This window comes from Pseudomonas sp. PS01299 (genome assembly GCF_029960145.1).
Taxonomy (GTDB): domain Bacteria; phylum Pseudomonadota; class Gammaproteobacteria; order Pseudomonadales; family Pseudomonadaceae; genus Aquipseudomonas; species Aquipseudomonas putida_A.
Genome location: NZ_JASCPO010000021.1, coordinates 1 through 48220 on the forward strand (window position 1 = coordinate 1; position 48220 = coordinate 48220).

A 48220-nucleotide genomic window follows, 5' to 3' on the forward strand; every position below is an offset into this window, starting at 1 on the left:
GCGGAGTGTCAGGCACTTGATGTGTTGACTGATACTCCGCATTCGCGAGCAAGCCCGCTCCCACAGTTTGTTTCCGGGTGAATCAGCGACCGAGGATGTACTTCTCGATCGCCTGCGCCACGCCGTCGTCGGTGTTTGGTGCGGTGACCACGTCAGCCTGGCGCTTCACCGCCTCTTCCGCCTGCCCCATGGCAATCGACAATCCCGCGCAATGGAACATCGCCGGGTCGTTGCCGCCATCGCCAATCGCGGCGGTCTGCGCCAGCGGGATATCGAGGTGCGCGGCAATGGTTGCCAGTGCGGTGCCCTTGTTGGCCTCCAGCGCCGTCACGTCCAGGTACACCGGTTGCGAACGCGAAACCTGAGCCATGCCGCTGACTTTGGCTAACAGGCGCGCCTCAAGCTCGATCAGCAGATCGGTGTTGTTACTGGTGGCGACGATCTTGTCGATGCGCTCCAGGTACGGTTCGAAACTCTCGACCACCACCGGCGGATAACCGAGGCCGTGCTGTTCGCGCGGCACCATCGGCCCGTGCGGATCCTTGAGCAACCAGTCACCACCGCTGAACACCCAGATCTCCACATCCGGCTGGTCAGCGAACAACGCCAGAGCAATCAGCGCGGTCGGCACCGGCAGGTAATGCGCCACCAACAGACTGCCATCCGGATTGACGATGGTGCCGCCATTAAAGGCGGCGGTCGGCAGATCGACACCCAAGGCTTCGATCTGCTGCAACATGGCCTTGGGCGGGCGTCCGGTCGCCAGACTGAACAACACGCCGGCCTCGCGCAGCGAACGAACGGCGTCAATGGTGCGCTGGCTCAGACTGTGATCGGGCAGCAGCAGCGTGCCGTCCATGTCACTCAATAAAAAGCGGATCGACTCACTCATCCCAGACCATGCCAGACGCGACCGTCGCGAGTCAGCAGATCATTGGCGGCTTGCGGGCCGTCTTCCCCGGCAGCGTAAGTCTGCACACTCGCATCCTGTTGCCAGGCATCGAGGAAGGGCTGCACCGCGCGCCAGCCGTTCTCGATGTTGTCGGCGCGCTGGAACAGCGTCTGGTCGCCGGTCAGGCAGTCGTAGATCAGCGTTTCGTAGCCGGTGGACGGCTGCATCTCGAAGAAATCCTTGTAGGCAAAACCCAGCTCGATGTTGGCCATGTTCAACGCCGGCCCCGGCCGTTTGGCCAGCAGGTCGAACCACATGCCTTCGTTAGGCTGGATCTGAATGCGCAGATAGGTCGGCTGCAACTCGTCGACCTCGGTGTCACGGAACTGTGCGTACGGCGCTGGTTTGAAGCAGATGACGATCTCGGTGTCGCGCACGCTCATGCGCTTGCCGGTACGCAGGTAGAACGGCACGCCGACCCAGCGCCAGTTGTCGATCATGACTTTCAGCGCGACGTAGGTTTCGGTGTTGCTGTCAGGCGCTACGTTGGCTTCCTGCCGATAGCCATTCAACGCTTTGCCATCGACTTCACCGGCGCGGTACTGACCGCGTACCGAATTGGCTCGCGCTTCTTCAACGCTCCACGGGCGGATCGCGCCGACCACTTTGGCCTTCTCGCCGCGCACGGCGTCAGCGCCGAACGCGGCCGGCGGTTCCATGGCGACCATTGCCAGCAGCTGGAACAGGTGATTGGGCACCATGTCACGCAGCGCACCGGTGTGCTCGTAAAAACTGCCACGGGTTTCAACGCCGACGGTTTCAGCGGCGGTGATTTGCACGTGGTCGATGTAATGATTGTTCCAGAACGCCTCGAACAGGCTGTTGGAGAACCGGCTGACCAGAATGTTCTGCACGGTTTCCTTGCCCAGGTAATGGTCGATCCGATAGATCTGTTTCTCGGACATGACCTTGAGCAGGCAGGCGTTCAACGCTTCGGCGGTTTGCAGATCGGAGCCGAACGGCTTCTCGATGACCACCCTTCTGAATGCTTCCGGGGTTTCCTCCAACAACTTGGCGGCGCCGAGACGGCGTACCACTTCGCTGAAGAAACGTGGCGCGGTGGCCAGGTAGAACACCGCATTGCCAGTGCCGCTGTCGGCAATTTTTGCCGCCAGCGCGGAATAAGTGCTGTCGTCCAGGAAGTCGCCCTGGACGTAGCTGATGCCTTTGGCGAGCTTGGCCCACAAGGCCGGATCAAGCATCTGATCGCCCTTGCCGACTTTCGCCGCCACTTCGGTACGGATGAAGTCTTCGAGTTTTTGCGCGAAGGCCTGATCGGTAATGGCGTTGTGATCAACGCCGACGATCCGCAGATTCTCGTCAAGCAAGCCGTCGCGACTGAGGTTGTACAACGCCGGCATCAGCAAGCGCTTGACCAGGTCGCCGTGGGCACCGAACAGAAACAGCGTGGTCGGTGGTGCGGGTTCTGCCTTGGATTTTCTGCGGATCGTATGGGTCATTTCTTCGGTGTCTCCACGTGGCCGCCGAAGCCGAAGCGCTGGGCCGAGAGAATCTTGTCGCCAAAAGTGCCCTGACCGCGCGAGCGGTAGCGCGAGAACAGCGAGTTGGACAGCACCGGAACCGGCACCGCCTGCTCCATGGCCGCTTCGATGGTCCATTGACCTTCGCCGCTGTCCGCCACCGAACCGGAGAAGCCGTCGAGTTTCGGATCGCTGGCCAGTGCGTCGGCGGTCAGGTCGAGCAGCCAGGACGAGACCACGCTGCCACGACGCCAGACTTCGGCGATGTCGGCCACGTTCAGGTCGAAACGCTGATCTTCCGGCAGACGCTCGCTGGACTTGGTCTTGAGGATGTCGAAGCCTTCGGCGAACGCGGCCATCATGCCGTACTCGATGCCGTTGTGAATCATCTTCACGAAGTGCCCGGCACCGGCAGGACCGGCGTGAATGTAGCCGTGCTCGGCGCGGTGATCCTCGGACTTGCGATCCCTGGTGCGCGGAATGTTGCCCATGCCCGGCGCCAGCGCTGCGAACAGTGGGTCCAGACGGTTCACGGTCTCGGCGTCGCCGCCGATCATCATGCAGTAGCCGCGCTCCAGGCCCCAGACGCCGCCGGAGGTACCGACGTCGATGTAGTGCAGGCCCTTCTCGGCCAGGGTTTTCGCCCGGCGAATGTCATCCTTATAGTTGGTGTTGCCGCCGTCGATGATGGTGTCACCGGCTTCCAGCAAGTCGCTCAGAGTGTTGATGGTGCCTTCGGTCGGCGCGCCGGCCGGCAGCATGACCCATACGGCACGTGGCTTGGCCAGGCCTGCCACCAGAGCGGGCAGGTCGGCAACGCCGGTGGAGCCCTCGGCGACCAGGTTTTCGATGAAAGCGGTATTGCGGTCGTAAACAACGGTGGTGTGACCGTTGAGCATCAGACGTCGCGCAATATTGCCGCCCATGCGGCCCAGTCCAATAATCCCGAGTTGCATGTGCTGATGCTCCTTACTACAAATAAATGTGTGTCATTGGTTATAGCCCAACGCGACTGATGGAGGTTAGTCCAGAGCGTTGCGATGAAGTTTCCGGGCATTGTGCCCGATCCAGACTGATAACGCCCCGAATCCTGCCGAAGACACACCGACCATGAAAAATAAAAAAGTTCCATTCACGGGCAAAAGAAATCAAAATTGGCGCCGATAGCAAGTCAGTAGCCCCGACGCGGGGACGATTTGCAGTTGAGACACGCCATTTGCGAGGTGAGCAATGGGCACAGTACACACAGCAATGCCGCCACAAACCCTGTACGTCACGATCCGTCGCGATGAATTGCGCCAGTTGAAAGACGAGCGCGACCAGTTGAAGCAGGAGCTGGCGCAGCTGCGCTCGCTGACCCAGGGCGCTCAGCCCAAACCTCTGCCGGTGGTCCAGCGCCATCCGCACGCCTGACCTGCCCCGCCAGCTTCGGGAACGGCGCCTGTCGTTCCCGACATGATGCTCCCCTGCCCCTGATCAGCAACTAACGAAGTTTTCACACTGCCTTGGTGATACTCCGGCCCATTCTGGCCGTGCGTTTGCGCGCGGCCTCCGTTCGTCGGTTTGATGTAGCGGTCCGACGGTGGTTAGTGACGATGAGCTGGAGTGCTGAATGGCATTGTTCAAACGCAGCAAAACGACTGCGACAGGTTTCGACTGGGCCGGGGTTCTCTGGCTGTTCGCTTTCTTCTGGTATTTCTCGGGCATCACCCAACTGTTGATTCAGCTGACCGGTACCTCCGGTTTCAGCGGTTTCCGTCAGGCCTTCGTGATGAGCGCGCTGTGGCTCGCCCCGATGCTGGCGTTTCCCAAACGCACCAAACTGCTGGCCGCGCTGATCGGCGTAGTCCTGTGGGCCTGCTCGATGGCCAGCCTGGGTTATTTCTTCATCTATCAGCAGGAATTCTCGCAAAGCGTCATCTTCATCATGTTCGAGTCGAACATCTCTGAAGCCGGCGAATACATGACCCAGTACTTCGCCTGGTGGATGATCCCGGCATTCCTCGCCCATACCGCTTTCGCCTATTTCCTGTGGACCCGCCTGCGCCCGGTGTACATGCCCCGAGGCCGCGCGTTCGTGGCTGCGATCGCGATCGTTTTCGCCGTAGTCGGCTACCCGCTGATCAAACAGACCCAGCGTACCGGCAGTTTCGCCGGCGGTTTCGAGAAGTTCGAAGACCGCATTGAGCCAGCCGTGCCTTGGCAGATGGCGGTGGCTTACCACCGCTACCTCGACACCCTGGCCGGCATGCAGGACATGCTGCACAGCACCAGCAAGGTTCCGCCGCTGCATAACCTCAAGGTGACCGATGCCGATAAACCATCGACCCTGGTGCTGGTGATCGGCGAGTCGACCAACCGTCAGCGCATGAGCCTGTACGGCTATGGACGCAAGACCACGCCGGAACTGGACAAGCTCAAGGATCAGCTCGCGGTGTTCGACAACGTCATCACCCCGCGCCCTTACACCATTGAAGCGCTGCAGCAGGTACTGACCTTCGCCGATGAAGAAAACCCTGATCTGTACCTGTCCACGCCGTCGCTGGTCAGCATGATGAAACAGGCCGGTTACAAGACCTTCTGGATCACCAACCAGCAGACCATGACCAAGCGCAACACCATGCTCACGACCTTCTCCGAGCAGGCCGACGAGCAGGTGTACCTGAACAACAACCGCAACCAGAACGCCGCGCAGTACGACGGTGACGTGATCGAGCCGTTCAACAAGGCGCTGACCGACCCGGCGCAGCGCAAGCTGATCGTCGTGCACTTGCTCGGCACTCACATGAGCTACCAGTACCGTTATCCGCCGACCTTCGACAAGTTCCAGGACCGTACCGGCGTGCCGGCCGGTGTGCGTGACGATCAGGTGCCGACCTACAACAGCTACGACAACGCCGTGCTGTACAACGATTTCGTGGTGTCGAGCCTGATCAAGGACTACGCCAAGTCCGATCCGAACGGTTTCCTGCTGTACCTCTCCGACCACGGTGAAGACGTGTTCGACTCCGCCGGCCACAACACCCTCGGCCGTAACGAGAACAAACCGACCGCGCCGATGTACACCATTCCGTTCATGGCCTGGGCGTCGCCGAAATGGCGCGAGAACCACGACTGGAACTTCGCCGCCGACCTCGGCCGGCCGTACAGCAGCTCGCACCTGATCCACACCTGGGCGGATATGGCCGGTTTGAGTTTCGATGAACTGGACCGCAGCAAGAGTCTGGTCAGCGACAGCTTCAAACCGCGTCCGCTGATGATCGGCAACCCGTACGAACGCGAGCAGCGCGCCTTGATCGACTTCAGCCTGATGAAGCCGAAAAAGGTCGACCCTGCCGCAGCGAATGTCGTGCAGCAGTAACCGCTCGGAAGGCATCGGTTTCGAGAGATCGCAACCGGTGTAACGCATAAAGAAAAAGCTCCGTATCGCAAGATACGGAGCTTTTTTCGTTTTGGGCGGTCAGGTAGCCCGCTTTATGGGGCTCTACTGTACCGCCTGAGGGAAATCGGAGCAGCCAGCATGCTCGCACGTACCCTCCTCCCTGAAAGAGCAGCCAGCGCGCTCACAGGGCGCCAGTAAATTGCACCACCAGGATCAAGGATTGTTCCAGCACAAAAACAAACGCCCCGAACAAGTCGGGGCGTTTGTGGGTGCGTTCACTTGGGTGCTTTCACACCCTTCGCGATGCAGGTCCGGCGCTATCAGTAAGCCTTGCCGGTCTTGTAGAAGTTCTCGAAGCAGAAGTTGGTGGCTTCGATGTAGCCTTCGGCGCCACCGCAGTCAAAACGCTTGCCCTTGAACTTGTAGGCCATGACGCAGCCGTTCTGGGCCTGCTTCATCAGGGCGTCGGTGATCTGGATTTCACCACCCTTGCCTGGTTCGGTCTGTTCGATCAGGTCGAAGATGTCCGGGGTCAGGATGTAACGACCGATGATCGCCAGGTTCGACGGCGCGTCTTCCGGCTTTGGCTTCTCGACCATGCTGTGTACGCGGTAGATGTCGTCGCGGATCATCTCGCCGGCGATCACGCCGTACTTGCTGGTTTCCTGCGGATCGACTTCCTGGATGGCGATGATCGAGCAGCGGAACTGCTTGTACAGCTTGACCATCTGGGTCAGTACGCCGTCGCCTTCGAGGTTGACGCACAGGTCGTCCGCCAGTACCACGGCGAACGGTTCGTCACCGATCAGCGGGCGACCGGTGAGGATCGCGTGGCCCAGACCTTTCATTTCGGTCTGACGGGTGTAGGAGAACGAGCACTCGTCGAGCAGCTTGCGGATGCCAACCAGGTATTTCTCCTTGTCGGTGCCTTTGATCTGGTTTTCCAGCTCATAGCTGATGTCGAAGTGGTCTTCCAGAGCGCGCTTGCCACGACCGGTCACGATCGAGATTTCAGTCAGGCCAGCGTCCAGAGCTTCTTCAACGCCGTACTGGATCAGTGGCTTGTTTACCACCGGCAGCATTTCTTTGGGCATGGCTTTAGTCGCTGGCAGGAAGCGAGTACCGTAACCGGCTGCTGGGAACAAGCATTTCTTGATCATATAAGTCCTTGAAAGGGCTGTGTGTACGAGTTTCGGCGCAGTCTAATCAGGCGGCGTGCACCTTACAATGCCCCGCACTGGCTAACCGATGCCAACATAGAGAAATATTCTCGCCGATAGTTCCGTTGGCGACTTCGACCCGCGAAAACAGAGTAGCTCAAACACGCAAATGCGCTGCATCACCATACGCTCATCATCCCCCAATGTGAGTATTTGTCGGTATCATGGCGCCTTTGAACCAGCGAACGAGACAGATAGATGGCCGCGGTAAAAATCATCAACGGGTATGTGATCGACAAGAAAGACGGCAAGTGGAACCTGACCACGACCAATGGCGAACACATCGCCGGTCCTTTCGACAGCGAGCAGCTGGCGACTGATGTAGCGTCGGTATTCACCGACACCCCTGCGTCGTCCAAACGCCGTGGCAAAGATCAGGACTGATCTGTTGCGACACGCGCCGAGCCCTGCCCTTGTGCAGGGCTTTTTTGTGGCCGCTCGCAGCATGATGAAAACAAGTGGCCAATCGCTATAACCTTTTCATGCTGGCGCTGTCAGAGCGTTTAGCCCCTCCCTCGCTGAAGACGACACACTTATGAACATGAACAGAATGCTGCCGCTGATCGCGGTATTGGCCCTCGGTGGCTGTGCCACCTCGGAAACCACCTACCTGAACAACGGCGAACAGGGCTTGAGCATCGACTGCTCCGGGGAAGCCAACTCCTGGGCCACCTGCTACGAAAAGGCTGACGCCTCCTGCGCCGGCACCGGCTATCGCATCGTCGGTACCGACGGCACACCGGCACCCAAGGAAAGCGACAAGACCCTGGGAGTCGATGTCGGCAACTACAAGAACCGCAGTGTGGTGGTGGTCTGCAAATAGACCCTACATGTGGATCTCGGCGAACTTGATCCCGAGCCCGCGCACGATCTCGATCAGGTCGTCGAGCCGGGCAAAGGATTCGACTTCGTCGTTATCGTCCACCAGAAAATAGCTGCGACCGGCGCTCTTCTTGAAAAACACGATCCACTCGCCCGGGTTCGCCGGATTTTGAATCACATGCGTGGCAGAGATAAGGCCCTCTGCATGCCGTTCCCGTACTTGCTCTCGCTTCATGCGCGACTCCAGAAATGAAAATGCCGTCACAGCAAGACTGTGACGGCATCGGTGCTGATGGCCGCTATTCTATCAGCCGGAAATACAGGCATTGGCGGCGTTTTGCACGTCACGGGGACGAACCGGCACATTGGACATCCGCTCATGCAGCTTGATGCTGCTGCCGCCGGAACGGTCTTCGATATCAAACACCGCAGCCGCGCCGGTGGAAAATTTCCCGGGAACAATCACTCGCACGCCATCCTTGTGCGGCTGCATCTGCAGCGCGCCGCGGCTGTTGGCAAGCTTGTCGGCCAGGCACTGAGCATACTCATGGGGTTTCTTGCCGGAAATCACGCTCATGGTGGGCAAGGTTTCGTTGATTTCGGAAACACTCGCGCAACCACCCACGACCAACATCAACGGCAGACACACCACACCCCACTTCATACAAATACCTCCCATAAAGACCCTCGGACAGCAGTAATGCCATTTTTCTCCGACGCTTACTCCATTAAACCCGCATGGAATCGCGAATAACTGTTTTTAATTGTCAAAGCAGCGCTCGACGGCGGGATAATAACCCGTTCGGGCTGATAAACTGCGCCAATCGCACATGCTATCGTTTTGATTTAGTAGAAAAAGCCCTTCTGGAGGCGCCCATGAAATTCATTCACCAGCGCGAGCACCTCAACGAAGACGACATCGTCGTCATCCAATGCTCGCAAACCTGCAACATCCGCTTGATGAACGACGCCAACTTCCGCGCGTTCAAGAACGGCGGCCGCCACACCTACCACGGCGGCGCTTTCGACACGTTTCCTGCGCGCATCACCGCGCCGAGCACCGGTTTCTGGAACATCACCATCGACACCGTCAATCGTCGCGCCATCAGCGTCACGCGCAAGCCGACCCTGACCCACTCGATCAAGATCATCCGCCGCTCCAGCTCCAAACTGAGCTGAGTCGCCCCTGACACAAAGGTAAGCACGACCGTGGCCCAAACGACCAAATACGTCATCAAATACAAGCTCAACGGTGAACGCCGTTTCGAGTTCGCGCAACTGGAAAACGGCACCGTCGAAGAGGCCAAGGCCGCACTGGATGCCATCCATGGCACCACCGAAGACGTGATCAGCGACATCGCCGTGAGCAAAGCCCTGTAACGCAACACTCGGGGATTCGACCGCAAGCGGCGGAGTGTTCTGCCGCCGGTATTTGCCCAGACTGACAGCCTCGACCAAAGGGTTCAGGAGTCAGCATGTCAATGTCCCCGTCTCGGCTGGATGCGCTCGATTGGGCAAGCCTCGAACAGCATCTGGATCAATATGGCTATGCCATCGTCCGCTCGTTGCTGTCGGCGCAAACCTGTGAACGCTTGAGCGCCCTGTATTCGCAGACCGAACCGTTTCGTTCGCAGGTCATCATGGCCCGCCACGGTTTCGGTCGCGGGGAATACAAGTACTTCAGCTATCCCCTGCCGACAGCCATCGAACGTCTGCGCACTGCGTTTTACCCGCGCCTGGTGCCACTGGCCAACCGCTGGTACGAACGCATGAATGTGCCTGTACGCTTTCCCGCAACCCATTCCGAGTTTGTGCAGCGCTGTCAGGCTGCCGGCCAGCTACGGCCGACACCCTTGCTGTTGCAATACGGCCCGCAGGACTACAACTGCCTGCATCAGGATCTGTACGGAGAACTGGTTTTCCCATTGCAAGTGGCGATTCTTCTGTCGCAGCCCGGAGAGGATTTTACCGGTGGTGAGTTCGTTCTGACCGAGCAGCGTCCACGGATGCAATCGCGCCCGCACGTCGTGGATCTGCACAAGGGTGACGCGGTTATATTTGCAGTCAACCAGCGTCCGGTCAGCGGCACTCGCGGCGATTATCGAGTGACCATGCGTCACGGCGTCAGTCGCCTGCACAGCGGAAATCGGCATACTCTGGGCATCATCTTCCACGACGCATCATGAACACCATGCACCCGACCACCTTCGACCTGTTCGCCGACCACGAACCCGAGCAACAACCCCGCGCCGAGCAGATCGGCGAACAATCGTGGGTGTTGCGCGGCTTCGCCCTGCCGGTGATCGATCAACTATTGCCAGCGCTGGAAGCCATTCTCGCCGTAGCACCGTTGCGCCACATGATGACCCCGGGCGGTTTCAGCATGTCGGTGGGCACCAGCAGTTGCGGAACCCTGGGCTGGATCACCGACCGTAGCGGTTATCGCTACAGCACCGTCGACCCGCTGAGTGGCCAGCCCTGGCCGGCGATGCCAGAAGTGTTGTCGGAACTGGCGCGCAAAGCAGCACAGCGCGCTGGATTTGCCGACTTTCATCCAGACTCCTGCCTGATCAACCAATATGTCCCCGGCGCGAAAATGTCTTTGCATCAGGACAAAGACGAAAATGCCTACGCGGCGCCGATCGTTTCGCTGTCATTGGGGTTGCCGGCGATGTTCCTGTTCGGTGGTTTTTTGCGCAGCGACAAGAGCCAGCGCATTCCTCTGCTGCACGGCGATATGGTGGTCTGGGGCGGGGTCGATCGCTTGCGTTTTCACGGTGTGCTGCCGATCAAGTCCGGCCAGCATCCGCGTCTGGGCGAGCGGCGGATCAACCTGACCTTGCGTGTCGCCGGGTGAACTGAAAAGTTTGACCGCAAGGCCCGGAGTGTTACCAACATCGCCGCTGGTTAACCTGAATCAAACAGGTCAACGGACTACTCGCCATGAAAAAGCTTTCACCCCTCATCAACGTTGAAACCGATCCACGCTGGGCCGCCGTCGTTGCACGGGACCCACAGGCCGACGGGCAGTTTGTCTATGCGGTGAAAACCACCGGCATCTATTGCCGCCCCAGCAGCCTTTCACGTTTGCCCAAGCCGCAGAACGTCGAGTTCTTCGAAAGTGCTCAAGCTGCCGAGGCGGCGGGTTACCGCCCAAGCAAACGCACCCGCAAGGATCAGACTGACGTCGCCAGCCAGCACGCCGCGACCGTGGCGATGGCCTGTCGGCAGATCGAGTCGAGTGAAACAGTGCCCGCGCTCAATGAACTCGCCGAAACCGCCGGCCTCAGCCCTTTCCATTTTCATCGGGTGTTCAAGGCCGCAACCGGCCTGACACCAAAGGGTTACGCGGCGGCGCATCGTTCGCGCCGGGTGCGTGAACGGCTCGCGGATGGCGGCACGGTGACCGATGCGCTGTACAACGCGGGTTTCAATTCCAACAGCCGCTTTTATGAGGCAGCCGACAAGGTGCTGGGGATGAAACCCGGTGACTACCGCGCTGCAGGACGCAACAACGACATTCATTTTGCGGTTGGCCAATGTTCCCTCGGGGCAATTCTGGTGGCGCAGAGTGAGCGCGGCGTGTGCGCGATTCTGTTGGGCGACGATCCGCATCAACTGGTGTGCGATCTGCAGGATCAGTTCCGCAACGCAAACCTGATTGGCGCCGACGCCGGATTCGAGCAATTGATCGCCAAAGTGGTGGGTTTCATCGAAGCGCCAGCGCTAGGCCTCGACTTGCCACTGGATGTGCGTGGCACAGCGTTCCAGGAGCGGGTGTGGCAGGCGTTGCGGGAAATCCCGGTGGGTCGCACCGCCAGTTACGCCGAAATCGCCCAGCGCATTGGCGCGCCGACGTCCATGCGCGCCGTGGCGCAAGCCTGCGGCGCCAACCGTCTGGCCGTGGCAATCCCCTGCCATCGCGTGGTGCGTAGCGATGGCAATCTGTCGGGGTATCGCTGGGGCGTAGAGCGTAAGCGCCAGTTGCTGGAACGCGAAACCCAGTCTTAGCGCACGCCGATGTAGACCGACACGGACTCGGGGCCGGTGTAGGCCTCGAAGTCGGTAGCGTAACGGCGCTGAATCTGCGGATTGGCTGCAAAGAAGTCCCAGATCTTTCCCCAGGTCGAGATGACCGCATCAGGCAACGGCCCCTGCGCTTCGAACACCAGATACTCGCCCGCTTCGATCCGCACGGACTCAAAGTCTTTGACTGAAGCATTCACGGCAACGCCAGCGGTAACGTCAAACGCACCCGAAGCATCCGACTCGTAAGCCGAATACACGCCATAAATCGGCGAATGGGCTGACTTGCCGGGAATGGATTCGGCCAACTCCTCGCCGAAAAACCGGCCCCACATCGGGCCGATTTTCGCGGTTTCGGGTTGGTGCTCTGCGGCGTTGGTGGTGCGAACCTGCAGGCCAGCAACGGTGAAGGCGTCGATTTGCTGTCGTTTCAAATCCATCGAAATTGCGGCTCCCTGTATAGAAGTGCGGCCACACAGGGCCGCAATGACACCTACTTTGTCAGCGATTGACGTCGACCACAACCCTGCCGCGAAGCTGTCCGGCGAGCAGTTTTGGCGCCGCGTCGATGGCTTCGCTGAGGGCGATTTCATGACTGATCAATGGCAACAGGGCGAAGTCCAGATCCTTGGCCAGACGCGCCCAGGCCTCGATCCGCCGCGCTTTGGGCTGAGTTACGCTGTTGATCCCTGCCAGCGTCACGCCGCGCAAAATGAACGGCGCCACCGACGCCGGAAAATCCATGCCCTGAGCCAGACCGCAGGCAGCGACGGTGCCCTCGGCGCGGGTACTGGCGCAAGCGTTGGCCAAGGTGTGACTGCCGACCGAATCGATCACTGCGGCCCAGCGTTCCTTAGCCAAGGGCTTGCCCGGCTCAGACAAAGTTGCGCGGTCGATGATCTCGCTGGCACCCAGTTGCTTCAGGTACTCATGCTCGGACACCCGGCCGGTGGACGCCACCACGCGATAACCGAGTTTGCTGAGCAAGGCGATGGCGAAACTGCCCACCCCGCCATTGGCGCCAGTCACCAGCACTTCGCCCTGATCCGGGGACACGCCGTTACGCTCCAGCGCCAGAATGCACAGCATCGCCGTGTAGCCGGCGGTACCGATGGCCATGGCTTGCGCGGCGGTAAAGGCTTTGGGCAACGGAATCAGCCAGTCGCCATTGAGCCGCGCCTTTTGCGCCAGCCCGCCCCAGTGACTCTCGCCCACGCCCCAGCCGTTGAGCAGCACCTGATCACCGACCCGGTAATCGGGATGCGAACTGACCTCGACCGTACCCGCCAAGTCGATCCCCGGCACCATCGGAAACTTGCGCACCACCGGGCTGCTGCCAGTAATCGCCAGTCCGTCCTTGAAGTTCAGCGTGCTGTACGCGACCTTCACCGTCACGTCGCCTTCAGGCAACTGCGCTTCGCTGATCTGCTGCAGGCTGGCGCGGTAACCGCTGTCGTCTTTGTCGATCAAAATGCCGTTGAACATGGCTGCCTCTCAATCAATGGATTCAAATCCTCGTGCCCTGAAATAACACAAAGCAACACATTGCCCCACCCGACTTTGCGCCAATTCGCGAATCCGCCCGGTAATTGTGAAGCGGGCGGCTATGCTTTTTCGACGGTCGTGCTTTCGCTGCCATCCTGCTGAAAGCGGCCCTGTCGATGGAGCTGACAATGTCTTACCCGCGCTCGTTGCTTGCGATACTGATGCTGTGCCTGCTGACCATTGGCGACACTTGGGCGGCCCCGGCTACCGCCAGCAAACCTGCTGCTGCCTACGCTGCCGCCAGCGCTCCGACGTGGCCGCAAGTGATCAGCAGCGGCAAGGCCAAACTGACCGTGTACCAGCCGCAACTCGACAGCTGGGATGGCTACACCCTCAATGCCCGGGCTGCCGTCGAAGCCACCGGCGCCGACGGCAAACCCACCTTCGGCATCGTCCAGTTCAGCGCGCACACGCTGGTCGACAAGGCCACGCGCTGGGTCGCACTGGATCAGTACAAGATCATCAAGGCCGACTTCCCTGCCGACGCCAGTCAGGCCGACGTCTGGCTCGGCGCGCTGCAGAAAGATGCCGAAAGTCGCAAGAAAACCATCTCCCTCGATCAACTTGAAGCCGCCGTCGGCGTGCTGTCGGCCGAGCAGAAAGCCGACAGCGCGCCGCTGGAAAACACCCCGCCGACGATCATCAGTTCAGACGTCCCGGCGCTGCTCGTCTACATCGATGGCGACGCCGTGTACCGTGCGGTCGACGGCACTGCGTTGCAGCGGGTGATCAACACCCGCCCGCTATTACTCAAGGACGCCGAGGGCAAGCACTACCTGCACGTGTTCGATGGCTGGATGGTCGCTGACAGCCTCAGCGGCGCATACACCCGTCTGACCACACCACCGGCCGATCTGGAGAAGGCCAAACAGGCGGCGATCCAGAGCCGTCAGGTCGATCTGCTGACCGGGCAGAGTGATCCGAAAGACAAGGTGCCAAATCTGGCCAGACCGCCGCAGCCGAAAATCTTCATCGCCACCACGCCCACCGAGCTGATCGTCACCGACGGCGCAGCGCAGTGGCTGCCAATTCAGGGCACCAGCCTGCTTTACGTGAGCAACACCACCGGGCACATCTTCAAGGAAATCGGCGACCAGAACATTTACGTGCTGATCTCCGGGCGCTGGTTTCGCGCTGCCGACATGCGCGGCCCATGGACGTTTACCCCAGCGGACAAACTGCCGGCAGACTTCGCCAACATTCCCGACGACAGCCCGAAAGAGAACGTCAAGGCCTCGGTCGCCGGCACACCGCAGGCCAAGGAAGCCGCGATCGCGGCGACCATCCCGCAAACCTCGGCGATCAAGAAAAGCGCAGTGAAAATGACCGCACCGCAGTTCGATGGCGAGCCACAGTTGAAGGCAATCAACAGCACATCCCTGCAGTACGTGGTCAACAGCGCGACGCCGATTATTCGTGTCGACAACGACAACTGGTATGCGGTGGAAAACGGTATCTGGTTCAGCGCCACCTCGGTGAACGGGCCATGGAGCGTCGCCAGTTCGGTGCCGGCGGTGATCTATTCGATCCCGCCGAGTTCGCCGATGCATTACCTCACCTACGTCAAAGTCTATGAGTCCAGCGGCGACACCGTGGTGGTCGGCTATACCCCGGGTTATCAAGGGTCGAATCTGGATCCGGCCACCGGCGTGGTGGTCTACGGCACCGGTTATCCTTACACGCCGTGGGTCGGCAGCGTCTGGTATGGGCCACCGGTGACCTACGGTTTCGGCGTCGCCATGCGCTATACGCCGTGGACAGGCTGGACCTTCGGTTTCGGCTTCGGCTGGAGCTGGGGCGGCAACACCGTGGCGATGGGTTGGGGCTGGGGCGCTTATCCATGGTGGGGCAATTATGGCTGGGGTTACGCCTGGGGCCCGCGCCTGTACCCCGCGCCACTGGCCTGGGGCGGCGCCGCTTATGGCTATCGTGGCGGTGCTGTGGCCTGGGGCCCCGGTGGCTGGGCAGGCACCACCGGCAACATTTATCGTCAGTGGGGGGATCGCGCGACGGTGAGTCGCTATGGCGCCGGATACAACGCCTGGACAGGCAATCGCTGGGCCGGTCAGGTTGGCTCGTCCTATAACTCGCGCACCGGCATTGCGGCGGCAGGCCAACGCGGCGCGGTGCACAACGCCTACACCGGCAACTACGCGGCTGGACGCAGCGGTGAAGTGGTCGGGCCGAATGGTGGCGCCATCGCCGGTGGCCGGGTCACCGCAGGTAATGCTCGCACCGGCACCCAGGTCACCGCCAATCGTGGCGCGGTGTACAACCCCAACACCGACAAGACCACGCAGTATGCCGGCGTGAAAGGCCGCAACGGCGGCGCCGCACGGGTTGGCGACAACGTCTATGCCGGGCGCGACGGCAACGTCTACAAGAAAACCGACAACGGCTGGCAATCGATGGTCAAGGGCAGCTCGGCCCGCACGGCGCCGATCAACAACAATGCGCAACTGCAGAACCTCAATCGCGAGTCTGCTGCGCGCAACTTCGGCAACCAGCGCACCAACAACTTTCACAACTCCTCGCAAGTCATGAACCGCTCATTTGGGGGCGGCGGGGGCGGCGGTTTTCATCGCCGCTGATGGCTGCATTGAAAATTCAGACTGGCTCCGAGTCCGGTTTTGCTGTTAAAAAACCGGCTCTGCCGTCCCTGCCCCGTTTCATCGTTCGGAGAACCGCTTTCATGAGCCAATGGCCTGACACTCGCATTCTTGACCTGCTCGGCATCGAGCTGCCGATCATTCAGGCCCCGATGGCCGGCACCACGACTTCGGCAATGGTGATCGCCGTGTGCAACGCCGGCGGCTTGGGTTCGATGCCTGCCGCAATGCTGAGCATCGAGCAGTTGCGCGAAGAGCTGAAGACCATTCGCGAGCACACCCGAAAGTCGTTCAACGTCAATTTCTTCTGCCACCAGCCACCGGCCGCCGATGAGCAGCGCGCGCAAGACTGGAAAAACCTGCTGGAGCCGTACTACCGCGAATTGGGCGTCGATTTCGACGCACCGACACCGGTTTCCAACCGCGCGCCATTCGATGCGGCAGCGTGCGCCGTGCTCGAAGAGTTTCGTCCTGAGGTGGTGAGCTTTCACTTTGGTCTGCCGGAAAAATCCCTGCTGGATCGGGTCAAGGCCACTGGCGCAAAAATTCTCTCGTCCGCCACCACTGTCGATGAAGCGATGTGGCTTGAGCAAAACGGTTGCGACGCGATCATCGCCATGGGTTACGAGGCTGGCGGGCATCGCGGGATGTTTCTCAGCGATGATTTGAGCAGTCAGGTCGGCACTTTTGCGCTGGTGCCGCAGATCGTCGATGCGGTCAAGGTGCCGGTGATCGCTGCCGGCGCCATTGCCGATGCACGCGGTGTCGCCGCAGCATTGGTACTCGGTGCGTCAGCGGTGCAGGTCGGCACCGCGTATCTGTTCACACCGGAAGCGAAAGTCAGCGCCTCGCATCACCAGGCGCTGCGCAGCGCCAAGGAAAGTGAAACTGCGATTACCAACCTGTTCACCGGCCACCCGGCTCGCGGCATTCTCAATCGGGTGATGCGCGAAATCGGCCCGATGTCACCGAAAGCTCCGGCCTTCCCGCTGGCCGGCGGGGCGCTGATACCGTTGCGTGCCAAAAGTGAAGCGCAGTTCAGCAACCTCTGGGCCGGTCAGGCGTTCCCATTGGGCGAAGAGCTGAACAGCGCTGATCTGACCCGGCAACTGGCGGATGGCGCTCTGGCAAAACTGCTCCGCCGCTGATCCGGCGCAGGGTGAGACATGGCACCACCTCACCCTGTGTTCACCAGCACTTCCTGTTTAGCGGCATTTCGCTATATATTTCGCTATATAGCGTTCCACCCTTCGCATCGGTGCAGTCCACCTCCAACAATAACTGCCCTCTGCACTCGCCCATAACGGAGCTGTTACATGACCATTCGTGCCCCACGTTTTGCCCCAACCTGCCTGGCCACCCTGCTTTCGGTATTCGCCTTCGGTACCGCTCAGGCTGATGAAGTGCAGGTGGCCGTTGCCGCCAACTTCACCGCGCCGATCCAGGCAATTGCTGCCGATTTCGAAAAAGACACCGGGCACAAACTGGTCGCCGCCTACGGTGCCACCGGTCAGTTCTATACCCAGATCAAAAACGGCGCGCCGTTCGAAGTGTTCCTCTCGGCGGACGACACCACGCCGGAAAAACTGGAAAAAGAAGGCGACACCGTCAAGGGTTCGCGCTTCACCTACGCCATCGGCACCCTGGCCCTGTGGTCGGCGAAAGATGGTTATGTCGACGCCAAAGGTGAAGTCCTGAAGAAGAATGAATACCAGCACCTGTCCATCGCCAATCCGAAAGCCGCGCCATACGGTCTGGCCGCTACTCAAGTGCTGGAAAAACTCAATCTGACTGAGGCGACCAAGGCGAAGATCGTCGAAGGCCAGAACATCACCCAGGCCTACCAGTTCGTGTCCACCGGCAACGCCGAACTGGGTTTTGTCGCACTGTCGCAGATCTACAAGGACGGCAAGGTCACCAGCGGTTCGGCGTGGATCGTTCCAGCGAGCATGCACGACCCGATCAAACAGGACGCGGTGATTCTCAACAAAGGCAAGGACAGCGCCGCCGCCAAAGCGCTGGTTGAATACCTCAAGGGTCCGAAAGCCGCTGCGGTGATCAAGTCCTACGGTTACCAACTCTAAATGTCGCTGACGAGTGCCGACTTCGCGGCGATCTGGCTGACCCTGAAACTGGCGTCCCTGACCACCGCTATCCTGCTGGTCGTCGGCACGCCGATTGCCCTGTGGTTGTCGCGCAGCCGTTCCTGGCTGCGTGGCCCCATCGGCGCAATCGTCGCCCTGCCCCTCGTACTGCCACCGACCGTGATCGGCTTTTATCTGTTGCTGGCGATGGGACCTAACGGCTTTCTCGGCCACTTCACGCAATGGCTGGGCCTGGGCACTCTGACCTTCAGTTTTACCGGGCTGGTGATCGGTTCGGTGATCTATTCCATGCCGTTTGTGGTGCAACCGTTGCAGAACGCGTTCTCCGCCATCGGCACCCGCCCACTGGAAGTGGCCGCGACCCTGCGCGCCAATCCCTGGGACACTTTTTTCAGCGTGATCCTGCCGTTGGCCCGCCCCGGTTTCGTGACGGCGGCGATCCTCGGTTTCGCGCATACCGTTGGTGAATTCGGCGTGGTGCTGATGATCGGCGGCAACATTCCCGACAAGACCCGCGTGGTCTCGGTGCAGATCTACGACCATGTCGAGGCGATGGAATATGCCCAGGCCCATTGGCTGGCCGGGGCGATGCTGGTGTTTTCGTTTCTGGTGTTGCTGGCGCTCTACTCCAGCCGCAAGACCCGCGCGGGCTGGAGCTGATCGATGATTGATGCACGTCTGAAAATCACTTATCCGGGTTTCAGCCTGGATGTCGATCTGCACTTGCCGGGGCGTGGCGTGACTGCGCTGTATGGTCATTCCGGGTCGGGCAAAACCACTTGCCTGCGCTGTATCGCCGGGCTTGAGCGAGCCGAGCAGGGTTTCATCCAGATCAACGACGAAGTCTGGCAGGACAGCGAACGGCGGATTTTTGTCCCGCCGCACAAACGTGCAATCGGTTACGTGTTCCAGGAAGCCAGTTTGTTTCCGCACCTGTCAGTGCTGGCCAACCTGCAATTTGGCCTTAAACGCATTGCCAAGGCCCAGCGCCGGGTCGACATGGCGCAAGCCACCGAACTGCTGGGCATCGGTCATTTGCTGGAGCGTCATCCGCAGCATCTGTCCGGCGGCGAACGCCAACGTGTCGGCATCGCCCGCGCGCTGTTGACCAGCCCGAAACTGTTGCTGATGGATGAGCCATTGGCCGCTCTCGACAGCCAGCGCAAAAACGAAATCCTGCCGTACCTGCAACGTCTGCACGACGAGCTGGACATCCCGGTGCTTTACGTCAGCCATGCGCAGGATGAGGTCGCCCGCCTGGCCGATCATCTGGTGCTGCTCAGCGACGGCAAGGCCCTGGCCAGCGGCCCGATTGGCGAAACCCTCGCGCGCCTTGACCTGCCAATGGCGTTGGGCGATGACGCCGGAGTGATCATCGAAGGCCAGGTCAGCGCCTATGATGCCGAGTACCAGTTGCTGAGTCTGCAATTGCCGGCGACTGCCATGAACATCCGGGTGACTCACGCGCCGATGGCGGTCGGTCAGGCCCTGCGCTGCAAGGTGCACGCCCGCGATATCAGTCTGGCCCTGCACAACAGCGAGGCCAGCAGCATCCTCAATCGCTTGCCGGTGACCGTGGTCAGCGAGCTGGCGGCGGACAATGCCGCGCATGTGCTGATTCGTCTGGATGCCGGCGGCACACCGTTGCTGGCGCGGATCACGCGGTTTTCCCGGGATCAGCTCGGCATCCACCCGGGCCAGCATTTGTGGGCGCAGATCAAGGCTGTCGCCGTGCTGGCCTGAATTGGTTGGCACGACGGCCACGGCGCGCGGTCAATCGCTGTAACAGAGCGATTCGCCAAGGACACCGCCATGCCCGACACCGCACTAGCCGACGTCTTACCGCCCGACCTGCATTACGTCGACGATACCCAACCCGGCCTCACCCGTAAAAAGCTGCGTGGCAAGTTCGCCTATTTCGATCCGGCCGGGCAGCGCATTACCGACCCTGATGAGATCAAACGGATCAATTCGCTGGCAGTGCCGCCGGCCTACACCGACGTGTGGATCTGCGCCGATCCGCGTGGCCATTTGCAGGCCACCGGACGCGATGCCCGGGGCCGCAAGCAGTATCGCTATCACCCGCGCTGGCGCGAGGTGCGCGATGCCGACAAGTACTCGCGCTTGCGTGAGTTCGGCATGGCATTGCCGAAGTTGCGCAAACAGCTTGAAACCCTGCTGGACGCCCCCGGCTTCAGCCGCGACAAAGTCATGGCCACGGTCATCACGCTGCTCGACGCCACATTGATTCGTGTCGGCAATACCCAATACGCGCGGGACAACCGCTCCTATGGCCTGACCACCCTGCGCAGCCGACATGTCGAGGTCAACGGCAGCGCGATCCTGTTCCAGTTTCGCGGCAAAAGCGGCATCGAACACCAGATCACTGTCAAGGATCGTCGCCTGGCGCGCATCATCAAACGCTGCCTGGAAATCCCCGGGCAGAATCTGTTTCAGTATCTGGACGAAAACGGCGAGCGGCACACCGTCAGTTCCCACGACGTCAACAGCTACCTGCAAACCCTCACCGGCGCTGACTTCACCGCCAAGGATTACCGCACCTGGGCCGGCAGCGCACTGGCTTTGGCGGTATTACGCGAACTGCAATGGGAGTCGGAAGCCGAGGCGAAACGGCATGTGGTGGAGATGGTCAAGAGCGTGTCCAAACAGCTGGGCAACACCCCGGCGGTGTGCCGCAAGTGCTACATCCATCCGGCCGTGGTCGAGCGTTTCCTGCTCGGCGCGCTGGCCGAACTGCCACGCCCTAGGGTGCGCAAGGGCTTGCGCTCCGAGGAAGTGGCGCTGGCGATGTTTCTCGAGCAAATGATGGACGCGTCTTGATCGCGGCGGATGGGTGATCTAGGCTAGCCACCTTTCCCCCGTCCGGACGACCGCAGACAGTGAACAATCAAGCCTTCTGAAAATGTAATCGCGATAAGCGCTGAATAGCGCCTGTCAATCTTCACGACATTTTTCGGAGGTGCCGATGACTCACGTCTCGCGTACGCCTGCCCTCGTCTCCCTGAATCAAACCAGTTTTCAGTTCGCTAATGGCGAGACGATTTTCAACGACCTGAATCTGCAATTCGATCACACCCACACAGCCATCGTCGGGCGCAACGGCGTCGGTAAAAGCGTGCTGGCCAAGCTGATCGCCGGGCACTTGCAACCAACTGCCGGCAGCGTGACGTGCTCGGTTCCATTGGCCTATGTAGCGCAAACATTCACCACCGAAGCGGGACAGACCGTGGCCGACGCCACGGGCACCGCGGCCGCTCTTTGCGCATTGCAACGGCTGCAGTCTGGCGAGGCGGCGGCGGAAGATTTCGATATCGTCAGCGAGCGCTGGGATCTGCCCGAACGCCTGCGCCAATCGCTGGATAACGCCGGTCTGCCGGACATTGCTCCCACGGATCTGACCCTACCGCTAAGCGGTGGCCAGCAGGCACGGCTGGCCTTGATCGGGGCGTTTCTGAGTCCGGCGCGCCTGTTTGTGCTGGATGAGCCGACCAATCATCTCGACGGCCACGGCCGCGACTGGTTGATGAGCGAACTGGAACGCTGGCGCGGCGGATTGATCGTCGTCAGTCACGACCGGCAATTGCTTGAGCGCATGCAGCGTATCGTCGAGCTGACGCCGCTGGGTGTCACGGTGTACGGCGGCAATTTTTCCGCTTACCAGCAGCAACGGCAAATCCATCAGGCAGCGGCGCAAGCGGCGCTGGATCAAAGCCGAACCGAGCGCCGGCGCGAGCAGCAGCGCTTGCAAAACGAGCACGACACCATCCAGCGGCATGCCGCCCGCTCACTGCGCAATGCCAAAACCGCCAACGTCTCGGGCTTCGAGCGCGCCGGCCTGAAAGGTGCCGCGAGGCAGATCATGGGCCAGGTGCGTCATGGTCATCAGCAGCGCAAATCCGAACTCGATGCGCAGGTGCGCGATGCCTACGCCAAAGTACTCCCGGACGATGTGGTGCTGATGAACCTGCCCGGCAGCGCAGTGCCTGCTGCGCGCAAAGTCTGTACGCTGATTGATGCGTGCGTGCCATGGTTGCCGGCGCAGCTGTTCAACATCGCGCTGAGCGGGCCAGTGCGCGTCGCCGTCAATGGTCCGAATGGCTGCGGCAAATCGACGTTGCTCAGGATGCTCGCGGGTCAACTGCATCCCGCCAGCGGCGAATGCATCACCCATGTTCCCGTGGCTTATCTGGACCAGCATCTGAAGCTGCTGGATGATCGTCTCAGCGTCATCGAGCAACTGCTCGCGCTGCAGAGTCCGTTGAGTGAAAGTGCATTGCGCGGGCATTTGGCTCATCTGCAACTGGACGTGCAACGGGTCACCCGACCGAGCGCGTCACTGAGTGGTGGCGAACGCTTGAAAGCCGCGCTGGCGGTGGCCTTGTGGGGCAAGACGCCTGCGCAATTGTTGCTGCTCGATGAGCCGAGCAATCATCTGGATCTGGCATCGGTTCAGGCTTTCGAGCAGGCATTGCAGACGTTTCCCGGCGCAATTGTTGCGGTTTCCCACGACACTGAGTTTCTACAGGCGTTAAAACCGACGCACCACCTGGATTGGCATGCCACAGAGTGGCGGCTGCAACCGACGAACTGACTGGCTATTTTTTGCACGATTGGCCAAGGCTTCTATAGTTGATCTGACACCTATTTGCTGTGGTGACGCCATGGAAGACATCTTTGTCGTGAAGCGCTGCAACAAGATCATCATTCACGGCCGCCGCGCCGGGGAAAGCCAACATGAACCCGCTGAGGCCAGCAGCTGGTTTCGGATCAACGACACCCGCACCGGCGGCTTCATCGGCGACGGCTACGATCTTGAGGAAGATGCCCGACGCGAATGCCGACGGCTCAATGCGGCCAGCTCGCCGCTGCCGGCGCGACAATCGGCCGGCTGATGCAATTGACAGGCGGGGTCTATACTCAAAGCAGCTGACGGACCAGCGCCCCAACGGCAGAGAGCTCGCAGCCCGCGGGCTTTTTGCTGCCTCTCAACGGTTTGTCTGAACGGAGGTGTTCCATGTCCGAAAAAGAGTCCATCACCACCCTCCTCACCCTGCTCGACTCCCGTCAGGCTCGCCTGGCGGCGGCCTGCAAGGAAATCGCCGACTGGGTCGATCATCAAGGCGGCCATCCGACTGCCTTGCGCATCCGCGACCGACTGAACGACATCGAAAAAGACACACCGCTGATCCGCAGCACCCTGTCGTCGCTACAACCGGTCGAGCGGCCACTGCCACGTTTCAGATGACTGCACCGCGATAAACGACAGCTAACCGGCGTACCGTCTGGCCGATGTACCGAACGCCCCGAGGTGTGGGCGGTCAAAACCTGTACACGTCACCCAGGAGACGGTTCATGGTTATCCATTTCAAAACAGAAGGACATCTGGCTTGTGGTCACAAGGGCGACAACCTTGCCTCAAGCCTGGAACTCAATCGCGTCAAATGCCGCAGCTGCCGCAACACAGACGCCTACAAAGAAGCACGCAAGATCCAGCGCAATGCCGCACGCCGCGCAGCGCGCCACACCAAAACTGATCATGGTGCGTCGAACTGGCGTTCGGAGTGGATCGAACGCCTGACCGCGCTGGCCGGGCCGCAGCGCCTGCCAAGGGGCTTTTTCGGGCAAGCGTTCGTATAACCGATTGATGTCGTGTTTTTAGTCCATCACTCGACGTGAATTGCCACGAATTCACCGCTCGAACCCATCAATGCCCTGGCCTTATCGTCAGGGCTTTTTGTTGAAAACTCCGGTTCGAGCAGCCCGTAGCCCTGAGGCAAGCTTGCAAATAGGCAACGCGCCCTCATAACCAGAACCATATCCACCGTCACCGAGAGGCAAAAAATCATGACCGGACAAACCGAAACCGCGATTCTCGCCGGGGGCTGCTTCTGGGGCATGCAGGACCTGCTGCGGCGTTATCCCGGCGTATTGCAGACGCGAGTCGGCTACAGCGGCGGCGATGTACCGAACGCCACCTACCGCAACCACGGCAACCACGCTGAAGCCATCGAAATCATCTTCGACCCGGCGGTGGTCAGCTACCGGCAGATCCTCGAGTTCTTCTTCCAGATCCACGATCCGAGTACGCCCAACCGTCAAGGCAACGATCTCGGCCCCAGCTATCGTTCGGCGATTTATTATCTCAACGAACAACAGCGTGACATCGCCGAAGACACTGCTGCGGATGTCGACGCATCCGGGCTGTGGCCGGGACGCGTGGTCACCGAAATCGAACCGGCGGGGCCGTTCTGGGAAGCTGAACCTGAGCACCAGGACTACTTGGAGCGGATCCCGAACGGTTACACCTGCCATTTCATCCGCCCAAACTGGAAGCTGCCGAAACGCAGCTGAAAACACACCTGCGTAATCACTCAACGCACGGCGCTGGCCTCAACTGAAGGCCGGCACTTGCGCACCTCTGGAATCGATCATTTTGGTGAGCCTTCCGTAGCACAGTTCAAGCGCCCGAGGATGAACATACGTTCATCGCAAGCATGGCTCAATGCGTCTAGCCTGCAGGTTCCAACATAGTGCCTACAGGAGTACCCCACCATGTTCTCGCACGAAAGCCTCCCGCTGATTGCCATTTTCACCATCATGCTACTGTGCGTACTGGCTGCGTTTTTGCACCCGGTACATGCATTCTTCAGCTGGCTGCGCAGGCGCAAGGAACGATCAAACGCCCAGGCTGCAAAAGAGGTTGATTCGCGCTGAATGTGTTCCCTCAACTGGCCCGGGTATGCCTGGGCTTTTTGTTTTCTGGCCGAACAGCAGGTACAAAAAAGCCCAGCGCGGGGCTGGGCCTGATTTTTCGTCAAGGTTAAAAACATCGCCGCCATCTTGCCGACGTTAAAGTCCATGCCGATAAACAGCGGCTCACCGGGCAGCACAGTGTCGAAGCACTGGTTCAGCTTGCGGTCGTAAGCGTGGTAGATCGACCCGGACTGCTGCCGCAACTCTCTTCGGATGCGTCGCGATTCCAGAAGAGACCTGGACCAACTTGGGTCCGTCTAATCTCGTCACCGAGGCTGGAAAAATTGTTTGCTACACAGATGCCAACATTATTGATGGCAAGCGGATTGTGGGTACTCTGTGCGCCACTCCGCGCTCGGGCTTTCTGAGCGATGGCGAGCCACAAGTTCTCGCAGGCGTGAACTACCGTCAACCGTTCCGAATAGACCTCAGTAAAGCCACAAAGGGCGAACAACTGCCATTCGGTGACAAGACGGGCCTTCTTGAATGCGAGCCAGATGAGGCCGACGGGGCAAAATCCACCCCCGTGAAATTCTGCAAGGTAACAATCAACGGACAGGCTCTAGTCAGCGCTAAGATTACCTTCGCATACAAGTAACCAAGTCAAAGCCGCAGTATCCCTGCGGCACGCCTACCGCACCATCACCATTCCGAACCACTCTTCAATGATCCGGCGCATGACTGGCTCTGTCAGGATTGCGGATGTTTTTTCGCCGGCGATCACTGAACGCACAAGGTCACAGGGCAGCACGTGGACAACGTCTTCAGCCGTTACCGTCAGGTGTGATCGCTGATCCGCAATGTCATGAATTTATGCGGTCATGCGCTGCTCCCGTGTCGCGACACAATTTGCTGATTCGCGAAACGTGTCGCGACCTGGAAAATTGGAATTCTTCACTCCAGATAAACAGCTACCATTCATTTCTTTCGAACGGAATCGACCAATGACCTTCAGATACATTGTTTTGATGCTCGCGGCCGCTTCAGTGACCGGGTGCGGAACAATCAACACGACCTTCCGGGACGATGCCGTGGCTAGCAATAAACTGGCTCGTTGGCATTCCCATTGTGACTCGGTTCCGCGAATCTACAGCGGTACAGTCTTTAATTACTGCACGCTAGACGCGGAACCACGGCGAAGCACTGGTTTCGATGGATATCCTGCGCCCGCACTTATTGTTCTCGACATGGGGCTCTCAGCGGTTACAGACACTGTCGTGCTGCCCTATTCCATCTACCTGCAGAACAAGCACGGCGATATCAAGAAGGCTCGTTTCGAGTAGCAACTACACTGACTACTTCGATGAGATGGTGGCGTGACCTACTTGCCGCGCCGCTCGATCCCGCCCGGCGCCTTTTCACAACGCATGCAATGCTCACAGTTTAGCGTTCGGCACAGCCAGGCCTTCACCCGCCGCCACCAGATGACCATGAAGATGTGACGCATACCGGCAAGGGCCAGCGAGACGTGAAGCGTGATCCCGGCGGTGGTCGGGCCGATGATGAAGATGTTCTGGTTGCGGCTCATCACCACAAACCCGCTGATGGCGATCGCTGAATAGATCAGCTTGCCGAGGATTCCGTCCCGCACTCGACCGCTCAGAACACACCAAGTCGCCCACAAGGCAATAAAGCCGCAGGCGATAGAGTTGATAGTTCAAGACTCATGGTGGATTGCCTCCCCCGAACCGCTGGCGAATGAGCACCCGGAGGTCAGCGGCTCTGATGGCTCGGTTGATGGCCGCAAGAGCGATCCGCCGAAGGTGCCCAGCAGGAAGCCAATGCCGCGACAATCTTCGGCTCAGTCACACCCAGATAGGTGCTGACCTTGCTCGTCAGGTACAGCGAGCAAGCGATGCCGGTGATCAGGAAGATCAGCCAGGCGTGCCAGTCGGCCAGATCGTCTTTGTGCCACCAGCTTGCGACGACAGCGCCGACCAGTCCTGCGATCAGCAATTCAAACCTGTCGATCTTGTCGAGCAGGCGCTGCAATAACTCCATGCACTCGACTCCTTAAATGCGAATGGCTATCCCTGCGGAAAAACTGGTTCAGCGCTTGTTGGAACTAGCCAGAAACATCCAGCCAAAACAAGTTGTGAAAAGCCCCCGAGGCTCCAAGGTGCCAAAGCCTAAGACGTGGGTCCAAAGCACAGCGGTGCATGCTCATGTTTCAACGGGCAGGGTAATCAAGGCCGCCAAAACGAGAAGACCTTGAAAGGGATGGTTCTAAGAGCGGGCTTTGGGATGTAGACCAGGTGCTACCAACTTTTCCGAGAGCTGATTATCTGCTGGCATCTATCAGCCATCTCCGGGAGTGATACAGCCACATCAGACAGCACTCGATCCATCTCGCGCTCGTCCAGAAACGGGTAGACGTCGAGATTGAGAGCGATCTGAACCTTGCGCAAATTGGTGCCTTCTACCAGCCAACGCTCAATAGCGCGAGTCATCGCTGATCCGTTGTCCTCCGTCTGCCAGGCAAGAAAGTCGAAGAGCCGGGCCACCTGCATGAAAGAGATTGAATCGGGAATATCGGCAAAAAGCCGGTCAGCCAGATTTTCCTCCCCAAACTCAAGGACGACTGCCCGCGCAGCGCTGAACGCTTCAGTGTATTCCGGCTCGCTGCTCTCTGCTGCGATCACGTTCAACGCCCTTTCAACAACCTGATGCATAGCAATTGCGCGCTCCGAAAAGGAGTTCGATGCTACCAGCCTTCAGCGCTACAGGCTAAACAACCAGCGCCACGACAGCCTGTCGTTAACTACCCGATCCTCTCTATGAGAGCGCATCGGGGTGTGATCTGAGGCCAAGCCTCAGGCGGCGGATGTGCCAACAGGAAGTCTTCAGGACTGCCCCATCCGCTTAATGCCGGTTGAGCCCCGGCCAGATCACACCCCGATGCGAAAGAAAACTGTGGCCTACTCCCGCCCCTTTGCATCTCGGTAATAGCTATCACATATCACTTCAAGTAATTCTTGGGTGGCCTCGGTCCGCATACGTACAACCATTTGCTCAAGCTCCGCTTTGTGTTTTGGCTGCGAGGAGAATTCCCGAATGTCGTTTGCTAATTGAGTCGACATGTGTGGATGTAGCGATATGAATTGCTCTAAAGAAAGCTCCTTTTCTGGATGCTTCTCTCCGCAGACTTGGTAGAGAGCTGCACCACCGACGGCCATCTCATGTTCGCTGGCAGCATGTGCGGTCGATGCAAGAGTGCAGCCAATAAGTGCGGCGAACACGCCAATACGCGATCTTTCCAACGGCATTTCATACTCCAGCATTCATGTTTGGCATCAATGCCGACGCAAGCCTATCGGCTTAGCCCCTTCATTTCTTTAACCCCTCCCCGCTGCCGACACCACTCGAATGCACTCCCTCTCGCCTGCACTATGTATGTACCGGAGACATGGTGGACAGGTGTTCGGAGACATGGTGGACACTTTTTAATAGACACATTGCTCATCGCCAAGGAGATGACCTGTGTCTTGGGAAGAGGTGCACGACAAGGCTGACGCCGGACTGCGCGATGCCATGGACTTGGCCTATTTGACTGGCCAGCGAGTAACAGACACGCGGCTTATGGATGAACGAGACGTGCGCGACGGCCAAATCTGGGTGCTCCAGGGGAAAACGAAGGCCAAACGACGGATTGAGGTAACCGGTGAGCTGAAAGTTTTGATTGATCGAATCATGGCTCGGAAGTCCGGACACAAAGTCCGCTCGACGCGGCTGATCGTGGCAGAAAACGGCACTCCGATGACGGAGGCAATGTTGCGCAGGAGATTTGATGTGGCCAGGGAGGCAGTTGGTGTTGAAAAGGCCGAGTTTCAAATGCGTGATTTACGCGCCAAGGCTGGTACTGATAAGGCTGAATCGAGCGGCGACATCATGCGGGCCAAGGATCAACTTGGGCATACCACCGTAGGGATGACAGAGCAGTACATTCGCAATCGAAAGGGTAAAAAGGTCATGCCCACAAAGTGAATTGCGAACCAATGTCAGAATTGCGACCCGGAAACAAACAAGGGTTTGCCTCAGCTTTCGCCCGCAAACCCTTGATTTAAGATGGTGCCCGAAGCCGGAATCGAACCGGCACGCCCTTACGAGCGGGGGATTTTAAGTCCCATGCGTCTACCAGTTTCGCCATTCGGGCGGTAGCGCTGTTGTAGTGCTCAAATCAGTCGGCAAGAGAATCTGACTTTGTTGAGCCTTTGAAGCAGAGCGGGAAATATATACATCACGTCCCGGTGAAGCAAGTTCACAGTGGCTGATTTCAAGACTAAATCTTGCAGTGCACTGAAAATAAAAAAGCTCCGTAAATCATGGATCTACGGAGCTTGTTTATAGTGGAGGCCGAGGTCGGAATCGAACCGGCGTAGGCGGATTTGCAATCCGCTGCATAACCATTTTGCTACTCGGCCTCAAACGATCGCTGTTTAGTAGCACAACAACAACCGCGTACAAACTTGGAGCGGGAAACGAGACTCGAACTCGCGACCCCGACCTTGGCAAGGTCGTGCTCTACCAACTGAGCTATTCCCGCTTGGTGTGGCGCATTCTATAGATTTCAGATGCCCCGTCAACCCTTTGATTCAAAAAAGTTTTATTTCTTTTCAACGTCGGTTTTCAGATGCGGCCAGGCGGCCCGCAGGTATTGAACCATCGACCACAACGTCAGGCCCGCCGAGATCATCAGCAAGGCGTAACCCAGCAGCACCCAGAAGCTGAAATCGCGGGGATTGGCCAGCAGGATCACCAGCGCCAGCATCTGCGCCGCGGTTTTCCACTTGCCGAGATTGGACACTGCTACATGAGCGCGGGCACCGAGTTCGGCCATCCATTCACGCAAGGCCGATACGACAATCTCGCGGCCGATGATGACGGCTGCGGGAAGTGTCAGCCACAAATTGCCGTGTTCCTGAACCAGCAGTACCAAAGCGACTGCCACCATCAGCTTGTCGGCAACCGGATCGAGAAACGCGCCGAACGGCGTGCTTTGTTCAAGGCGGCGGGCCAGATAGCCATCCAGCCAATCAGTTGCCGCCGCAAAGGCGAATACCGAAGCGGAGGCCATATAGCTCCACTGGTAAGGCAGGTAAAACAGCAAAATGAAGATCGGGATGAGCAGGACGCGGAGAACGGTAATCAGATTAGGGATATTCATCGGCACAACTGGCTACGAGGTGAGTTGGCATTCTACTCGCTATGCAGGTTTGCATAAATCGACTCTGCGAGCTTTTTACTGATCCCCGGTGCTTTGGCGATCTCTTCGATGCTTGCACGAGACAGCTCCTGCAATCCACCAAAATGTTTCAACAAGTCCCGACGTCGGGTCGGCCCGACACCCGCAACGCCTTCCAGCGTCGAGGTGCGGCGGGTCTTGCCGCGCCGCGCACGGTGGCCGGTGATTGCGAAGCGGTGCGCCTCGTCACGAATCTGCTGGATCAGGTGCAACGCCGGGGAATCGCCACGCAGCGTGAACTCATGCGCGGCATCATTGAGATACAAAGTTTCGAAGCCTGCCTTGCGTGTTGCACCCTTGGCCACACCCAGAAGAATGAGATCCGGCACCGCCAGCTCGTTGAGTACGTCGCGGGCCATCGACAACTGACCTTTGCCGCCGTCCACCAACAGAATGTCCGGCAGCTTGCCCTCGCCATCCTTCAGTTTGCTGAAGCGCCGGGTCAACGCCTGGTGCATGGCTGCATAATCATCACCCGCCGTGACGCCTTCAATGTTATAGCGACGATAGTCGGATTTGATCGCGCCTTCGGGGCCGAACACGACACAGGATGCGACGGTGGCCTCACCACTGGAGTGACTGATGTCATAGCACTCAAGACGCTGCGGCGGCTCATCCAGGTTCAGCACTTCTGCCAGCGCATCGAAGCGCGCAGCCGTGTGTTGACGATTGGCCAGGCGTGCGCCCAGCGCTTGCTCGGCATTGGTGACCGCCAACTGCTGCCAGCGCGCCCGTGTGCCACGCACCCGAAGGCTGATGGTCAATTCACGACCGCGCAACTCGTGGATGGCTTCGATCAAGGCCGTGGCATCTTCCGGCACCACGTTGACGATCAGTTCGCTCGGCAGGTCGCGCTCCGGACTGCTGATGTAGTACTGACCGAGGAACGCCGCCATGACTTCAGCGACCTCCTCCTCGATACCCACCTGCGGAAAGAAGTTCTTGCTGCCCAACACCCGACCGCCGCGCACACTGATCAAGTGAACGCAAGCGCCGCCCGGGTTGACGAAAGCTGCGATAACATCGATGTCGCCCGTTCCACCTTCCATGCTTTGCTGATCCTGAACACGGCGCAGCAAGGCAATCTGGTCACGCAACTCGGCGGCGCGCTCGAATTCGAGATTGATTGCCGCCTCTTCCATTGCCGTGGACAGCTCATTGGTCAGGGCATGACTGCGCCCCTCGAGAAACATCACCGAATGGCGTACATCCTCGGCGTAGACCTCAGGTTCGACCAGACCGACACAAGGCGCCTTGCAACGCTTGATCTGATATTGAAGACACGGGCGCGTGCGATTTTTGTAATAGCTGTCTTCGCACTGACGGACGAAAAAGGTCTTTTGCAAGAGGCTGAGGCTTTCGCGAATCGCCCCGGCGCTCGGGTACGGGCCGAAATACTTGCCCTTGGCCTTCTTCGCGCCACGGTGGATACTCAGGCGTGGGAATTGGCCGTCAGACAGAAAGACATAGGGATAGGACTTATCGTCGCGCAGCAGAATGTTGTACGGCGGCCGCCACTCTTTGATCAGGGTCTGCTCAAGCAGCAACGCCTCGGTTTCGTTGGCGGTAATGGTCGTTTCGACCTGCGCGATACGCCCGACCAGCGCAGCGGTTTTTGGCGCCAGCCCGGTCTTGCGAAAATAGCTGGCAAGGCGCTTCTTGAGGTTCTTGGCCTTGCCGACATACAGCAGGCGCGCATCGCTGTCGAACATGCGATAGACGCCGGGGCGCCCACTGACAGTCGCCAGGAAGGCGCCGGAATCGAATACTTCAGTCATGATCAGGCGCTGGCATCCACCATGCCGTGGCGCACAGCCAGCAACGTCAGCTCGACGTCACTGCTGATCGACAGCTTTTCGAAAATCCGGTAGCGATATGTGTTCACCGTTTTCGGCGACAAGCAGAGTTTGTCGGAAATGATCTGCACCTTCTGGCAGCCGACAATCATCAACGCGATCTGGATTTCCCGCTCGGACAAGGCGTCGAAAGGTGAATCGTTGGTTGGCTGGAACGATTTGATCGCCAGTTGCTGGGCAATCTGCGGACTGATGTAACGCTGCCCGGCAAACACCAGACGGATCGCCTGAACCATTTCCGGCAAACCAGCGCCCTTGGTCAGGTAGCCGGCGGCACCAGCCTGTAACAGGCGCGTAGGAAATGGATCTTCCTCGCACACGGTCACCGCGACGACCTTGATGTCCGGGTGGCTGCGCAACAGCTTGCGCGTGGCCTCGAGGCCACCAATACCGGGCATCTTTACGTCCATCAGGACCACATCGGGTTTCAACTCACGGGCCTTGATCAGGGATTCTTCCCCGGACTCGGCCTGTCCAACCACCTGCAAGCCATCGATATCGGCCAGCATACGTGTAATGCCTGTACGAACGAGATCATGGTCGTCGACCACTAGCACCCTAATCAAGCAGACACCTCGCGATATGGTCTTATTGGGATGCCGGACACCTTAGCAAAAAGTGCCAGACAGACCTAGCGGCAAGCATCATTTAAAAAGTTTCAATTCATCATCGAAGGCTTGCCGGCCGTGGGTTTCAGAGCACAAGTGTACCGAAATCGAGCTCCATCCTCAGGAAACACTCGTCCTCACCGCACACCTTGAAGCCTTTTCTCTTATACAGACTTTGCGCCGGATTATTTTTGAATACTGTCAAACGCAGTGCTGACAGTTTTTCGCCGCGAGCCAAAGCGACAACCTGATCAATCGCCCAGGATCCTGCACCTTGCCTGCGAGAGACCTCGGCTATTTGCAGCTCGCGGATGTACAAGGCCCGGCGATCATGACTGAGACTGAAAAAAATCCCACAGGAACTTCACCAAGAAGGACCAGCCAGTTGTCCCGCCCATCCCAGGCAACGTCGAACGCTTCGTCCTGCCACAGCAGCTCGTGGTCAATGTAATAGCGCAGCATGTTCTGGCACGTCAGCTTTCGGGCGAACGCCCGATCTGCCGATTCGGCACGACGCAATGCCCAGGTCACAGGTCTACCGCCACGGGTACTACCCGCCCCTGCCATGCGCCGGCATCACGCCGGGCAATAACCAACACTTCACCCGGCCCTCGCGCCGCCACCACCAGCGTCCCGCTTTCAGACCAGAACGCGCTGCGACCCGCCGATTGCCATCCACCCGTGAGCCCGGCGTGATTGGCCATCAGCACCGCCATTGAGTGGTTTTGGGCATAGCCCTGCAGCAGCGCGCTATCCACGCCGTAGCCTTTTTCCCCGATCAGCACGCCTGCTGCGTACAGGTCGGCACCAAGATTGGCGGCCGCTGCCGTGTGACTGGCGTGGGAAAAGTCAGCGCAGACCGCCAGCGCTACGGTATCGCCGCCTATGCTCAAGGACGAACCACCAGCACCTGGGGCATAGAAAAGCTCTTCGCCACTGTGCAGATGTTGTTTGCTGTAAACCTCAAGAGAACCATCTCCTCCTAATGTCAGCGCGCCGATCAATACCTTCGAACTGTCCCTATCGCGAATCGGCATACCGACGACAGCGGTGAGGCCCAGCTCGCGAGCGCAATCGCGCAAGGGTTGCAGCACAGCATGCTGCGGATCGATTGCCAGGTCTGCGGCCATCTGGCCTTCGTAGCCTGTCAGCGACAGCTCCGGGAACACCAGCAGCTCGACGCCCTGCTCCGCCGCCACGGCCATGAAGCGCAAATGACGGGCGAGGTTCGCCGCCAGATCACCGGCAATGGAGAGCGACTGGGCTGCAGCGACCGTGAACATCGACATGAATCATCCTTGGTGTTTGTGCAAAGCAACCAGTGTGTCACAACGCCTGCAGCACTCAAGCGATAGGTAACCTCCGCAATGGCGATAGCAATTTCTGATTGCTCAGCCGTACGGGCCTCTAGTAAGCTCGGCGCATTCATCGGAGACAAACCATGTTCAACGCCCTCTCACAGCTTCGTTCCGCCAGCGCCCTGCGCTCGGTTGCGGCTGCCCGGGCGAATGACGTTTGCGCTCCTGTCAGCTTTTATTTTGGGTATTGGTTTAGCCACTGGCGCGCCTGATACCCACCGGCGCCCATAAAAACGGGTCGCCTACCAGAGAATTCTCAACCCCCGGTCGGCCTCCCGACCGGGGGTTTTGTTTTTTCAGGCCCCAAATTTTTCAGCAACACACCAGAACTTTGAGGAATCACGACATGAACTACGCCACTTATTACCGTTACGACACTTTTACCGCCTGGCGATTTAGCAACCTCCGCTCGGGACAGCCTGCCGCCTCCGATCGGTCACCCACAGGTGGCAAGCACACACACGCAGCCAATCCGGCCAATTGTCGAACACCCCAGTAGGGCCGAGTGAGCGGGAAACACCCGCCGCCAGCCCAGGAATCCCGAATATGAACTCGTCTGTTTCTGCTCTGCCACTGACCACCCTTGATTCTGCCAACGAAGCACTGACCCTGCGTCTGCCCAGCGCATTGCAGCTCAAACAGCAATTGCCCCTGAGCAATGCCCTCGCCCAGCAAGTCGCAGCCCACCGCCAGGCGGTCCGCGCGATCCTCAATGGCGAAGACCATCGCCTGCTGGTCGTCGTCGGCCCTTGCTCGATTCATGACCCGCGCTCCGCACTCGAATACGCCGAAAAACTTTCCCGCCTGGCCCATGAAATCAGCGACGAGATGCTGCTGGTGATGCGCGCCTACATCGAAAAACCCCGCACCACCGTCGGCTGGAAAGGTCTGGCTTACGACCCGCACCTGGATGGCAGCGACGACATGGCTGGCGGCCTGACCCTGTCGCGTGAATTGATGCTTGAGATGATCCGCCTGGGGCTGCCCATCGCTACCGAGTTGCTGCAACCAATGGCGACCGGCTACTTCGACGACCTGCTCAGTTGGGTTGCTATCGGTGCACGCACCACCGAATCGCAGATTCACCGGGAAATGGCCAGCGGCCTGAACATGCCCGTAGGTTTCAAGAACGGCACCGACGGTGGCGTAGGTGTAGCCGTCGACGCCATGCGCTCAGCAGCACATCCGCACCGACACTTCGGCGTCGACAGCCAAGGACACCCGGCGATCATCCAGACCCCGGGCAACCCCGACACTCATATAGTGCTGCGCGGCGGTCATCACGGTCCTAACTACGATCGCGAAAGCGTCGCCCGGGTACATGCCGACCTGAGCCGACTGAAAATTCCGAGCCGGATCATGGTCGACTGCAGCCACGCCAACAGCGGCAAGGACCCATTGCGCCAGCCCGACGTGTTCAACGAGGTGCTCGAACAACGCCTGCAAGGTGATCGCGCCTTGATCGGCATGATGATTGAGTCCCATCTGTTCGAGGGCTGCCAGCCTTTGAGCCCTGCCCTGCGTTATGGCGTATCGATCACCGATGGTTGCCTGGGGTTCAGCGCGACGGAGCAGTTGCTGTCGAATGCCGCCAAGCGACTTCGAGCCTGATGATCCGAGCAGCCTTTGCGGGCTTATCAAAATCCCGCAAAGGCTGAGTCATCGCTCAGACTTCACCACCGGGTTATGCCCGCACCCGGATGCGTGTTATCTCGGAAGCCTGGCTTACATCATCCAGCCGCTCCACTGAATACGACACCTGCACCACAGTTTCCCGATGCTCTCGCCAGAAACGATAAGGCACGATGAATACCAAGGGCTCGCCTGCAGTTTCCCGGGTGATGTCCCGATCATCGCGGTGACTGAAATACTCACCATCGCATTTCAAGTAAACCAGCTCCCCCTCCTCGGCCTGGGCATTGCCGATCACCACGGTAATGCCATCCTCGGCATCTGCTACCTCCAGTTCGCCATCTTGCGCTTCCAGTACCTGCGGAGCTGCGAGCTCGCCTCGCATCAATGGCGCGATCAGAATTCGCGAGGTTGCAGAGTTCCTCACCTGCGCCGACCTTGATTCCACCCGGTAGCTGACGCTCACCTCCTGCATACGATGAGTGGCGATGCGATCTGCGGGTATCCAGAAAGACAGCGCTTCGCCGACAGCAAACGGCTCCACGAGCAACACATCACTGATCACCGGCAGTCCTTCGACACCTTGCCACGACAGGGTGACCCGGTCCCCGACAGCCATGCGGGCGTAAGGTCGCACGATAACGCCAGTGCCCTGCGGGACACGGGCCGGATCGAGCGTCCCGCCCACCGTCTCTTCAAGGATCGGAGCCAGCAGATCGGGTTCCGGATCACCCACATTCAGCTGCAAACGCCTGGATGACACGGGCTTCTGAAGCGCAACGCTGTACAGCGTCCAGTAAACCTCCAGCGAGCCGCGCTCCAGCGCTGCGATGTGCAAACCCTTTATGACAAAGACGAGTTCCTGACCCACCTGGTTTTCACTGACCGCACGAGTGGTTTCGTGAATATAGGGCAATCCTTCGTCATCCAGTCCTTGCCAGCTCAGCACAAGTTTGTCGCCGCACAACATGTTCGGGTAAGGCGCCACCCTGACGAATGCATGGTCCAGTGAAGGATCAAGCATTCCACCCTCCATAACCTCAAGCATCGGTGCAGGCAGCCACGAGTCTGGAGAGTCTGCCGCCGCAGAGGCGTGTCGATAGCAGAATTCGAAGTGGTCGCCGTCCACCTTCAAACTCAGAAGACGGTGTTCACCGGATTCATCCGCTACAGGGGACATATTTGACGCTGGTACCACAGAAGAATCGCCGGTGGCTTCGTATATAGACATTCGTAGCTCCATTCCTTGGATAAAACGCCGCCGTGAAGGCCGCGTCGAACGAAATCCATTGAACACCATCCAGCGACCGGCGGAAGTCAGCACAACGCCTTCCGTCGGCAGGGTAAATACACCGCATGACGTAGGCTTACGAAGCAGAATCCAGCGATACCGGGCAAAAGATTGCCAAATGTTCCGACTACCCTCTCAAGCAGAAGCGAAAATTCGTACCGCTTTTAGTCCAATTTCCTTTCAGTACAGAGGATTTTTCAGACATCGCCGACCCGCAGGCCTGTTTTACAGTGGCACGCACCAACCACTGACAAGCATCTGCAAAAGAGGCAGGAACATGCAACGGAATGCGACAACCCGCTACCCCATCCTTTTGGTCCATGGCCTGTTCGGGCTTGACCGTATCGGCCATTTCGAGCTTTTTCATGATGTCAAGCAAGCGCTGAGGGAGGCAGGCGGGCAAGTGTTTGTGCCGCAGCTGTCCGCAACCCATGACAACGAAGTTCGCGGCCAGCAATTGATGTTCCAGATCGAGCGCGTTCTGCGAGGCACCGACGCCGGTAAAGTCAACCTGATCGGACATAGCCAGGGCGCGCTGGCATGCCGTTATGCCGCTGCGCTCGCGCCGGAGAAAGTCGCCTCGGTGACATCGGTCAGCGGCCCCAATCACGGCTCGGAACTGGCTGACGCCTTACGCCTGGCGCTGGTTCCGGGAGGCCTGCCGGAGCAGGTGGCGGAGCACGCTGCGACACAGTTTGCGCGATTCCTCTCGCTGCTCAGCGGTCAGCCGGGTCTGCCGCAGGCCGCCGTAGCCGCACTCAATGCCCTGACGACTGCGGACGTCGGGCAATTCAACAAAAAATACCCTCAAGGCCTGCCTTCTACCTGGGGCGGCCAGGGGGCGGAACGGGTCAATGACGTCCACTACTACTCCTGGAGCGGCACGCTGCAGGACAATTTGTTGCAGGCTCTGGATCCAGTGCATTCCGTCTGCCACGCATTATCCAGCCATTTCGTCACGGAGGCCGGACAGAACGATGGTTTCGTGGGCCGTTACAGTTCTCACCTGGGCCGGGTCATCCGCTCCGACTATCCCCTCAATCACCTTGGCAGCTTGCGCCATCCGGGCGGGTTGCGAATACCCGGCGCGGATCCCGTCGACCTCTATGTCGAACACGCGATGCGCCTGAAAGCCGCGCAACTGTAGATGTACGTCAATGTACCGAGTGGAACTTTGCAGAGAAATCGCTTACTGAATCCGGTAGGCTCCACACTTTACTGAAATAGATTGGAGAATTTCCCCATGGCTAAAGCCACTGCCCGCCACATCCTGGTTTCCAGCGAAGACAAGTGCAACGAACTCAAGGCCCAGATCGAAGGCGGTGCTGATTTCGCCGAGGTCGCCAAGGCCAACTCCAGCTGCCCGTCCAGCCGTCAGGGCGGCGATCTGGGTTCATTCGGTCCTGGCCAGATGGTCAAGGAATTCGACACCGTAGTCTTCAGCGCGCCAATCAACGTCGTGCAAGGCCCGGTGAAGACCCAGTTCGGTTATCACCTGCTCGAAGTCACCAGCCGTCAGGACTGATCCGTCGCCTGACTGCTGTCCCAACGGCCCGCCTTTTGGTGGGCCGTTGTGTTTTGGTTACAGGATACGGCTGGCGACTGACGCGCCGCTCGCGTACAAATTGCGCTTATCGATCACCCGGCTTTAAGGCTGACAATGCGACTGGCTTTCCCGACTTTACTGTTCACTGCCGTGGCCCTGCTATTGGGCGCCGCCGGTGTGAACGCCACCCCGCAACATGCGTTGACCGTCTATGGCGAACCTGCCAAATACCCGGCCGGTTTCAGCCATTTCGACTACACCAATCCGCGGGCGCCCAAGGGCGGCACCATGCGCCGCTCGGCGATAGAGATCGGGCATTTCGATCACATCCTGCCTTATATAGATAAAGGCATCGGCGTCACCCAGATCGACGGCATGCTCTATTCGCCGCTGGCCCAGCGCTCGATGGACGAGCCCTACACGGTCTATGGCCTGGTGGCGCAAAAGATGGAGCGCTCGGAGGATGGTCTGTCGCTGCGCTTCTTCATCGATCCCAAGGCGCGTTTTGCCGACGGCAAGCCGATCACTGCCGAAGACGTGCGCTACACCTATGACCTGTTGATGACCCAGGGCAGCCTGCGCTATCGCACGCAGTTCGCCGACGTCAAAGGCGTGGAAGTGGAAGCGCCGCTGACCGTGCGCTTCGATTTCAAGAGCAACGAGAACCGCACCCTGCCGCTGGACATTGCCACCCTGCCGGTGTTTCCCGAGCACTGGTGGAAAACCCGCGACTTCGCCGGTGGCGGTGGCTATGAACCACCACTGGGCAGCGGCCCGTATCGGGTCGGCAAGGTCGACTCCGGGCGCAGCATCACCTTTGAACGCAACCCCGACTGGTGGGGCAAGGACCTGCCGGTCAGTCGCGGCCTGTATAACTTCGATCACTTCAGCATCGAATATTTCGGCGACACCGATGTCGCCCGCCAGGTATTGCGCGGCGGTGCCTATGACTACAACCGCGAGTTTTCCGCCACCGGCTATTCGATCGGTTACGACAGCCCTGCGCTGAGTGACGGACGTTTGCAGAAAGCCCACCTGGCCACCGAGGCCCCGCAATCTGCGCAGGGCTTCGTGTTCAACCTGCAGAAACCGATGTTCCAGGATCGTCGGGTGCGCCAGGCGCTGGCGATGCTCTGGGATTTCGAGTGGAGCAACCGGCAGATGATGCGCAACATGTACATCCGCCAGCAGAGCTATTTCTCCAATACCGCACTGGCAGCCCGCGAGTTGCCGGATACCGCCGAGCTGAAAATCCTCGAGCCGTTGCGCGGGCAGGTTCCCGACGAAGTGTTCACCCAGGTCTTCGAGGCGCCGAAAACCGATGGCAGCGGGCTGATCCGCGACAAGCAACTGCAAGCCCTGGAACTGCTCGAACAGGCTGGCTGGAAACCCGAGGGCGACCAACTGGTCAACGCCGAAGGCGAACCTTTGAGTTTCACCTTTCTGGTCAGCCAGAACGGTATGGATCGCCTGCTTCTGCCTTACAAGCGCACGCTGAAGCAGATCGGCATTGAGCTGAATATCCGTCGCATCGACTCCTCGCAATACGTCAATCGCCTGATGAGCCGTGATTACGACATGATCGTCACCGGCTACCCGGTCAGCACGTCTCCGGGGGGCGAGTTGCTCAACTACTTCGGTTCGATATCGGCCAACGACCCCGGCGCCAACAATTACATGGTGCTGAAGAATCCGGCGGTCGACACCCTGATCAACGGCCTGATCCGCGCGTCGACCCAAAGCGACATGTTGCACTACGCCCACGCTCTGGACCGGGTGCTGCAATGGAACTACTACTGGATTCCCAACTATTACCCGCCGGGCACCTCCACCGTCTGGTGGAACCGCTTCGGCATGCCGGCGATCCAGGCCAGCAATGACGAAGCGATCGAGAGCTGGTGGGAAATCAGCAGTACGCCGCTGACCAACCAGCAGATGACCGCCGAAAAAATCGGCCGTGGCAGACCCGGAGGACCGCACTGATGTGGGCATACATTCTGCGGCGCCTGCTGCTGATCATTCCGACGCTGGTGATCATCCTGCTGGTCAATTTCGTGATCATTCAGGCCGCACCCGGTGGCCCGGTCGAACAGGCCATCGCCCATCTGCAAGGGATCGGCGGTGCGAGTGTCGGCGGCAGTTCCAGCGAAACCATGAGCAACACTTCGCGCGCCAGCCGTGGCCTCGATCCGCAACTGATCAAGGACATCGAAAAGCAGTACGGTTTTGACAAACCGGCGCATGAGCGGCTGTGGCTGATGCTCAAGAACTACGCGCAGCTGGACTTCGGCAAAAGCTTTTTCCGCGGTGCGACGGTCACCGATCTGATTCTGGAAAAAATGCCGGTGACCATTTCCCTCGGCTTGTGGGCGACGCTGATCACCTATCTGGTGTCGATCCCGCTGGGCATCCGCAAAGCGGTGCATCACGGCAGCCATTTCGACATCTGGAGCAGCACCGCGATCATCATCGGCTACGCGATGCCGGCGTTTCTGTTCGCAATGTTTCTGATCGTGGTGTTTGCCGGTGGCACCTCATTGAACTGGTTTCCAGTGCGCGGTCTGGTCTCGGACAACTTCGAATCGCTGTCGACCCTGGGCAAGATTGCCGATTACTTCTGGCACCTGGTGTTGCCGGTGACGGCGCTGGTGATTGGCGGCTTCGCCACGCTGACGATTCTCACCAAGAATTCGTTCCTCAATGAAATCACCCGCCAGTACGTAGTCACCGCCCGCGCCAAAGGCTTGAGCGAGCGCCGCGTGCTTTACGGCCATGTGTTCCGCAATGCGATGCTGCTGGTGGTCTCGGGGATTCCGCAGGCGTTCATCAGTGTGTTCTTTGCCGGTTCGCTGTTGATCGAAGTGATCTTCTCTCTCGACGGCCTCGGCCGCATGAGTTACGAAGCGGCGGTTTCTCGCGACTATCCGGTGGTGTTCGGCTCGCTGTTCATCTTCACCCTGTTCGGCCTCCTGATAAAACTGATCGGCGACTTGTGCTACACCCTGGTCGACCCACGTATCGACTTCGCCGCGAGGAACGCCTGATGTTCAAGTTCTCGCCTCTGGGCCGTCGCCGTTTCGCGCGATTCAAGAAAAACCGCCGTGGCTGGTGGTCGTTGTGGCTGTTTATCGGACTGTTCGTGGTGACGCTGGGCGGTGAACTGATCGCCAATGACAAACCACTGGTGGTGAGCTACCAGAACCAGCTCTACTTCCCGGTCTTCAAGCGCTACACCGAACAGGAGTTTGGCGGGCAATTGCCGTTCCAGGCCGATTATCGCAGTGACTATGTGCAGAACCTGATCCGCAAGGACGGTGGCTGGCTGCTGTTCCCGCCAATCCCGTTCAGCGATGACACGCCCAACTACGACCTCAATCAACCTGCGCCGAGCCCGCCCTCGAAGGTCAACTGGCTGGGTACTGACGATCAGGCGCGCGATGTGTTGGCGCGGGTGATTTTCGGTGCCCGGGTATCGATCCTGTTTGCCCTGATGCTGACCGCCGTCAGCGCGCTGATCGGCATCGCGGCCGGCGCCCTGCAAGGCTATTACGGCGGTTGGGTCGATCTGCTCGGGCAGCGTTTGCTGGAGGTCTGGAGCGGATTGCCGGTGCTGTACCTGCTGATCATCCTGTCCGGTTTCGTCGAGCCGAATTTCTGGTGGCTGCTGGGAATCATGGCACTGTTTTCGTGGCTGGCACTGGTGGATGTGGTGCGCGCCGAGTTCCTGCGCGGGCGTAATCTGGAATACGTCAAAGCGGCGCGCGCGTTGGGCCTGAGCGACCGCAAGGTGATTTTCCGGCACATCCTGCCCAATGCGATGAACGCGACGCTGAGTTACTTGCCGTTCATTCTCACCGGCGCAATTTCCACCCTTACCGCTCTCGACTTCCTCGGTTTCGGCATGCCCGCCGGCAGTGCCTCGCTGGGCGAGCTGATTGGCCAGGGCAAACAGAACCTGCAAGCGCCGTGGCTCGGGCTGACGGCATTCTTCACCCTGGCGCTGATTCTTTCTTTACTGGTGTTCATCGGCGAAGCGTTACGTGACGCGTTCGACCCTCGATCCTGAAGTGTGACCATGACTGATAACCTGATCGAAATCCGTGACCTGAACGTCGCCTTCCATGGCCAGCCGGCGGTGCGCGACCTGTGCCTGGACATCCGGCCCGGCGAGTGCCTGGCGCTGGTCGGCGAGTCGGGCTCGGGCAAATCGGTGACTGCGCATTCGATTCTGCAGTTGCTCCCCGAAGGCGATGCGCAAACCAGCGGCAGCATTCGCTATCGCGGTCAGGAGCTGCTCGGCGCCGATCCGAAGGTCCTGCGTGAACTGCGCGGCAACCGGATCGCGATGATCTTTCAGGAGCCGATGACCTCGCTCAATCCGCTGCACACCATCGAAAAGCAAATCGGTGAAACGCTGCTGGTGCATCGTGGCCTGGGCGGTAAAGCGGCGCAGCAGCGGATTCTTGAACTGCTGGAACTGGTGGGTATTCAGAAACCCAAAGAGCGCCTCAAGGCCTATCCGCATCAACTGTCCGGCGGCCAGCGGCAACGAGTAATGATCGCCATGGCGCTGGCTTGCGAGCCGGAACTGCTGATCGCTGACGAGCCGACCACGGCGCTTGATGTGACAGTGCAACGCAAGATCCTGCTGCTGCTCAAATCCCTGCAACAACGCCTGGGCATGTCGCTGCTGCTGATCAGTCACGACCTCAATCTGGTGCGCAGCATTGCGCAACGGGTGTGCGTGATGAAGGCTGGCGAAATCGTCGAGCAAGCCCCGTGCGAAACCCTGTTTACCGAACCGAAACACCCTTACAGCTGCGTGCTGCTCAACGCCGAGCCGGAAGGCGAAGCCCTGCCCCGCGATGAACGCGAGAACGTGCTGGAGGTGGACGATCTGCGGGTCGAGTTCGTCGTCGGTGGCGGGCTGTTCCAGCGCAAACAATATTTGCGCGCGGTGGACGGCATCAGCCTGAATATCCAGCGCGGCAAAACCCTGGGCATTGTCGGTGAGTCCGGTTCGGGCAAGTCGACCCTGGGCCAGGCGATTCTGCGGTTGCTCGATTCCGAGGGCAGTATCCGTTTTCAGGGCACCGCCCTCGACGGTCTCGATCAGAAGCAATTGCGACCATGGCGTCGGCAGATGCAGGTGGTGTTTCAGGATCCGTTCGGCAGCCTCAGTCCACGTATGTCGGTGGCGCAGATCATCAGTGAAGGGCTGGAGGTGCATTGTCAGTCCAGCGCCGATGAGTGCGATGCACAGGTGATCCGTGTACTCAAGGAAGTCGGCCTGGACCCGGAAAGCCGTCATCGCTACCCGCACGAATTTTCCGGTGGTCAGCGCCAGCGTATCGCAATCGCCCGGGCGCTGGTGCTGAAACCGGCACTGATCCTGCTCGACGAACCGACGTCAGCCCTCGATCGTACCGTGCAGAAACAAGTGGTCGCCCTGCTCCGCGATCTTCAGGAAAAACACGGCCTGACCTACCTGTTCATCAGCCACGACCTGGCGGTGGTGCGGGCGCTGGCGCATGACATGATCGTGATCAAGGACGGCAAAGTGGTCGAGCGCGGTGCCAGCCACGAGGTGTTCGACTCGCCGCAGCATCCTTACACCAAGGAGCTGTTGGCGGCGGCGCATCCGGGGTAGGCATAATCGGCGCTTGCCTTGATACCGAGTCGCGGCCTTCGCGAGCAAGCTCGCTCCCACAGGGATTCGGGTTGTACCCAAATATGGGGTACCCCAGAGAAACCTGTGGGAGCTGGCTTGCCAGCGAGGAGGCTCGAACAGACAACCCAAATTCCGGATCCGCCAACCCATGAACACCACCGAAAGTCTCAAGGACTACCAACGCGTGCGCACGCTGGCGATCCGCTCGCTGTTCGAGATCATCGAGCAGTCCAGCGAAGGCACGGTGATTGTCGATCGTGATGCGAACATCGTCTGGATGAACGAACGCTATGCCCGGCGTTTTGGGCTGGAGTCGGCGAAAAAAGCCATCGGCCAACCCTGCGAAAGCGTGATCCCCGGCAGCTTGTTGCGTGAAGTGGTGCGCACCGGCCGGCCGATCCTGCTGGACATGCAGGACACGCCGAAAGAGCCGCTGGTGGTGATGCGCCTGCCGATCCACGACGATGCCGGGGCGGTGATCGGCGCCATCGGTTTTGCCCTGTTCGATGAATTGCGCAGCCTGTCGCCGATGCTCAAGCGCTACCTGAGCATGCAGGAAGAACTCGCCTCGACCCGCTCGCTGCTGCGGGCGCGGCAGACCAAATACAACTTCGCCCATTTCATTGGCACCAGCAGCGCCAGCCTCGAAGTCAAACGCCGCGCCCGCCGCAGTGCCAGCGCCGAATCCCCGGTGTTGTTGCTCGGTGAAACCGGCACCGGCAAGGAGTTGCTGGCCCAGGCGATTCACAGCGCTTCGCCCCGGGCGCACAAAGCCTTCGTCAGCATCAACAGTGCGGCGATTCCCGAAGCGCTGCTGGAAGCCGAGTTTTTCGGCACTGCGCCCGGCGCGTTTACCGGCGCCGACCGCAAGGGTCGCACCGGCAAGTTGCAGATCGCTCAGGGCGGTACGCTGTTTCTCGATGAGATCGGCGACATGCCGTTGCCGCTGCAGAGCAAACTGCTGCGGGTGCTGCAGGAAAAGGAGTTCGAACCGGTTGGCTCCAACGACGTGATTCAGAGCGATGTGCGAGTGATCGCGGCGACTTCGACCGATCTGCAAGGCGCGATCAAGCGCGGTGAGTTCCGCGCCGACCTGTATTACCGACTTAACGTGCTGCCGATCCAGGTTCCGCCGCTGCGCGAACGTCTCGACGATCTGCCGGCACTCAGCGAGGCGATTCTTGAAGAACTGCGCAGTCAGCATGAGCTGAGTCGCGCAGCGCTGGATCTGCTCGGGCAACATGCGTGGCCGGGCAACATCCGCGAATTGCGCAACGTGCTGGAGCGCGCGGCGCTGCTCAGCGATGACCTGATCCTCACCGAAGAGGATATTCGCGCGGCCATCGGCACCTTTACCCCGGTTGAGCGCCCGTCGGTTTCGACGCTGGAACCGTTGGCGGAGGAGACATTCGCCGAGGCACGGCAGCGGTTTGACCGGCAGTTGATCCAGTCCGCCCTCGCGCAATGTGCGGGCAAAGTGCCGGAGGCGGCGGCTCGACTGGGACTGGGACGCTCGACGCTGTACAAGAAGATGCTGGCCTTGGGCATCGCCGAGTCTCAATAAAGAGACTTAAGTCTCCACAAAAAGACAACAACAAAAGCTTCGCGAGCAAGCCCGCTCACACAGGGGATACTCTTTCCAAATGTGGGAGCGGGCTTGCTCGCGAAGGCGTCAGCCCTCTCAACAAAAATCTCCAGAAGGAGACAACCCTTCAACTCTCAACACGTTGAAACCTATAAAACCCTTACATTTCAATGATTTGAATATCTGGCACAGATCTCGCTAAAGCCTCTCCTGCACCCGCAACACCCACAAAAATAACAATCCCTGGAGACACACCATGAGTGTGATCATTGCCTTGGCAGCCCTCGCGCTGCTGATGCTCGCCGCCTACCGTGGCTACAGCGTCATCCTCTTCGCCCCGATTGCCGCCCTCGGCGCTGTCCTGCTCACTGACCCTTCCGCCGTCGCCCCTGCCTTCACCGGGGTGTTCATGGAGAAAATGGTCGGTTTCATCAAACTGTATTTCCCGGTGTTCCTGCTCGGTGCCGTGTTCGGCAAGTTGATCGAATTGTCGGGGTTCTCCCGTTCGATCGTGGCCGCAGCGATTCGCTTGCTCGGCACCCGACAGGCGATGCTGGTGATCGTGCTGGTCTGCGCCTTGCTCACTTACGGCGGCGTGTCGTTGTTCGTGGTGGTGTTTGCGGTGTATCCATTTGCCGCGGAAATGTTCCGCCAGAGCAATATCCCCAAGCGGCTGATTCCGGCGACCATCGCCCTCGGCGCGTTCTCCTTCACCATGGACGCCCTGCCCGGCACGCCGCAGATTCAGAACATCATCCCCAGCACCTTTTTCAACACCACCGCGTGGGCCGCGCCGTGGCTGGGGGTGATCGGCACGATTTTCGTGTTCTGCGCCGGCATGTTGTTCCTGCAGCGCCAACGCAACAAGGCCCAGCGTGCTGGCGAAGGTTATGGCACCGAGCTGCGTAACGAGCCGGAAACCGCCGAAGACCTGAAACTGCCGAACCCATGGATCGCCCTGTCGCCGCTGCTGGCGGTGGGCATCATGAACCTGCTGTTCACCCAGTGGATTCCGCAGTGGTACGGCAAGACCCACAGCCTCGCGTTGCCGGGGATGGCCACTCCGGTGACTACGGAAATCGCCAAGCTCACCGCAATCTGGGCGGTGCAGGCGGCATTGCTGATCGGCATCTTGATGGTGTTGGTGTTCGGCTTCAAGGCGATCCGCAGCAAACTCGCCGAAGGCAGCAAAAGCGCGGTCAGCGGCGCACTGCTGGCGGCGATGAACACCGCCTCGGAATACGGTTTCGGTGCGGTAATCGCTTCGTTGCCGGGCTTTCTGGTACTGGCCGACTGGCTCAAGCAAATCCCCAATCCGCTGGTCAACGAAGCGATCACCGTGACCCTGCTGGCAGGTATCACCGGTTCGGCGTCGGGCGGCATGAGCATCGCGCTGGCGGCGATGTCCGAACAATTCATCGCGGCGGCGCACGCGGCGAACATTCCGCTGGAAGTGCTGCACCGCGTGGCCGCGATGGCCAGCGGCGGCATGGACACCCTGCCGCACAACGGCGCGGTGATCACCCTGCTGGCGGTGACTGGCCTGACCCACCGCGAAGCCTATAAAGACATTTTCTGTATTACGCTGATCAAGACCCTTGCGGTCTTCGTAGTGATCGGCACTTTCTACGCCACTGGCATTGTGTGAGGTATTCATGACGACTCTTTCGGGCAAGACCGCACTGGTTACCGGCTCCACCAGCGGCATCGGTCTGGGCATCGCGCTGAGCCTGGCCAAGGCCGGCGCCAATCTGATTCTCAACGGTTTCGGTGATGTGTCGAGCGTGATCGCCGAAGTCGGCCAGTTTGGCGGCAAGGTCGGTCATCATCCGGCGGACGTCAGCGACCCGGCGCAGATTGCCGAGATGATCGCTTACGCCGAACGCGAATTCGGCGGCGTCGACATTCTGGTCAACAACGCCGGGATTCAGCACGTGGCCGCCGTTGAGGAGTTTCCGGTGGAGCGCTGGGACTCGATCATCGCGATCAACCTGTCATCGGTGTTCCACAGCACCCGCCTCAGCTTGCCGGGGATGCGCGCCAAGGGCTGGGGGCGGATCGTCAACATTGCCTCGGTGCACGGCCAGGTCGGCTCGACCGGCAAAGCCGCGTATGTTGCGGCCAAGCACGGCGTGATTGGTTTGACCAAAGTGGTCGGACTGGAAACGGCTACCAGTAACGTCACCTGCAACGCGATCTGCCCGGGCTGGGTATTGACGCCGCTGGTGCAGAAACAGATCGATGATCGTGCCGCCAAAGGCGTCGATCCGCAGCAGGCGCAGCATGATTTGCTGGCGGAGAAGCAGCCGTCGCTGGAGTTCGTCACGCCGCAGCATCTTGGGGAATTGGTGTTGTTTCTATGCAGCGAGGCTGGCAGCCAGGTGCGCGGGGCGGCGTGGAATATTGATGGGGGGTGGTTGGCGCAGTAATGCTGCGTCCCTGTAGGAGCGAGCCTGCTCGCGATAGCGGTGTATCAGCCAACATCAATGTTGAGTGTAATTCCGCTATCGCGAGC

General features: G+C 59.5%; 49 protein-coding genes, 3 tRNA genes and 4 pseudogenes. 35 read left to right on the forward strand and 21 right to left on the reverse strand.

Annotation, left to right across the window (positions count from 1 at the left end; genetic code table 11):
* Positions 1–82 precede the first annotated feature (82 nt).
* Genes QMX91_RS06525 through gnd form a run of 3 tightly spaced genes read right to left on the reverse strand, consistent with a single transcriptional unit; the run spans position 83 to position 3389 of the window.
* On the reverse strand, positions 83–892 hold the full coding sequence (locus QMX91_RS06525; protein ID WP_096796547.1) for an HAD family hydrolase: 810 nt from the start codon (positions 890–892) through the stop codon (positions 83–85).
* The gene (zwf, locus tag QMX91_RS06530) at positions 889–2412 is read right to left on the reverse strand and encodes a glucose-6-phosphate dehydrogenase (RefSeq protein ID WP_225135089.1); all 1524 of its coding nucleotides are present in this window, start codon (positions 2410–2412) and stop codon (positions 889–891) included. Before zwf ends, QMX91_RS06525 begins: the two co-directional genes overlap by 4 nt.
* Positions 2409–3389, reverse strand: a complete 981-nt coding sequence (gene gnd, locus QMX91_RS06535) for a phosphogluconate dehydrogenase (NAD(+)-dependent, decarboxylating) (RefSeq protein WP_282412433.1) — start codon at positions 3387–3389, stop codon at positions 2409–2411. The genes zwf and gnd overlap by 4 nt, the downstream gene beginning before the upstream one ends.
* 274 nt (positions 3390–3663) lie before the next feature.
* Here gnd and QMX91_RS06540 point away from each other — a divergent pair, with 274 nt between their 5' ends.
* A complete protein-coding gene (locus tag QMX91_RS06540) occupies positions 3664–3846 on the forward strand; it encodes a DUF6026 family protein (protein ID WP_007964649.1) in 183 nt (60 codons plus the stop codon).
* Positions 3847–4045: 199 nt separating this feature from the next.
* Positions 4046–5794: a phosphoethanolamine transferase CptA gene (locus QMX91_RS06545; RefSeq protein WP_098964150.1), complete on the forward strand. Its 1749-nt coding sequence runs from the start codon at positions 4046–4048 to the stop codon at positions 5792–5794.
* A gap of 341 nt (positions 5795–6135) precedes the next feature.
* Here QMX91_RS06545 and galU read toward each other — a convergent pair whose 3' ends face one another.
* Complete coding sequence (gene galU, locus QMX91_RS06550) at positions 6136–6975, reverse strand: UTP--glucose-1-phosphate uridylyltransferase GalU (RefSeq protein ID WP_007912230.1); 840 nt, start codon at positions 6973–6975, stop codon at positions 6136–6138.
* A 258-nt stretch (positions 6976–7233) separates the two neighbouring features.
* On the opposite strand from galU, the gene QMX91_RS06555 reads away from it, so the two are divergent.
* Positions 7234–7419, forward strand: coding sequence for a hypothetical protein (locus QMX91_RS06555; protein WP_007964653.1), 186 nt, complete (start codon positions 7234–7236; stop codon positions 7417–7419).
* A gap of 151 nt (positions 7420–7570) precedes the next feature.
* A complete protein-coding gene (locus tag QMX91_RS06560) occupies positions 7571–7858 on the forward strand; it encodes a hypothetical protein (RefSeq protein ID WP_007964655.1) in 288 nt (95 codons plus the stop codon).
* Positions 7859–7861: 3 nt separating this feature from the next.
* On the opposite strand, the gene QMX91_RS06565 is transcribed toward QMX91_RS06560, so the two are convergent.
* Positions 7862–8092 (reverse strand): hypothetical protein, encoded by a 231-nt coding sequence (locus QMX91_RS06565; RefSeq protein ID WP_003225391.1) that lies wholly within the window; start codon positions 8090–8092, stop codon positions 7862–7864.
* Between the two features lie 72 nt (positions 8093–8164).
* Positions 8165–8521 (reverse strand): hypothetical protein, encoded by a 357-nt coding sequence (locus QMX91_RS06570; RefSeq protein WP_027612690.1) that lies wholly within the window; start codon positions 8519–8521, stop codon positions 8165–8167.
* A 212-nt stretch (positions 8522–8733) separates the two neighbouring features.
* Here QMX91_RS06570 and QMX91_RS06575 point away from each other — a divergent pair, with 212 nt between their 5' ends.
* The 5 genes from QMX91_RS06575 to ada all read left to right on the forward strand — a co-directional run bounded on the left by QMX91_RS06575 (position 8734) and on the right by ada (position 11868).
* The gene (locus tag QMX91_RS06575; protein WP_024164475.1) at positions 8734–9036 is read left to right on the forward strand and encodes a DUF1883 domain-containing protein; all 303 of its coding nucleotides are present in this window, start codon (positions 8734–8736) and stop codon (positions 9034–9036) included.
* A gap of 30 nt (positions 9037–9066) precedes the next feature.
* A complete protein-coding gene (locus QMX91_RS06580) occupies positions 9067–9237 on the forward strand; it encodes a hypothetical protein (RefSeq protein WP_096796544.1) in 171 nt (56 codons plus the stop codon).
* 95 nt (positions 9238–9332) lie between these two features.
* Positions 9333–10043, forward strand: a complete 711-nt coding sequence (locus QMX91_RS06585; protein WP_103366994.1) for a 2OG-Fe(II) oxygenase — start codon at positions 9333–9335, stop codon at positions 10041–10043.
* Between the two features lie 5 nt (positions 10044–10048).
* Complete coding sequence (gene alkB / locus QMX91_RS06590) at positions 10049–10714, forward strand: DNA oxidative demethylase AlkB (RefSeq protein ID WP_282412446.1); 666 nt, start codon at positions 10049–10051, stop codon at positions 10712–10714.
* Between the two features lie 86 nt (positions 10715–10800).
* Positions 10801–11868 (forward strand): bifunctional DNA-binding transcriptional regulator/O6-methylguanine-DNA methyltransferase Ada, encoded by a 1068-nt coding sequence (gene ada / locus QMX91_RS06595; protein WP_282412434.1) that lies wholly within the window; start codon positions 10801–10803, stop codon positions 11866–11868.
* On the opposite strand, the gene QMX91_RS06600 is transcribed toward ada, so the two are convergent.
* On the reverse strand, positions 11865–12323 hold the full coding sequence (locus QMX91_RS06600; protein WP_139053887.1) for a GyrI-like domain-containing protein: 459 nt from the start codon (positions 12321–12323) through the stop codon (positions 11865–11867). The genes ada and QMX91_RS06600 overlap by 4 nt on opposite strands.
* A gap of 61 nt (positions 12324–12384) precedes the next feature.
* Positions 12385–13368: an MDR family oxidoreductase gene (locus QMX91_RS06605; RefSeq protein ID WP_282412435.1), complete on the reverse strand. Its 984-nt coding sequence runs from the start codon at positions 13366–13368 to the stop codon at positions 12385–12387.
* A gap of 188 nt (positions 13369–13556) precedes the next feature.
* On the opposite strand from QMX91_RS06605, the gene QMX91_RS06610 reads away from it, so the two are divergent.
* The 14 genes from QMX91_RS06610 to QMX91_RS06675 all read left to right on the forward strand — a co-directional run bounded on the left by QMX91_RS06610 (position 13557) and on the right by QMX91_RS06675 (position 26199).
* Positions 13557–16019, forward strand: a complete 2463-nt coding sequence (locus QMX91_RS06610) for an autotransporter (RefSeq protein ID WP_282412436.1) — start codon at positions 13557–13559, stop codon at positions 16017–16019.
* 101 nt (positions 16020–16120) lie between these two features.
* A complete protein-coding gene (locus QMX91_RS06615) occupies positions 16121–17185 on the forward strand; it encodes a nitronate monooxygenase (RefSeq protein ID WP_282412437.1) in 1065 nt (354 codons plus the stop codon).
* Positions 17186–17353: 168 nt separating this feature from the next.
* Complete coding sequence (gene modA / locus QMX91_RS06620) at positions 17354–18121, forward strand: molybdate ABC transporter substrate-binding protein (RefSeq protein WP_027612682.1); 768 nt, start codon at positions 17354–17356, stop codon at positions 18119–18121.
* On the forward strand, positions 18122–18802 hold the full coding sequence (gene modB / locus QMX91_RS06625) for a molybdate ABC transporter permease subunit (protein WP_003225407.1): 681 nt from the start codon (positions 18122–18124) through the stop codon (positions 18800–18802).
* Positions 18803–18805: 3 nt separating this feature from the next.
* Positions 18806–19885 (forward strand): molybdenum ABC transporter ATP-binding protein, encoded by a 1080-nt coding sequence (modC, locus tag QMX91_RS06630; RefSeq protein WP_098964158.1) that lies wholly within the window; start codon positions 18806–18808, stop codon positions 19883–19885.
* A gap of 69 nt (positions 19886–19954) precedes the next feature.
* Positions 19955–20983: a DNA topoisomerase IB gene (locus QMX91_RS06635; protein WP_096796534.1), complete on the forward strand. Its 1029-nt coding sequence runs from the start codon at positions 19955–19957 to the stop codon at positions 20981–20983.
* A gap of 145 nt (positions 20984–21128) precedes the next feature.
* The gene (locus tag QMX91_RS06640) at positions 21129–22754 is read left to right on the forward strand and encodes an ATP-binding cassette domain-containing protein (RefSeq protein ID WP_282412438.1); all 1626 of its coding nucleotides are present in this window, start codon (positions 21129–21131) and stop codon (positions 22752–22754) included.
* Positions 22755–22824: 70 nt separating this feature from the next.
* Positions 22825–23055 carry a hypothetical protein gene (locus tag QMX91_RS06645; RefSeq protein ID WP_007964938.1) on the forward strand — a complete coding sequence of 77 codons (231 nt, stop codon included), beginning with the start codon at positions 22825–22827 and terminating at the stop codon, positions 23053–23055.
* A gap of 122 nt (positions 23056–23177) precedes the next feature.
* Positions 23178–23408: a hypothetical protein gene (locus tag QMX91_RS06650; protein WP_007964939.1), complete on the forward strand. Its 231-nt coding sequence runs from the start codon at positions 23178–23180 to the stop codon at positions 23406–23408.
* A gap of 107 nt (positions 23409–23515) precedes the next feature.
* Positions 23516–23800 carry a hypothetical protein gene (locus QMX91_RS06655; RefSeq protein WP_282412439.1) on the forward strand — a complete coding sequence of 95 codons (285 nt, stop codon included), beginning with the start codon at positions 23516–23518 and terminating at the stop codon, positions 23798–23800.
* A gap of 207 nt (positions 23801–24007) precedes the next feature.
* On the forward strand, positions 24008–24514 hold the full coding sequence (msrA, locus tag QMX91_RS06660) for a peptide-methionine (S)-S-oxide reductase MsrA (protein ID WP_282412440.1): 507 nt from the start codon (positions 24008–24010) through the stop codon (positions 24512–24514).
* A gap of 201 nt (positions 24515–24715) precedes the next feature.
* On the forward strand, positions 24716–24877 hold the full coding sequence (locus QMX91_RS06665) for a hypothetical protein (protein WP_166495875.1): 162 nt from the start codon (positions 24716–24718) through the stop codon (positions 24875–24877).
* Positions 24878–25163: 286 nt separating this feature from the next.
* Positions 25164–25514, forward strand: coding sequence for a hypothetical protein (locus tag QMX91_RS06670; RefSeq protein WP_098964163.1), 351 nt, complete (start codon positions 25164–25166; stop codon positions 25512–25514).
* A gap of 370 nt (positions 25515–25884) precedes the next feature.
* A complete protein-coding gene (locus tag QMX91_RS06675; protein ID WP_227698870.1) occupies positions 25885–26199 on the forward strand; it encodes a YceK/YidQ family lipoprotein in 315 nt (104 codons plus the stop codon).
* Between the two features lie 38 nt (positions 26200–26237).
* Here QMX91_RS06675 and QMX91_RS06680 read toward each other — a convergent pair whose 3' ends face one another.
* Together QMX91_RS06680 and QMX91_RS06685 are read right to left on the reverse strand one after the other, a co-directional pair.
* Positions 26238–26570, reverse strand: a complete 333-nt coding sequence (locus tag QMX91_RS06680; RefSeq protein ID WP_098964165.1) for a hypothetical protein — start codon at positions 26568–26570, stop codon at positions 26238–26240.
* Between the two features lie 10 nt (positions 26571–26580).
* Positions 26581–26917, reverse strand: a pseudogene (locus tag QMX91_RS06685) (MFS transporter).
* 28 nt (positions 26918–26945) lie between these two features.
* Here QMX91_RS06685 and QMX91_RS06690 point away from each other — a divergent pair.
* Positions 26946–27131 (forward strand): annotated as a pseudogene (locus QMX91_RS06690) (IS4 family transposase); the annotation flags it as partial.
* Between the two features lie 43 nt (positions 27132–27174).
* Here QMX91_RS06690 and QMX91_RS06695 read toward each other — a convergent pair.
* Together QMX91_RS06695 and QMX91_RS06700 are read right to left on the reverse strand one after the other, a co-directional pair.
* Positions 27175–27588, reverse strand: a complete 414-nt coding sequence (locus tag QMX91_RS06695; protein ID WP_098964166.1) for a hypothetical protein — start codon at positions 27586–27588, stop codon at positions 27175–27177.
* Positions 27589–27834: 246 nt separating this feature from the next.
* On the reverse strand, positions 27835–28182 hold the full coding sequence (locus QMX91_RS06700; RefSeq protein ID WP_098964167.1) for a hypothetical protein: 348 nt from the start codon (positions 28180–28182) through the stop codon (positions 27835–27837).
* A gap of 229 nt (positions 28183–28411) precedes the next feature.
* Between QMX91_RS06700 and QMX91_RS06705 the strand changes: the two are divergent.
* Positions 28412–28900, forward strand: a pseudogene (locus QMX91_RS06705) (tyrosine-type recombinase/integrase); the annotation flags it as partial.
* A gap of 82 nt (positions 28901–28982) precedes the next feature.
* On the opposite strand, the gene QMX91_RS06710 reads toward QMX91_RS06705, so the two are convergent.
* The 8 genes and pseudogenes from QMX91_RS06710 to QMX91_RS06745 all read right to left on the reverse strand — a co-directional run bounded on the left by QMX91_RS06710 (position 28983) and on the right by QMX91_RS06745 (position 33911).
* Positions 28983–29069, reverse strand: a tRNA-Leu gene (locus QMX91_RS06710).
* Between the two features lie 194 nt (positions 29070–29263).
* Positions 29264–29337, reverse strand: a tRNA-Cys gene (locus QMX91_RS06715).
* A 46-nt stretch (positions 29338–29383) separates the two neighbouring features.
* Positions 29384–29459: transfer RNA gene (locus QMX91_RS06720), tRNA-Gly, on the reverse strand.
* A gap of 60 nt (positions 29460–29519) precedes the next feature.
* Entirely contained in the window at positions 29520–30080 is a 561-nt protein-coding gene (gene pgsA, locus QMX91_RS06725) for a CDP-diacylglycerol--glycerol-3-phosphate 3-phosphatidyltransferase (RefSeq protein WP_003225417.1), read from the reverse strand.
* Positions 30081–30112: 32 nt separating this feature from the next.
* On the reverse strand, positions 30113–31936 hold the full coding sequence (gene uvrC / locus QMX91_RS06730) for an excinuclease ABC subunit UvrC (RefSeq protein WP_282412442.1): 1824 nt from the start codon (positions 31934–31936) through the stop codon (positions 30113–30115).
* A 2-nt stretch (positions 31937–31938) separates the two neighbouring features.
* Positions 31939–32580 (reverse strand): UvrY/SirA/GacA family response regulator transcription factor, encoded by a 642-nt coding sequence (gene uvrY, locus QMX91_RS06735; RefSeq protein WP_024012761.1) that lies wholly within the window; start codon positions 32578–32580, stop codon positions 31939–31941.
* Between the two features lie 127 nt (positions 32581–32707).
* Positions 32708–33153 (reverse strand): annotated as a pseudogene (locus QMX91_RS06740) (GNAT family N-acetyltransferase).
* Positions 33150–33911, reverse strand: coding sequence for a carbon-nitrogen hydrolase family protein (locus QMX91_RS06745; RefSeq protein ID WP_282412443.1), 762 nt, complete (start codon positions 33909–33911; stop codon positions 33150–33152). The pseudogene QMX91_RS06740 and the gene QMX91_RS06745 overlap by 4 nt, the downstream one beginning before the upstream one ends.
* Positions 33912–34526: 615 nt before the next feature.
* Between QMX91_RS06745 and QMX91_RS06750 the strand changes: the two genes are divergently transcribed.
* The gene (locus QMX91_RS06750) at positions 34527–35591 is read left to right on the forward strand and encodes a 3-deoxy-7-phosphoheptulonate synthase (RefSeq protein ID WP_098964171.1); all 1065 of its coding nucleotides are present in this window, start codon (positions 34527–34529) and stop codon (positions 35589–35591) included.
* 73 nt (positions 35592–35664) lie between these two features.
* Here the strand turns inward: QMX91_RS06750 and QMX91_RS06755 are convergent, their stop codons facing one another.
* On the reverse strand, positions 35665–36843 hold the full coding sequence (locus QMX91_RS06755) for a hypothetical protein (protein ID WP_223007549.1): 1179 nt from the start codon (positions 36841–36843) through the stop codon (positions 35665–35667).
* Between the two features lie 337 nt (positions 36844–37180).
* On the opposite strand from QMX91_RS06755, the gene QMX91_RS06760 reads away from it, so the two are divergent.
* From QMX91_RS06760 to hbdH, 9 genes are all read left to right on the forward strand, one after another.
* Positions 37181–38050: a triacylglycerol lipase gene (locus QMX91_RS06760; RefSeq protein ID WP_282412444.1), complete on the forward strand. Its 870-nt coding sequence runs from the start codon at positions 37181–37183 to the stop codon at positions 38048–38050.
* Between the two features lie 96 nt (positions 38051–38146).
* Positions 38147–38428, forward strand: a complete 282-nt coding sequence (locus tag QMX91_RS06765; protein ID WP_039758565.1) for a peptidylprolyl isomerase — start codon at positions 38147–38149, stop codon at positions 38426–38428.
* A gap of 135 nt (positions 38429–38563) precedes the next feature.
* Complete coding sequence (locus tag QMX91_RS06770) at positions 38564–40432, forward strand: extracellular solute-binding protein (RefSeq protein ID WP_098964174.1); 1869 nt, start codon at positions 38564–38566, stop codon at positions 40430–40432.
* Positions 40432–41493 carry a microcin C ABC transporter permease YejB gene (locus tag QMX91_RS06775; RefSeq protein WP_027612667.1) on the forward strand — a complete coding sequence of 354 codons (1062 nt, stop codon included), beginning with the start codon at positions 40432–40434 and terminating at the stop codon, positions 41491–41493. The genes QMX91_RS06770 and QMX91_RS06775 overlap by 1 nt, the downstream gene beginning before the upstream one ends.
* Positions 41493–42515: an ABC transporter permease gene (locus tag QMX91_RS06780; protein WP_247842200.1), complete on the forward strand. Its 1023-nt coding sequence runs from the start codon at positions 41493–41495 to the stop codon at positions 42513–42515. The genes QMX91_RS06775 and QMX91_RS06780 overlap by 1 nt, the downstream gene beginning before the upstream one ends.
* A 9-nt stretch (positions 42516–42524) precedes the next feature.
* Positions 42525–44099, forward strand: a complete 1575-nt coding sequence (locus QMX91_RS06785; RefSeq protein WP_134786510.1) for an ABC transporter ATP-binding protein — start codon at positions 42525–42527, stop codon at positions 44097–44099.
* Between the two features lie 169 nt (positions 44100–44268).
* Positions 44269–45684: a sigma 54-interacting transcriptional regulator gene (locus QMX91_RS06790; RefSeq protein ID WP_139053686.1), complete on the forward strand. Its 1416-nt coding sequence runs from the start codon at positions 44269–44271 to the stop codon at positions 45682–45684.
* A gap of 277 nt (positions 45685–45961) precedes the next feature.
* The gene (locus tag QMX91_RS06795; protein ID WP_027612663.1) at positions 45962–47353 is read left to right on the forward strand and encodes a GntP family permease; all 1392 of its coding nucleotides are present in this window, start codon (positions 45962–45964) and stop codon (positions 47351–47353) included.
* 7 nt (positions 47354–47360) lie between these two features.
* Positions 47361–48134 carry a 3-hydroxybutyrate dehydrogenase gene (gene hbdH, locus QMX91_RS06800; RefSeq protein WP_282412445.1) on the forward strand — a complete coding sequence of 258 codons (774 nt, stop codon included), beginning with the start codon at positions 47361–47363 and terminating at the stop codon, positions 48132–48134.
* Positions 48135–48220 lie beyond the last annotated feature (86 nt).

Excerpts from the sequence above, each read along its gene's own strand:
- QMX91_RS06525 (WP_096796547.1), bottom strand. The coding sequence starts at position 892 with ATGAGTGAGTCGATCCGCTTTTTATTGAGTGACATGGACGGCACGCTG.
- zwf (WP_225135089.1), bottom strand. The coding sequence starts at position 2,412 with ATGACCCATACGATCCGCAGAAAATCCAAGGCAGAACCCGCACCACCG.
- gnd (WP_282412433.1), bottom strand. The coding sequence starts at position 3,389 with ATGCAACTCGGGATTATTGGACTGGGCCGCATGGGCGGCAATATTGCG.
- QMX91_RS06540 (WP_007964649.1), top strand. The coding sequence starts at position 3,664 with ATGGGCACAGTACACACAGCAATGCCGCCACAAACCCTGTACGTCACG.
- QMX91_RS06545 (WP_098964150.1), top strand. The coding sequence starts at position 4,046 with ATGGCATTGTTCAAACGCAGCAAAACGACTGCGACAGGTTTCGACTGG.
- galU (WP_007912230.1), bottom strand. The coding sequence starts at position 6,975 with ATGATCAAGAAATGCTTGTTCCCAGCAGCCGGTTACGGTACTCGCTTC.
- QMX91_RS06555 (WP_007964653.1), top strand. The coding sequence starts at position 7,234 with ATGGCCGCGGTAAAAATCATCAACGGGTATGTGATCGACAAGAAAGAC.
- QMX91_RS06560 (WP_007964655.1), top strand. The coding sequence starts at position 7,571 with ATGAACATGAACAGAATGCTGCCGCTGATCGCGGTATTGGCCCTCGGT.
- QMX91_RS06565 (WP_003225391.1), bottom strand. The coding sequence starts at position 8,092 with ATGAAGCGAGAGCAAGTACGGGAACGGCATGCAGAGGGCCTTATCTCT.
- QMX91_RS06570 (WP_027612690.1), bottom strand. The coding sequence starts at position 8,521 with ATGAAGTGGGGTGTGGTGTGTCTGCCGTTGATGTTGGTCGTGGGTGGT.
- QMX91_RS06575 (WP_024164475.1), top strand. The coding sequence starts at position 8,734 with ATGAAATTCATTCACCAGCGCGAGCACCTCAACGAAGACGACATCGTC.
- QMX91_RS06585 (WP_103366994.1), top strand. The coding sequence starts at position 9,333 with ATGTCAATGTCCCCGTCTCGGCTGGATGCGCTCGATTGGGCAAGCCTC.
- alkB (WP_282412446.1), top strand. The coding sequence starts at position 10,049 with ATGCACCCGACCACCTTCGACCTGTTCGCCGACCACGAACCCGAGCAA.
- ada (WP_282412434.1), top strand. The coding sequence starts at position 10,801 with ATGAAAAAGCTTTCACCCCTCATCAACGTTGAAACCGATCCACGCTGG.
- QMX91_RS06600 (WP_139053887.1), bottom strand. The coding sequence starts at position 12,323 with ATGGATTTGAAACGACAGCAAATCGACGCCTTCACCGTTGCTGGCCTG.
- QMX91_RS06605 (WP_282412435.1), bottom strand. The coding sequence starts at position 13,368 with ATGTTCAACGGCATTTTGATCGACAAAGACGACAGCGGTTACCGCGCC.
- QMX91_RS06610 (WP_282412436.1), top strand. The coding sequence starts at position 13,557 with ATGTCTTACCCGCGCTCGTTGCTTGCGATACTGATGCTGTGCCTGCTG.
- QMX91_RS06615 (WP_282412437.1), top strand. The coding sequence starts at position 16,121 with ATGAGCCAATGGCCTGACACTCGCATTCTTGACCTGCTCGGCATCGAG.
- modA (WP_027612682.1), top strand. The coding sequence starts at position 17,354 with ATGACCATTCGTGCCCCACGTTTTGCCCCAACCTGCCTGGCCACCCTG.
- modB (WP_003225407.1), top strand. The coding sequence starts at position 18,122 with ATGTCGCTGACGAGTGCCGACTTCGCGGCGATCTGGCTGACCCTGAAA.
- modC (WP_098964158.1), top strand. The coding sequence starts at position 18,806 with ATGATTGATGCACGTCTGAAAATCACTTATCCGGGTTTCAGCCTGGAT.
- QMX91_RS06635 (WP_096796534.1), top strand. The coding sequence starts at position 19,955 with ATGCCCGACACCGCACTAGCCGACGTCTTACCGCCCGACCTGCATTAC.
- QMX91_RS06640 (WP_282412438.1), top strand. The coding sequence starts at position 21,129 with ATGACTCACGTCTCGCGTACGCCTGCCCTCGTCTCCCTGAATCAAACC.
- QMX91_RS06645 (WP_007964938.1), top strand. The coding sequence starts at position 22,825 with ATGGAAGACATCTTTGTCGTGAAGCGCTGCAACAAGATCATCATTCAC.
- QMX91_RS06650 (WP_007964939.1), top strand. The coding sequence starts at position 23,178 with ATGTCCGAAAAAGAGTCCATCACCACCCTCCTCACCCTGCTCGACTCC.
- QMX91_RS06655 (WP_282412439.1), top strand. The coding sequence starts at position 23,516 with ATGGTTATCCATTTCAAAACAGAAGGACATCTGGCTTGTGGTCACAAG.
- msrA (WP_282412440.1), top strand. The coding sequence starts at position 24,008 with ATGACCGGACAAACCGAAACCGCGATTCTCGCCGGGGGCTGCTTCTGG.
- QMX91_RS06665 (WP_166495875.1), top strand. The coding sequence starts at position 24,716 with ATGTTCTCGCACGAAAGCCTCCCGCTGATTGCCATTTTCACCATCATG.
- QMX91_RS06675 (WP_227698870.1), top strand. The coding sequence starts at position 25,885 with ATGCTCGCGGCCGCTTCAGTGACCGGGTGCGGAACAATCAACACGACC.
- QMX91_RS06695 (WP_098964166.1), bottom strand. The coding sequence starts at position 27,588 with ATGCATCAGGTTGTTGAAAGGGCGTTGAACGTGATCGCAGCAGAGAGC.
- QMX91_RS06700 (WP_098964167.1), bottom strand. The coding sequence starts at position 28,182 with ATGCCGTTGGAAAGATCGCGTATTGGCGTGTTCGCCGCACTTATTGGC.
- pgsA (WP_003225417.1), bottom strand. The coding sequence starts at position 30,080 with ATGAATATCCCTAATCTGATTACCGTTCTCCGCGTCCTGCTCATCCCG.
- uvrC (WP_282412442.1), bottom strand. The coding sequence starts at position 31,936 with ATGACTGAAGTATTCGATTCCGGCGCCTTCCTGGCGACTGTCAGTGGG.
- QMX91_RS06745 (WP_282412443.1), bottom strand. The coding sequence starts at position 33,911 with ATGTCGATGTTCACGGTCGCTGCAGCCCAGTCGCTCTCCATTGCCGGT.
- QMX91_RS06750 (WP_098964171.1), top strand. The coding sequence starts at position 34,527 with ATGAACTCGTCTGTTTCTGCTCTGCCACTGACCACCCTTGATTCTGCC.
- QMX91_RS06755 (WP_223007549.1), bottom strand. The coding sequence starts at position 36,843 with ATGTCTATATACGAAGCCACCGGCGATTCTTCTGTGGTACCAGCGTCA.
- QMX91_RS06760 (WP_282412444.1), top strand. The coding sequence starts at position 37,181 with ATGCAACGGAATGCGACAACCCGCTACCCCATCCTTTTGGTCCATGGC.
- QMX91_RS06765 (WP_039758565.1), top strand. The coding sequence starts at position 38,147 with ATGGCTAAAGCCACTGCCCGCCACATCCTGGTTTCCAGCGAAGACAAG.
- QMX91_RS06770 (WP_098964174.1), top strand. The coding sequence starts at position 38,564 with ATGCGACTGGCTTTCCCGACTTTACTGTTCACTGCCGTGGCCCTGCTA.
- QMX91_RS06775 (WP_027612667.1), top strand. The coding sequence starts at position 40,432 with ATGTGGGCATACATTCTGCGGCGCCTGCTGCTGATCATTCCGACGCTG.
- QMX91_RS06780 (WP_247842200.1), top strand. The coding sequence starts at position 41,493 with ATGTTCAAGTTCTCGCCTCTGGGCCGTCGCCGTTTCGCGCGATTCAAG.
- QMX91_RS06785 (WP_134786510.1), top strand. The coding sequence starts at position 42,525 with ATGACTGATAACCTGATCGAAATCCGTGACCTGAACGTCGCCTTCCAT.
- QMX91_RS06790 (WP_139053686.1), top strand. The coding sequence starts at position 44,269 with ATGAACACCACCGAAAGTCTCAAGGACTACCAACGCGTGCGCACGCTG.
- QMX91_RS06795 (WP_027612663.1), top strand. The coding sequence starts at position 45,962 with ATGAGTGTGATCATTGCCTTGGCAGCCCTCGCGCTGCTGATGCTCGCC.
- hbdH (WP_282412445.1), top strand. The coding sequence starts at position 47,361 with ATGACGACTCTTTCGGGCAAGACCGCACTGGTTACCGGCTCCACCAGC.